At 72.3% G+C, this 56,167-nt stretch carries 57 protein-coding genes (2 of these 57 running past the window's edge); 25 read left to right on the top strand and 32 right to left on the bottom strand.

Going from position 1 to position 56,167, the window contains the following annotated elements; translation table 11 throughout:
- The 6 genes in view from ACA511_RS01060 to ACA511_RS01035 are tightly spaced (at most 17 nt apart) and all read left to right on the top strand, a layout consistent with a single transcriptional unit that may run on beyond the window.
- A protein-coding gene (locus ACA511_RS01060) for a tetratricopeptide repeat protein (protein WP_375022092.1) crosses the window boundary here: on the top strand, positions 1 to 1,973 show its 3' portion. The gene continues 178 nt to the left of window position 1, outside the view; the window shows 1,973 of its 2,151 coding nt (coding positions 179–2,151); the start codon falls outside the window, past its left edge; its stop codon occupies positions 1,971 to 1,973.
- Positions 1,974 to 1,975: 2 nt separating this feature from the next.
- Entirely contained in the window at positions 1,976 to 3,121 is a 1,146-nt protein-coding gene (locus tag ACA511_RS01055; protein ID WP_375022091.1) for a PP2C family protein-serine/threonine phosphatase, read from the top strand.
- Positions 3,118 to 4,431: a VWA domain-containing protein gene (locus tag ACA511_RS01050; protein ID WP_375022090.1), complete on the top strand. Its 1,314-nt coding sequence runs from the start codon at positions 3,118 to 3,120 to the stop codon at positions 4,429 to 4,431. The genes ACA511_RS01055 and ACA511_RS01050 overlap by 4 nt, the downstream gene beginning before the upstream one ends.
- A gap of 5 nt (positions 4,432 to 4,436) precedes the next feature.
- Positions 4,437 to 5,144 carry an FHA domain-containing protein gene (locus ACA511_RS01045; protein WP_375022089.1) on the top strand — a complete coding sequence of 236 codons (708 nt, stop codon included), beginning with the start codon at positions 4,437 to 4,439 and terminating at the stop codon, positions 5,142 to 5,144.
- Positions 5,141 to 6,679, top strand: coding sequence for a hypothetical protein (locus ACA511_RS01040; RefSeq protein ID WP_375022088.1), 1,539 nt, complete (start codon positions 5,141 to 5,143; stop codon positions 6,677 to 6,679). The genes ACA511_RS01045 and ACA511_RS01040 overlap by 4 nt, the downstream gene beginning before the upstream one ends.
- A 17-nt stretch (positions 6,680 to 6,696) precedes the next feature.
- Positions 6,697 to 7,521, top strand: coding sequence for a glutamate ABC transporter substrate-binding protein (locus ACA511_RS01035; protein WP_375022087.1), 825 nt, complete (start codon positions 6,697 to 6,699; stop codon positions 7,519 to 7,521).
- Between the two features lie 3 nt (positions 7,522 to 7,524).
- On the opposite strand, the gene ACA511_RS01030 is transcribed toward ACA511_RS01035, so the two are convergent.
- Positions 7,525 to 7,878, bottom strand: a complete 354-nt coding sequence (locus ACA511_RS01030; RefSeq protein WP_375022086.1) for an STAS domain-containing protein — start codon at positions 7,876 to 7,878, stop codon at positions 7,525 to 7,527.
- Positions 7,879 to 8,288: 410 nt separating this feature from the next.
- On the opposite strand from ACA511_RS01030, the gene ACA511_RS01025 reads away from it, so the two are divergent.
- The 8 genes from ACA511_RS01025 to hisC all read left to right on the top strand — a co-directional run bounded on the left by ACA511_RS01025 (position 8,289) and on the right by hisC (position 14,869).
- Positions 8,289 to 8,960, top strand: a complete 672-nt coding sequence (locus ACA511_RS01025) for a lysophospholipid acyltransferase family protein (RefSeq protein WP_375022085.1) — start codon at positions 8,289 to 8,291, stop codon at positions 8,958 to 8,960.
- Between the two features lie 80 nt (positions 8,961 to 9,040).
- Positions 9,041 to 9,736: a hypothetical protein gene (locus ACA511_RS01020; protein ID WP_375022084.1), complete on the top strand. Its 696-nt coding sequence runs from the start codon at positions 9,041 to 9,043 to the stop codon at positions 9,734 to 9,736.
- A gap of 114 nt (positions 9,737 to 9,850) precedes the next feature.
- Entirely contained in the window at positions 9,851 to 10,033 is a 183-nt protein-coding gene (locus ACA511_RS01015) for a hypothetical protein (RefSeq protein ID WP_375022083.1), read from the top strand.
- A 146-nt stretch (positions 10,034 to 10,179) separates the two neighbouring features.
- Positions 10,180 to 11,517: a flotillin family protein gene (locus tag ACA511_RS01010; RefSeq protein ID WP_375022082.1), complete on the top strand. Its 1,338-nt coding sequence runs from the start codon at positions 10,180 to 10,182 to the stop codon at positions 11,515 to 11,517.
- A gap of 137 nt (positions 11,518 to 11,654) precedes the next feature.
- Positions 11,655 to 12,329 carry an NUDIX domain-containing protein gene (locus ACA511_RS01005; protein WP_375022081.1) on the top strand — a complete coding sequence of 225 codons (675 nt, stop codon included), beginning with the start codon at positions 11,655 to 11,657 and terminating at the stop codon, positions 12,327 to 12,329.
- Positions 12,330 to 12,415: 86 nt separating this feature from the next.
- A complete protein-coding gene (locus tag ACA511_RS01000) occupies positions 12,416 to 12,688 on the top strand; it encodes a DUF6401 family natural product biosynthesis protein (RefSeq protein WP_375022080.1) in 273 nt (90 codons plus the stop codon).
- A gap of 85 nt (positions 12,689 to 12,773) precedes the next feature.
- Positions 12,774 to 13,661, top strand: coding sequence for an RNA polymerase sigma factor SigJ (sigJ, locus tag ACA511_RS00995; protein WP_375022079.1), 888 nt, complete (start codon positions 12,774 to 12,776; stop codon positions 13,659 to 13,661).
- Between the two features lie 128 nt (positions 13,662 to 13,789).
- Positions 13,790 to 14,869: a histidinol-phosphate transaminase gene (hisC, locus tag ACA511_RS00990; protein WP_375022078.1), complete on the top strand. Its 1,080-nt coding sequence runs from the start codon at positions 13,790 to 13,792 to the stop codon at positions 14,867 to 14,869.
- 19 nt (positions 14,870 to 14,888) lie between these two features.
- On the opposite strand, the gene ACA511_RS00985 is transcribed toward hisC, so the two are convergent.
- The gene (locus tag ACA511_RS00985; protein WP_375022077.1) at positions 14,889 to 16,292 is read right to left on the bottom strand and encodes an MFS transporter; all 1,404 of its coding nucleotides are present in this window, start codon (positions 16,290 to 16,292) and stop codon (positions 14,889 to 14,891) included.
- A 102-nt stretch (positions 16,293 to 16,394) separates the two neighbouring features.
- Here ACA511_RS00985 and ACA511_RS00980 point away from each other — a divergent pair, with 102 nt between their 5' ends.
- Entirely contained in the window at positions 16,395 to 17,342 is a 948-nt protein-coding gene (locus ACA511_RS00980) for a sigma-70 family RNA polymerase sigma factor (RefSeq protein WP_375022076.1), read from the top strand.
- A gap of 48 nt (positions 17,343 to 17,390) precedes the next feature.
- Here the strand turns inward: ACA511_RS00980 and ACA511_RS00975 are convergent, their stop codons facing one another.
- From ACA511_RS00975 to murA, 6 genes are all read right to left on the bottom strand, one after another.
- Complete coding sequence (locus ACA511_RS00975; protein ID WP_375022075.1) at positions 17,391 to 18,194, bottom strand: ABC transporter permease; 804 nt, start codon at positions 18,192 to 18,194, stop codon at positions 17,391 to 17,393.
- Positions 18,191 to 19,165, bottom strand: coding sequence for an ATP-binding cassette domain-containing protein (locus ACA511_RS00970; protein ID WP_375022074.1), 975 nt, complete (start codon positions 19,163 to 19,165; stop codon positions 18,191 to 18,193). The genes ACA511_RS00975 and ACA511_RS00970 overlap by 4 nt, the downstream gene beginning before the upstream one ends.
- 19 nt (positions 19,166 to 19,184) lie before the next feature.
- A complete protein-coding gene (locus tag ACA511_RS00965) occupies positions 19,185 to 20,030 on the bottom strand; it encodes a DUF4097 domain-containing protein (RefSeq protein WP_375022073.1) in 846 nt (281 codons plus the stop codon).
- Between the two features lie 88 nt (positions 20,031 to 20,118).
- Complete coding sequence (locus ACA511_RS00960) at positions 20,119 to 20,673, bottom strand: toxin-antitoxin system HicB family antitoxin (RefSeq protein ID WP_375022072.1); 555 nt, start codon at positions 20,671 to 20,673, stop codon at positions 20,119 to 20,121.
- 88 nt (positions 20,674 to 20,761) lie between these two features.
- On the bottom strand, positions 20,762 to 22,090 hold the full coding sequence (locus ACA511_RS00955; protein ID WP_375022071.1) for a transcriptional regulator: 1,329 nt from the start codon (positions 22,088 to 22,090) through the stop codon (positions 20,762 to 20,764).
- 717 nt (positions 22,091 to 22,807) lie between these two features.
- A complete protein-coding gene (gene murA / locus ACA511_RS00950) occupies positions 22,808 to 24,094 on the bottom strand; it encodes a UDP-N-acetylglucosamine 1-carboxyvinyltransferase (RefSeq protein ID WP_375024663.1) in 1,287 nt (428 codons plus the stop codon).
- Positions 24,095 to 24,368: 274 nt separating this feature from the next.
- Here murA and ACA511_RS00945 point away from each other — a divergent pair, with 274 nt between their 5' ends.
- On the top strand, positions 24,369 to 25,412 hold the full coding sequence (locus ACA511_RS00945) for a suppressor of fused domain protein (protein WP_375022070.1): 1,044 nt from the start codon (positions 24,369 to 24,371) through the stop codon (positions 25,410 to 25,412).
- A gap of 10 nt (positions 25,413 to 25,422) precedes the next feature.
- On the opposite strand, the gene ACA511_RS00940 is transcribed toward ACA511_RS00945, so the two are convergent.
- Genes ACA511_RS00940 through purD form a run of 3 tightly spaced genes read right to left on the bottom strand, consistent with a single transcriptional unit; the run spans position 25,423 to position 28,816 of the window.
- A complete protein-coding gene (locus tag ACA511_RS00940) occupies positions 25,423 to 26,205 on the bottom strand; it encodes an MOSC domain-containing protein (protein WP_375022069.1) in 783 nt (260 codons plus the stop codon).
- Between the two features lie 25 nt (positions 26,206 to 26,230).
- On the bottom strand, positions 26,231 to 27,541 hold the full coding sequence (gene purB / locus ACA511_RS00935) for an adenylosuccinate lyase (RefSeq protein WP_375022068.1): 1,311 nt from the start codon (positions 27,539 to 27,541) through the stop codon (positions 26,231 to 26,233).
- Positions 27,542 to 27,556: 15 nt separating this feature from the next.
- Complete coding sequence (purD, locus tag ACA511_RS00930) at positions 27,557 to 28,816, bottom strand: phosphoribosylamine--glycine ligase (protein WP_375022067.1); 1,260 nt, start codon at positions 28,814 to 28,816, stop codon at positions 27,557 to 27,559.
- Between the two features lie 368 nt (positions 28,817 to 29,184).
- Here purD and ACA511_RS00925 point away from each other — a divergent pair, with 368 nt between their 5' ends.
- Positions 29,185 to 30,270, top strand: coding sequence for a magnesium and cobalt transport protein CorA (locus ACA511_RS00925; protein ID WP_375022066.1), 1,086 nt, complete (start codon positions 29,185 to 29,187; stop codon positions 30,268 to 30,270).
- 84 nt (positions 30,271 to 30,354) lie between these two features.
- On the opposite strand, the gene ACA511_RS00920 is transcribed toward ACA511_RS00925, so the two are convergent.
- The 6 genes from ACA511_RS00920 to fbaA form a co-directional block, all read right to left on the bottom strand.
- The gene (locus ACA511_RS00920; protein ID WP_375022065.1) at positions 30,355 to 31,170 is read right to left on the bottom strand and encodes a glycerophosphodiester phosphodiesterase family protein; all 816 of its coding nucleotides are present in this window, start codon (positions 31,168 to 31,170) and stop codon (positions 30,355 to 30,357) included.
- A 62-nt stretch (positions 31,171 to 31,232) separates the two neighbouring features.
- Positions 31,233 to 32,516 carry an adenylosuccinate synthase gene (locus ACA511_RS00915; RefSeq protein ID WP_375022064.1) on the bottom strand — a complete coding sequence of 428 codons (1,284 nt, stop codon included), beginning with the start codon at positions 32,514 to 32,516 and terminating at the stop codon, positions 31,233 to 31,235.
- A 141-nt stretch (positions 32,517 to 32,657) separates the two neighbouring features.
- Positions 32,658 to 33,080: a DUF3151 domain-containing protein gene (locus ACA511_RS00910; RefSeq protein ID WP_375022063.1), complete on the bottom strand. Its 423-nt coding sequence runs from the start codon at positions 33,078 to 33,080 to the stop codon at positions 32,658 to 32,660.
- A gap of 53 nt (positions 33,081 to 33,133) precedes the next feature.
- Entirely contained in the window at positions 33,134 to 33,670 is a 537-nt protein-coding gene (locus ACA511_RS00905; protein WP_375022062.1) for a GNAT family N-acetyltransferase, read from the bottom strand.
- A gap of 48 nt (positions 33,671 to 33,718) precedes the next feature.
- The gene (locus ACA511_RS00900) at positions 33,719 to 34,168 is read right to left on the bottom strand and encodes a winged helix-turn-helix transcriptional regulator (RefSeq protein ID WP_375022061.1); all 450 of its coding nucleotides are present in this window, start codon (positions 34,166 to 34,168) and stop codon (positions 33,719 to 33,721) included.
- Positions 34,169 to 34,242: 74 nt separating this feature from the next.
- Positions 34,243 to 35,271, bottom strand: a complete 1,029-nt coding sequence (fbaA, locus tag ACA511_RS00895; protein WP_375024662.1) for a class II fructose-bisphosphate aldolase — start codon at positions 35,269 to 35,271, stop codon at positions 34,243 to 34,245.
- Positions 35,272 to 35,437: 166 nt separating this feature from the next.
- On the opposite strand from fbaA, the gene ACA511_RS00890 reads away from it, so the two are divergent.
- Together ACA511_RS00890 and ACA511_RS00885 are read left to right on the top strand one after the other, a co-directional pair.
- A complete protein-coding gene (locus ACA511_RS00890) occupies positions 35,438 to 36,163 on the top strand; it encodes a DedA family protein (protein WP_375022060.1) in 726 nt (241 codons plus the stop codon).
- 246 nt (positions 36,164 to 36,409) lie between these two features.
- Positions 36,410 to 36,643, top strand: coding sequence for a RodZ domain-containing protein (locus ACA511_RS00885; protein WP_375022059.1), 234 nt, complete (start codon positions 36,410 to 36,412; stop codon positions 36,641 to 36,643).
- Between the two features lie 9 nt (positions 36,644 to 36,652).
- Here ACA511_RS00885 and pyrE read toward each other — a convergent pair whose 3' ends face one another.
- Positions 36,653 to 37,189, bottom strand: coding sequence for an orotate phosphoribosyltransferase (pyrE, locus tag ACA511_RS00880; protein ID WP_375022058.1), 537 nt, complete (start codon positions 37,187 to 37,189; stop codon positions 36,653 to 36,655).
- Between the two features lie 71 nt (positions 37,190 to 37,260).
- Between pyrE and ACA511_RS00875 the strand changes: the two genes are divergently transcribed.
- A complete protein-coding gene (locus tag ACA511_RS00875; RefSeq protein ID WP_375022057.1) occupies positions 37,261 to 37,785 on the top strand; it encodes a hypothetical protein in 525 nt (174 codons plus the stop codon).
- A gap of 70 nt (positions 37,786 to 37,855) precedes the next feature.
- Here the strand turns inward: ACA511_RS00875 and ACA511_RS00870 are convergent, their stop codons facing one another.
- From ACA511_RS00870 to ACA511_RS00850, 5 genes are all read right to left on the bottom strand, one after another.
- Positions 37,856 to 38,503 (bottom strand): tol-pal system YbgF family protein, encoded by a 648-nt coding sequence (locus ACA511_RS00870; protein WP_375022056.1) that lies wholly within the window; start codon positions 38,501 to 38,503, stop codon positions 37,856 to 37,858.
- Between the two features lie 80 nt (positions 38,504 to 38,583).
- Positions 38,584 to 39,912 (bottom strand): NYN domain-containing protein, encoded by a 1,329-nt coding sequence (locus tag ACA511_RS00865; RefSeq protein ID WP_375022055.1) that lies wholly within the window; start codon positions 39,910 to 39,912, stop codon positions 38,584 to 38,586.
- A 383-nt stretch (positions 39,913 to 40,295) separates the two neighbouring features.
- Positions 40,296 to 41,855, bottom strand: a complete 1,560-nt coding sequence (locus ACA511_RS00860; RefSeq protein WP_375022054.1) for an alkaline phosphatase D family protein — start codon at positions 41,853 to 41,855, stop codon at positions 40,296 to 40,298.
- A gap of 134 nt (positions 41,856 to 41,989) precedes the next feature.
- Positions 41,990 to 42,973, bottom strand: coding sequence for an NAD-dependent epimerase/dehydratase family protein (locus ACA511_RS00855; RefSeq protein ID WP_375022053.1), 984 nt, complete (start codon positions 42,971 to 42,973; stop codon positions 41,990 to 41,992).
- 46 nt (positions 42,974 to 43,019) lie between these two features.
- The gene (locus ACA511_RS00850; RefSeq protein ID WP_375022052.1) at positions 43,020 to 43,601 is read right to left on the bottom strand and encodes a TetR/AcrR family transcriptional regulator; all 582 of its coding nucleotides are present in this window, start codon (positions 43,599 to 43,601) and stop codon (positions 43,020 to 43,022) included.
- 103 nt (positions 43,602 to 43,704) lie between these two features.
- On the opposite strand from ACA511_RS00850, the gene ACA511_RS00845 reads away from it, so the two are divergent.
- The 5 genes from ACA511_RS00845 to ACA511_RS00825 all read left to right on the top strand — a co-directional run bounded on the left by ACA511_RS00845 (position 43,705) and on the right by ACA511_RS00825 (position 46,593).
- On the top strand, positions 43,705 to 44,490 hold the full coding sequence (locus ACA511_RS00845) for an SDR family NAD(P)-dependent oxidoreductase (RefSeq protein WP_375022051.1): 786 nt from the start codon (positions 43,705 to 43,707) through the stop codon (positions 44,488 to 44,490).
- A gap of 215 nt (positions 44,491 to 44,705) precedes the next feature.
- Positions 44,706 to 45,083 (top strand): hypothetical protein, encoded by a 378-nt coding sequence (locus ACA511_RS00840; protein WP_375022050.1) that lies wholly within the window; start codon positions 44,706 to 44,708, stop codon positions 45,081 to 45,083.
- 1 nt (position 45,084) lies between these two features.
- Entirely contained in the window at positions 45,085 to 45,741 is a 657-nt protein-coding gene (locus ACA511_RS00835) for a hypothetical protein (protein ID WP_375022049.1), read from the top strand.
- A 40-nt stretch (positions 45,742 to 45,781) separates the two neighbouring features.
- The gene (locus ACA511_RS00830; protein ID WP_375022048.1) at positions 45,782 to 46,198 is read left to right on the top strand and encodes a roadblock/LC7 domain-containing protein; all 417 of its coding nucleotides are present in this window, start codon (positions 45,782 to 45,784) and stop codon (positions 46,196 to 46,198) included.
- A 23-nt stretch (positions 46,199 to 46,221) separates the two neighbouring features.
- Positions 46,222 to 46,593, top strand: a complete 372-nt coding sequence (locus tag ACA511_RS00825; RefSeq protein WP_375022047.1) for a hypothetical protein — start codon at positions 46,222 to 46,224, stop codon at positions 46,591 to 46,593.
- 55 nt (positions 46,594 to 46,648) lie between these two features.
- Here the strand turns inward: ACA511_RS00825 and ACA511_RS00820 are convergent, their stop codons facing one another.
- The 9 genes from ACA511_RS00820 to ACA511_RS00780 form a co-directional block, all read right to left on the bottom strand.
- Positions 46,649 to 46,930: a DUF305 domain-containing protein gene (locus ACA511_RS00820; protein WP_375022046.1), complete on the bottom strand. Its 282-nt coding sequence runs from the start codon at positions 46,928 to 46,930 to the stop codon at positions 46,649 to 46,651.
- 149 nt (positions 46,931 to 47,079) lie between these two features.
- Positions 47,080 to 49,677: an ATP-dependent chaperone ClpB gene (clpB, locus tag ACA511_RS00815; protein WP_375022045.1), complete on the bottom strand. Its 2,598-nt coding sequence runs from the start codon at positions 49,675 to 49,677 to the stop codon at positions 47,080 to 47,082.
- 26 nt (positions 49,678 to 49,703) lie between these two features.
- Positions 49,704 to 50,150 carry a heat shock protein transcriptional repressor HspR gene (locus tag ACA511_RS00810; protein ID WP_375022044.1) on the bottom strand — a complete coding sequence of 149 codons (447 nt, stop codon included), beginning with the start codon at positions 50,148 to 50,150 and terminating at the stop codon, positions 49,704 to 49,706.
- 4 nt (positions 50,151 to 50,154) lie between these two features.
- Positions 50,155 to 51,333 (bottom strand): molecular chaperone DnaJ, encoded by a 1,179-nt coding sequence (gene dnaJ / locus ACA511_RS00805; protein WP_375022043.1) that lies wholly within the window; start codon positions 51,331 to 51,333, stop codon positions 50,155 to 50,157.
- 89 nt (positions 51,334 to 51,422) lie between these two features.
- Positions 51,423 to 52,061, bottom strand: a complete 639-nt coding sequence (grpE, locus tag ACA511_RS00800) for a nucleotide exchange factor GrpE (protein WP_375024661.1) — start codon at positions 52,059 to 52,061, stop codon at positions 51,423 to 51,425.
- Entirely contained in the window at positions 52,055 to 53,914 is a 1,860-nt protein-coding gene (gene dnaK, locus ACA511_RS00795) for a molecular chaperone DnaK (RefSeq protein ID WP_375022042.1), read from the bottom strand. The genes grpE and dnaK overlap by 7 nt, the downstream gene beginning before the upstream one ends.
- Before the next feature lie 313 nt (positions 53,915 to 54,227).
- Entirely contained in the window at positions 54,228 to 54,959 is a 732-nt protein-coding gene (locus ACA511_RS00790) for a response regulator (protein WP_375022041.1), read from the bottom strand.
- Complete coding sequence (locus tag ACA511_RS00785; RefSeq protein WP_375022040.1) at positions 54,956 to 56,077, bottom strand: sensor histidine kinase; 1,122 nt, start codon at positions 56,075 to 56,077, stop codon at positions 54,956 to 54,958. Before ACA511_RS00785 ends, ACA511_RS00790 begins: the two co-directional genes overlap by 4 nt.
- Positions 56,074 to 56,167: the 3' portion of a hypothetical protein gene (locus ACA511_RS00780; protein ID WP_375022039.1), read on the bottom strand. The gene runs 626 nt beyond the window's last position; the window shows 94 of its 720 coding nt (coding positions 627–720); its start codon lies off the right edge, out of view — the gene reads right to left on this strand; its stop codon occupies positions 56,074 to 56,076. Before ACA511_RS00780 ends, ACA511_RS00785 begins: the two co-directional genes overlap by 4 nt.

Genomic DNA, 56,167 nt, shown 5'->3' with positions numbered 1-56,167 from the left:
CGGCGATCATGGAGAACCCGGAGGTGCCGGAGAAGCGGCGCTTCTGCAGCAAGTGCGACGAGAAGGTGGGGCGGAGCCGGGGCGGGCGCCCGGGCCGCACCGAGGGGTTCTGCCGGAGCTGCGGGCACCCGTTCTCGTTCACGCCGAAGCTGCGCGCGGGCGAGCTGGTCGGCGGCCAGTACGAGGTGCTCGGCTGCCTCGCGCACGGCGGCCTCGGCTGGGTGTACCTGGCCCGCGACCACAACGTGAGCGAGCGCTGGGTCGTCCTGAAGGGCCTGCTCGACACGGGGGACGCCGACTCCCTCGCCGCCGCGACCGCCGAGCGCGCGTTCCTCGCCGAGGTCGAGCACCCCAACATCGTCAAGATCTACAACTTCGTCCAGCACGGCGGCTCCGGCTACATCGTCATGGAGTACGTCGGCGGGCGCTCCCTCAAGGACATCCTGCTCAGCGTCCGCGCCCGGCACGGCGACGAGGCGTCGCTGCCCCTCGGCCAGGTGATCGCGTACGGGCTGGAGGTGCTGAGCGCCCTCGGCTACCTGCACGGCGTCGGGCTGCTGTACTGCGACTTCAAGCCGGACAACGCGATCCAGTCCGAGGAGCAGCTCAAGCTGATCGACCTCGGCGGGGTGCGCCGCGCCTTCGACGTGGAGAGCCCGATCTTCGGGACGCCCGGCTACCAGTCCCCCGAGATCGGCTCGCAGGGCCCGTCGGTCACGTCCGACCTCTACACGGTGGGACGGACGCTCGCCGTGCTCAGCTTCCCGTTCCGCGGCTACACCGGACGGCATCTGCGCAGCCTGCCGCCCCGCGACGAGGTCCCGGCGTTCCAGCGGCACGAGTCGTACCACCGGCTGCTGCGGCGCGCCACGCACCCCGACCCGGCCCGCCGGTTCCAGAGCGCCGCCGAGATGGCCGAGCAGCTGACCGGCGTGCTGCGCGAGGTCCTGTCCGCCGAGGACGGACGGCCCCGGCCCGCCCCGTCGCCGCTGTTCGGGCCCGAGCAGCACACGGCCGGCACCGACGTCGTCGCCACCCTGGAGACCGCGACCGTCCTGGCGCCGCTGGAGCCGCCGGCCGCCGCGGCGGCGCTGCCCGTCCCGCTGGTGTCCGCGTTCGACCCGGCGGCCGCGTTCCTCGCCGGGCTCACCGCCCGCGACCCGGCCGACCTGGCGGTGGCGCTCGGCTCCGCGCCGGTCGCGTCCCGCGAGGTGCGGCTCGCCCTGCTGCGCGTCCGCATCGAGCTGGGCGACCTGGACGGCGCGGCCCGGCTCCTCGACGAGATCGCGGCCGAGGCCCCGGACGACTGGCGCGTCGACTGGTACCGGGGCGTCCGCGCCCTCGCGGGCGGACGCGGCCAGGAGGCCGTCGCCGTCTTCAACGACCTGTACGACCTGGCGCCGGGGGAGCAGGCGCCCAAGCTGGCGCTCGCGTTCTGCTACGAGACCCTGGGCGACATGGGCAACGCCAGCCACTACTACGAGACGGTGTGGCGCACCGACCCCACCCACGTCAGCGCTGCGTTCGGACTGGCCCGCGCCTGCCTCGCCGCGGGCGACCGGGGCGGCGCCGAACGCGTCCTGGACTCGGTCCCCCGCGTCTCCAGCCACTACCTCGCCGCGCAGCTCGCCGCCGTCGCCGCGGCCGTCCGGGGCCGCGGACCGGACGAGCTGAACGCCGCCGCGCTCATCGGGGCGGGCCGCCGGCTCGCGTCCCTGCGGCTCGACACCGAACGCGCCGCCGCGTTCGCCGCCGAGGTCCTGGAGGCGGCGCTCGCCTGGCTCCGCGCCGGCCGCACCCCGATCCCGGCCGGGTTCCGGCAGCAGATCCTCGGCACCGAACTGGACGAACCGGCCCTCCGCGCGAAGCTGGAGAAGACCTACCGCGTCTTGGCCAAACTCGCCGACACCCCCGGACACCGCCACACCATGGTGAAACGCGCCAACGCCGTCCGCCCGAGGACGCTCTTCTGACCATGGACACCGACCAGCCCACGAACACCGGCCAGCGCTCCCACGCCCCGGCGTGCCGCACCTGCGGCGACCCGGCCCACGTGCACGACCGCTTCTGCGAGAACTGCGGCACCCCCGACCCGGCGCCCGCCCACCAGGCGATTCCCGCGCAGGCCGAGCGACCCGTCCGGAGTGCGCCGTCCGCGCAGGGCGCGCGGCAGGCGGCGCCGTCCGGGCCGGACGCGGCGTGGCGGACGGGGTGCGCCGACTGCGGAGGGCCGGCCGTCGGGGCGGACGGTTTCTGCGAGCGTTGCGGACTGCGACAGCCCGACGCGCGGGACCCCAGCGCGCGGCAACCCGCCGTCCCGGACTCCGGCGTCCCGGAGCCCGGCGGGCGGGAGCATGTCGAAACCGATCTCGGGGCGGCCGGGGCGGCGGTGAGCGATGTCGGGCTGCGGCGGCGGCGGAACGAGGACGCGTTCGCCATCGCGGCGCTGCCGCGCGGAGCCTGCGCGGTGGTGTGCGACGGGGTCGCGACGGCGCCGGGGTCGGCGGAGGCGTCGCTGCGGGCGGCGGACGCGGCCGTGGCGGTGCTGACGGGCCGCGTCTCCGTCGGCATGGACCCGCGCGCGGCGACGCGCGCGGCGGTGGAGCGGGCCGCCGAGGTCGTGGCCGGGCTCGCCGCCGAGCCGGACGCGTCGCCCGCGTGCACGTTCGTGTCGGCCATCGCGGATCCGGCGGGCCTCACGGTCGGGTGGGTCGGCGACAGCCGGGCCTACTGGCTGGGCGAGACGGGGTCGTGCCTGCTGACGCGCGACGACTCGTGGGCCGAGTCCATGATCGAGCAGGGCGCGATGACCGCCGCGGACGCGCGGGCCGACCGGCGGGCGCACGCGATCACGGCGTGGCTCGGCGCGGACGCGGGGCCGGTCGAGCCGCATGTGGCGGCGTTCCGTCCGACGGGCCCCGGGGTGGTCGTGCTCTGCAGCGACGGGCTGTGGAACGACCTGCCGGAGGCGGCGGACCTCGCGGCGGCGGCGACGGGACCGGACGGTCCGATGGGCGCGGCGCGGCGGCTGCTGCGGGCGGCGCTGGACGCGGGCGGCCGCGACAACGTGACGGTGGCGGTGCTTCCGTGCGCGCCGCCGGGTGGGGAGCGGGGCAGATGAGCGGGACGCCGGAGTTCACCGTCCGCGTCGACCAGAACGCCTGCCTTCCGGCGGGCGGCCGGGAGATGCACGCCATCGTGACCGTGGCGGCGCGCTCGTCGGGCGGCGGGGGCGCCCCCGCCGCGGAGATCATCCTCATCGACACGTCGGGCTCCATGTCGTACCGGGGGAAGATGGCCGCGGCGAAGCGGGCCGCGCGGGCGGCGGTGAACGTGCTGCGGGACGGCGTGCACTTCGCGGTGGTCGCGGGCGCCAACCGGCCCCGGATGATCTACCCGCAGGGGGAGCGGCTCGTCGCGGCGGACGCGGCGTCCCGGCGCGGCGCGGTGAGCGCGATCGGGCGGCTGGAGGCGGCCGGCGGGACGGCGATCGGGTCGTGGCTGCGGCTCGCCGGACGGCTGTTCGCCGAGCACGACGACGCGCTCAAGCACGCGATCCTGCTGACCGACGGCAAGAACCAGCACGAGTCGGCCGAGGAGCTGGACGCGGCGCTGCGGGCGTGCGCGGGCCGCTTCCTCTGCGACGCGCGCGGCGTCGGCACCGACTGGGACGTCGCCGAGCTGCGGAAGATCACGTCGGTGCTGCTGGGCGGGTTCCTGGACGTCCCCGACCCCGCCGACCTGGAGGCCGACTTCCTGGCGATGACGCGCGCCGCGATGAGCAAGGAGGTCGCGGACGTGACGATGCGCGTGTGGACGCCGCAGCAGGCGCGGCTCCGTTTCGTCAAGCAGATGGTCCCGGCCGTGGAGGACCTGACCGGCAGGCGGGTCGATTCGGGCACGCAGACGGGCGACTACCCGCTCGGCGCGTGGGGGGCCGAGTCCCGCGAGTACCACGTGTGCGTCGAGGTGCCCCCAGGCGACGTGGGACGGCAGATGCGGGCCGCGTGGGTGAAGCTCCTCGCGGGCGACCAGGTCCTCGCGTCCGGCAACGTCCTCGCCGAGTGGACGGACGACGAGGTCCGCTCGACCAGGATCAACGGGCGGGTGGCGCACCACACCGGGCAGTCGGAGCTGGCCGAGGCGATCCAGGAGGGCCTGGAGGCGCGGCGGGAGGGCGACGAGGACACCGCGACCGCCCGGCTCGGGCGCGCGGTCGTCCTCGCGCGGGAGGTCGGCAACGAGCAGATCTCCGGCCTGCTCGACCGGGTCGTGGACGTGGTGGACGAGGCCGCCGGCACGGTGCGGCTGAAACGGGACGTGTCGAAGGCGGATGAGATGTCGCTCGACACCCGTTCCGTCCGGACCGTCCGGACCCGGCAGGGCGACGACGCCGGCGCGCCGGGCGGCGCCGACAGGGCCGGAGGCTGAGGCCCATGCCCATCTGCCCGAGCGGACACACGTCCGAGGACGCCGACTACTGCGACGTGTGCGGCGACCGCATCGGCGGCCCGCCCCCGGCGCCCCCGGCGGCGCCCGAGAGCCCGGCCCCGGGCCCGGCCGTGTGCCCGCACTGCGGGACGCCGCGCTCGGGCCGTTTCTGCGAGGCCGACGGATACGACTTCGACACCGGCACCCTCTACACGGTCGAGCTGGCGATCGACCGCGCGGCGCGCGCGGACCCGGTGGTGCCGCAGCCGCGCACGGGCAGTTCGCCGTCCGCGCAGCCGGGTCCGTCGGCACTGGTCGCGGCCGACCGCGCCTACTTCGACACCGTCCTCGCCGAGATGGGACCGGACGCCGCCGGCCTCGCGTTCCCGCCGTACTGCCCGGAGCGCCGCGTCCCGCTGGTCGGCGGGCAGGTCCGGATCGGGCGGCGCAGCAGGTCCCGCGGGATCGAGCCGGAGATCGACCTCGGCGTGCCGCCCGTGGACCCCGGTGTGTCGCATCTGCACGCCGTCCTGCTGGCCCAGCCGGACGGCGCCTGGAACCTCGTCGACCCCGGTTCGGCGAACGGCACGACGGTGAACGGCGGCGCCGAGCCGATCCCGGTGAACGTGCCGCTGCCGGTGGGCGACGGCGACCGCATCCACGTGGGCGCCTGGACGACCATCACGCTGTCCCTGCAGGAGGGCACGCCATGACGATGAGTCCCGCGCAGCCGGCGGTGCCCGCTCCCCGGACACCCCCCGGCCCGCCGCCGAGCCCGCTGCCCGATCCGGAGCCGCCGGTGGTCCAGCGCGCAGGCGGAGGACGTCTCAGGACGTTCTTCCGCGGCCGGTGGCTGAAGACGATCCCGGGCCGGGTGCGCATGCACGTCGTGCTGTGCCTGGCGGCGATCGTCGCGCTGCTGGCCGTCCTCACGCTGGCGCTCGGGAACGCGCGCGATTCGGTAGAGACGATCGGGCACGACGCGGGCCCCCAGGTCGTCGCGACCGGCACGCTGTACTTCGCGCTCAGCGACATGGACGCCCAGGTGTCCAACATCCTGCTCATCGGACGTGAGCACGACCTCGGCGTCGGCTACGACGAGTCCCTCCGGGTGTACGAGAGGCGCCGCGCGGAGGCGGACGCGGCGGCGGTGCAGGCCGCGCAGCTCGCAGGACGCGATCCGGCCCTGAAACGGACCGTCCAGGAGGTGCTGGACGGCCTCGGCAAGTACGAGCGCCTCGTCGGCCAGGCGATGCAGATCGACGCCCAGTCGGCCCACGCGCCGGGCGAGCTGCCGGGCCAGGGCATCGACGCCTACCGGCAGGCGACCGACCTGATGAAGCTGCAACTGCTGCCCAAGGCGTACAACATCACGCTCGACAGCGGCGCGCACGTCCGGCAGTCGTACGAGACGAAACGGTCGGCGGTGCTGGCGGGACGCACCTGGGTCGCCGCCACCGGCCTGATCGTCCTGCTGCTCCTGATCGCGACGCAGCTGTACCTGGCGAGGACGTTCCGCCGCGCGCTGAACCCGGCGCTGGTGCTGGCGACGCTCGCCGCGATCGTCCTCACCACCGTTGGCGCGGGCCTGCTGACGGCGCACGCGGGTCACATCAAGAAGGCCAAAGTGGACGGATTCGACTCGATCCTCCAGTTGTCCCGCGCGCGCGCCATCAGCCACAGCGCGTTCGCCGACGAGAGCCGCTACCTCCTCGACCCCGGGCGTGCCGACACCTACGAGCAGACCTACCTCGACAAGTCGCTTGCGGTCATCTACCCCGACCTCGGCAACAAGCCGGTGAACCTGGAGAACTACTACGCGGGACTGGAGCAGAAGGTCGCCGCGTACAAGCCCGGCCAGGGCGCCGTCCCGTTCCTCGGCTTTCTCGGGGACGAGGCGCGCACCGCGGACCGGGGCCGCGAAGCGGACGCTCTCGCGCGCACCCTCCGGGCGTACCGGGCCGTCCAGCGCAACGACGCGCAGATGCGGCGGCTCGCGTCGGCCGGGAACCGCGCCGGGGCGATCGACCTGCGGATGGGGCGGACGTCCGGCGCCATCCGCGACTTCGGCGCGTTCGACGCCTCGCTGAGCGCGCTGACGGCCGTCCACCAGGACGCCTTCGACGAGGCGATCAAGGACGCCGACGGCGGGCTGCGCGGCTGGAACGCCGTCCCGCCCGCCGGCGCCGCCGTCATCGCCCTGCTGATCCTGGCGGGGGTCCGTCCCCGGCTGGCCGAGTTCCGCTGACCGGAGGAGAGCAAGCCATGCGCGCCACCGCCATCCGAGCGACCGCCGCCGTCCTGACCGCGGCGGTGACGCTGGCGGGCTGCGGCCTCGGCGGCGCCGAGGAGGAGTCGATGGCCGGCAAGGACTCCCTCGTCATCGGCGTCAAGGAGGACCAGCCGGCCCTCGGCGTCAAGCGCCCGGACGGGACGTACGAGGGCTTCGACGTCGACGTCGCCACCTACATCGCGGGCCGGATGGGCGTTCCGAAGAGCCGCATCACGTGGAAGACGACGAACTCGTCCGTGCGCGAGGAGGCGCTCGCCAAGGGCACCGTCGACCTGATCGTCGCGACGTACTCGATCACCGCGAAGCGCAAGACGGCGGTCACCTTCGGCGGGCCCTACTACGTGGCCCACCAGGACACCTTCGTCCGCGCCGGCGCCGGTTCGATCAAGGACGTGCGCGACCTGAAGGACAAGCGGATCTGCGAGGTGTCCGGCTCCAACTCCTGGCGCCGCGTCATCGAGGAGCGCAAGGTCGCGGCCAAGCCGGTCACCGTCAACACCTACGGGGCCTGCATGGAGGCGCTGGCCGACGGGAAGCTCGACGCCGTCTCGACCGACGACCTGATCCTCGCCGGGTTCGCCACCGGCCGCCCCGGCCGCATGATCAACGCGCCGTTCACCGACGAGAAGTACGGCGTCGGCCTCAAGAAGGGCGACCTGAAGGGCTGCGAGGAGGTCAACCGGGCCATCACCGCGATGTACCAGGACGGCACCGCGCAGCGCCTGCTCACCAAGTGGTTCGGCGAGTCCGGGCTGAAGCTGACGACGAGCGTCCCCCAGTTCGAGGGCTGTACCTGAGCGTCAGGGCGTGGTGGTGGACGGGAACGCGACGACCGCCTCGCGCAGCGTGTCGTAGATCGGGATGAACTTGTCGATGCCGGTGATGCGGAAGACCCGCTGGACGCGCGGCGGCAGCGCCACCAGCGCGATGTGGGAGCCGCGGCCGATGGCGCGGCGGTTGGCGGCGACGAGCGCGTTCAGGCCCGTCGAGTCGCAGAACGTCACCTCGCGCATGTCGACGACCATCGATTCGTCCGAGTCGACGACCTCGAACAGGGTCTCCTCGAAACGCGCCCGGGACACCACGTCGATGTCGCCGTGGACGCGGACGACGGTGCAGCGGTCGTCGCGCATCAGGCTGATGTCGAAGTCCATGGTCACCTCACGCCCCACTCCGGTGGTCCCCGGCCATCACAGGTGACTCCTCAGGATCGCGCACCCGTGCCCGCATTCCAAGCTCTCACCGGGAATAGGGACCGGGCCGCCGGCCCGCCTCCCGGACCGTAACGCCGTACCGGTCGCCCGGCCGGATCCCACGTGCCGACTCTACCCGACGCGCCGTCCAGGGCGTCCGGATGCGTCCGGGGTCATCCGGGAAACGGGGCAATAACTTACTCAAGAGAAACTTACTAGAGAGTAAGAAATGGCGTGCAATGCTGGTTGAGCTAGGCTTGACCTGGGCTTAGGCCATTTCTTACCCGCCGCCACGCGCGAAAGACGGACGCTGACTCGGGGGCGGATCGGCGCAGAGGTTACAGTGGCGGTGGCGAAATTCGGGAGGCTGGATGTTCTACACGTTCATGACGCGGGTGGTGCGTCCGATCCTCTGGCTGCTTTTTCGGCCGCGCGTCGTCGGCGGTGAGAACGTGCCGAGCTACGGGCCGCTGATCGTGGCGAGCAACCACCTGTCGTTCATCGACAGCTTCATCATCCCGCTCGCCGTCCCGCGCCCCGTCACCTACATCGCCAAGGCCGACTACTTCGAGGGCGGCGGGCTGAAGAACCGCTTCGTCCGCTGGTTCCTCACCAACCTCGGGCACGTCCCGGTCCGCCGCGGCGCCCGCCGCGCCGCGATGGGCGCCCTGGAGCAGGCCGCCGAGGTCCTCGACAACAGCGGCGCGTTCGCGATCTACCCGGAGGGCACCCGCTCCCCGGACGGACGCCTCTACCGCGGCCGGACGGGCGTGGGCTGGCTCGTCCTCGAATCCGGCGCCCGCGTCCTGCCGGTCGCCCTGGAGGGCACCGAGAAGATCCAGCCGATCGGCGCGGCCTTCCCCCGCGTCTTCGGCCCCCGCCCCACCGTGCGCATCGGCCCGCCCATGGACTTCTCCCACTACGACGACCTCCCCCCGGCCAAGGCCCGCCGCGCCATCACCGACGAGATCGTCGAGACCATCCAGAAGATGTCCGGCCAGGACTACGCCGCCGAGTACAACGATCGCGCCGAGAAGAGCTAGCGCCGCCCGCTGCTCCGGCGGCGCCGTGCCGGGCGTGTCGGCGGGGGCGGGCGGCGGGTTCGGGTCGTAATGTCGCGGCCATGGCGTACAGGTTCCTCCCGATCGTCCTGTTGGTGACCGCCGCCGCCGCGACCGCGTGCGGGGGCGGCGGCGAGCGTGCCCGGGAGGTGGGCGGCACCGCGCGGGCGGAGGTCGCGGGCATCGGGTTCACGTCCGACCAGCTCGCGCAGGCGCTGCTCACCGAGGCGACCGGCTACCGCCGCGCGGGGGAGCCCGACTCCGGGGAGTACGGCTCGCTGAAGGCCATCCAGAACGCCGCCAGGCTCCAGCGCGAGGCGACGCTGGACAAGCCGCGCTGCGGGACGGGCAGTCCCGGCGGCACCGTGGCGGGGGACGTCCCGGCGGCGCTCGTCTCGTTCACCGGCAACGCCGGGCAGACCGCGACCGAGACGCTGATGGGCATGTCCGCCGCCGACGGCGAGAAGCAGGTCAACGCGCGCGTCCCGTCCGGCTGCCTGGGCTTCCGCACCAAGATCGGGTCGAACCTGGCCGAGCACCGCGTCGCCGAGGTGCCGAAGGGCGACATCGGCGAGGGCTCCCGTACCGTCGGCGTCACCACGACCAGCGGAAACGCGAAGACCCGCACCTGGTACGTCGTGTTCCGGGGCCGCCACTACCTCGCGACCGTGTCCGTGTTCGGCCCGACCGTCACCCGCGCGGACGCCGAGCGCCTCGCCCGCGAGGCGCACGCCCAGGCGGAACGCGTCCTGCCGTGAGTCGCGCGGCTCGCGGACCGTCTCGTCCAGCGGATACGGTTCGGCTTACACGGGACGTGCGTCCCGGGCGTGTCGTACCCAGCGGGGGTGTCCTTGATCGGTAAGGAGGGCCGGGTGACCGGCCGGATCGGGCCGGGGCTCGTCGGCGAGGTCATGATCCCCATCCGCGGCGGTGTCGAGGCGTTCTACGCCCACCCCGTGAACCCGCAGGACGAGATCGGCGTCGGGACGATCATCGTGGTGGTCGAGCACCACCCGCCCCGCACCGTGTACGTCGCGCCCGCCCTGCCCCAGTAGCGCCTGCCCCCAGCGGCGTCGTCCCGGTGACAAGGTGGCACAAAGAGGCCACAGGCTGGGAGAACCGGACGCGTCCCCCGCGCGTCTGAGGGAAAACGCGGACGGGGATGTGAGCCGGCCGCGCCGACATCTGAAGAGGAGGCCGCATGCCCGTTCTCGCCGTGGCGATCGGTGTGGTCGTCGCCGTCATCGTATTGATCATCTTGTTCAAGATGGTCTGGCGCGTCGCCGAGCCGAACGAGGCTCTGATCATTTCCGGTCTGGGCGCCAAGTCCAAGGCGGTCGACGGCGTGGACAGCCTCGGATTCAAGATCGTGACGGGCAAGGGGACGTCCGTCCTGCCCGGCTTCCAGGTCTCCCGGCGGCTGCGGCTCGACAGCCGCGCCGCCAACCTCGAAGTGAACTGCGTGACCCAGCAGGGCATCCCGGTCAAGGTGCGCGGCGTGGTCATCTACAAGGTCGGCGACGACCTGGTGTCGATCGCCAACGCGGCGCGGCGCTTCCTTGAGCAGCAGGCGTCCATGGACGGCGCGATCCACGAGCTGTTCACCGGCCACCTGCGCTCGATCATCGGCAACCTCACCGTCGAGGACCTGATCCTCAACCGGGAGCGCCTCACGTCCGAGACGCGCAGCTCCGCCGCCGACGAGATGAGCAAGCTGGGCCTGGTCGTCGACTCCCTGCAGATCCAGGAGATCGACGACGAGACCGACTACATCGCCAACCTGGGCCGCCCGCACGCCGCCAAGGTCGCCGCCTCGGCCCGCATCGCCGAGGCCGAGCGCAACCAGGAGGCCACCGAGCGCGAGCAGGAGACCGAGCGGCAGAACGCGGCCGTCATCCGGGACACCGAGATGAAGAAGGCCGAGTACGAGGGCCAGGTTCAGCAGGCCGCGCAGCTGGCCCGGCAGGAGGTCATCCTCAAGGAGACCCGCAACGCCGAGCTGGAGGCCGAGCGCACCGAGAAGCGGCTGGAGAGCGAGATCCGCAGGCCCGCGGACGCCCGCGCGTACGAGCAGGTGAAGCTGGCCGAGGCCGAGCGCGACGAGCGCATCGCGCAGGCGCAGGCCGCGGCGACCGAGATCCAGCTGAAGGCGCAGCGGCAGGCCGAGGCCACCCGGATCCTCGGTGAGGCCGACGCGGACGCGATCCGGCAGAAGGGCCTCGCCGAGGCCGAGGCGATCAAGGCCCGCGCGGTCGCGCTGGCCGAGAACACCGACGCCGTCATCGCGCAGCAGCTCGCCGAGCAGTGGCCGCAGATCGTCGAGGCCGGCGCGGGCGTGTTCGGCAACGTCGACAACATGGTCGTGCTCAACGGCGCCGAGGGCATCGAGGACATGCTGGCCAAGGCGCTGACGCTCGGCGGCACCGGCCTCGGCGTCGCCCGCCAGCTCCTGTCGAACCTGAACGGCCCGCCCGCCGCCAACGGCCACAACGGCTCCGTCCCGGCCGTTCCCGCCGGAGAGATCCCCAAGGAAGACTGACCGTCCACCCGAGAAGGCCCGGCCGCCCGGCCGGGCCTTCTCGCATGAACCCGACCCCCGCAGCACGGGCAGGCGCGCGGAGCGAGCGGCTCGCAACGGGGGGATCGGGGGGTCGCCCCACCAATAGACTCCGGGGCATGTCCGTGCCGCGGCTCGCCGTTTCCGTCGACCTTGTCGTGCTCACCGTGCGGCAGCAGCGGCTCTGCGCGCTGATGTGGCGGCGGGACCGGGCGCCCTACGACGGGGCGTGGTCGCTGCCGGGCGGGTTCATCCAGCTGGACGAGGACCTGCCGGTCGCGGCGTCCCGGCTGATGGCGGAGCGGGCGGGCCTCGCGGACGTGCGGATCCACCTGGAGCAGCTCGCGACCTACGGCTACCCCGACCGCGACCCCCGGCAGCGGGTGGTCAGCGTCGCGTACCTGGGGCTGGCGCCCGACCTGCCCGCGTCCAGCCGCGCGCAGGTGCTTTGGACGGCCGTGGACGAGCTGGTCCACCGTGACCGGGCCGCGTTCGACCACCGGCGGATCCTGTGCGACGGGATGGAGCGGGCGCGGGCGAAGCTGGAGTACACCTCCCTCGCCGCCGCGTTCTGCCCGCCCGAGTTCACCGTCGCGGAGCTGCGCCGCGTGTACGAGATCGTGTGGGGCACCAGCCTCGACCCGCGGAACTTCCACCGGAAGGTCACCGGCGCCGACCGGTTCCTCATCCCGACCGACCGGACGACGACCCGCGACGGCGGCCGTCCGGCCCGGCTGTACCGCCGCGGCGACGCCGAGCAGCTGCGGCCCCCGATGCTGCGTCCACGGGCTTGACCTGGGGTGATGTCCAGGGCGATGGCCAGGACGGCGGACGGGGCGGCTGCGCGGGCAGTGCCGCGCGGTTGCTATTTTCGGTCCCTGTGAACGGTGACGAAGCGCTCGGCCCGCTCGTCCGCGACATCGGCGCCGCCGGCGTCGCGGAGATGGCCGGCTCCCCGGGGCTCGCGGCGGCCGTCGACCAGCACGTGGCCACGCTGCGGGACGAGCTGGGCTCGCCCGGCGCCGCGGAGCTGATGGACTACCTGCACGGTTTCGCCGAGGACGCCTTCAACCGCGGCTGGTGGCCGGACGACCCCCGCGACTGGGAGTTCGTCCGGATCGTCGCCGTCTGCTGGATGATCGGCTCGCAGTAGTCCCGGGGTAGGGCCCGTCACACCCGCGGCGTCCGGTTCGTCAGTGCGGTGAGCACGGACGACGGCGACGACAATGGGGACGACCATGAACGACCGCGACTTTCTGGCCGACCGGTTCGAGGAGCACCGCACGCACCTCAAGGCGGTGGCCTACCGGATGCTGGGCTCCCTGACGGAGGCCGACGACGCGGTGCAGGAGGCATGGCTGAGGCTCGCCCGCTCCGAGACCGGCGAGATCGGCAACCTCGGCGGCTGGCTGACCACGGTCGTCGGCCGGGTCTGCCTGGACATGCTGCGCTCGCGCACGCAGCGGCGCGAGACGTCGCTGGAGTCCCGCATGCCGGACCCGATCGTGAGCGGCGCGTCCGCCGATCCCGAGCAGGAGGCGCTGATCGCCGACTCGGTCGGGCTGGCCCTGCTGGTCGTGCTGGAGTCGCTGAACCCGCCGGAGCGGCTCGCCTTCGTCCTGCACGACATGTTCGGCCTGCCGTTCGAGGAGATCGCGCCCGTCATCGACCGGACCCCGGTCGCGGCCCGCAAGCTCGCCAGCCGCGCCCGGCGGCGCGTCCGGGGCGAGGCCCCCGTGCCCGATCCCGATCCCGTCGCGCAGCGCCGTGTCGTCGACGCGTTCCTCGCCGCCGCGCACGACGGCGACTTCGACGCCCTGGTGACCGTCCTCGATCCGGACGTCGTCCTGCGCGCCGACGGCGGGAAGGCGCTACCGGGCGGCATGCGGGTCCTGCGCGGCCGGGAGACGGTCGCGGGCCAGGCCGTCACCTTCCACCGTATGGCGACGCTCTCGACCAGCCGTCCCGCGCTGGTCAACGGCGCGGCCGGGCTGGTCAACACCGTGGACGGCAAGCTGTACTCGGTCATGAGCTTCACCGTCACCGGCGACCGGATCACCGCGATCGACATCCTGTCCGACCCCGAACGGCTGGCCGCCCTCGACCTCACCGGCCTGGACGACTGACGCCCGCCGCGGCGCCGACCGCGCCGGCCGCCGGGGCGGCCCGCGGGGGCCGCGCCCGGCCTTCGAACCGGCCGGAACACCCCGGCTAGGCTGGGGTTCGTCATTTCTGTGCAATCTGGAGGACAACGGTGTCCGAGGCAACCACTCCGCGCTTCCGCTCCGTCCTCGACCGGTTCGTGGCTTACAAGCCCGGCAAGGTCGTGGTGTCGCCCGAGGGCCGCTCGTTCAAGCTGTCGTCCAACGAGTCTCCGCACGGCCCGCTGCCGTCGGTCGTGGACGCGATCGGCGAGGCGGCCCGCAACATCAACCGCTACCCCGACAACAACGCGACGGCGCTGACCGAGGCGATCGCGTCGTTCTGCGGCGTCCCCGCCGACCATGTCGCGGTGGGCTGCGGCTCGGTCGGGCTGACGCAGATGCTGCTGGAGGCGGTCGCCGAGCCGGGCGCCGAGGTCGTCTACGCGTGGCGGTCGTTCGAGGCGTACCCGCTGCTCGTGTCGCTGTCCGGGGCGACGGGCGTGCAGGCCGCGCTGAAGGACGAGACCCACGACCTGGCGGCGATGGCCGACGCGATCACCGAGCGGACGCGGCTGGTCTTCCTCTGCAACCCGAACAACCCGACGGGCACGATCGTCCGGCGCGCCGAGATCGAGGCGTTCCTGGACCGCGTCCCCGCCGACTGCCTGGTGGTGCTGGACGAGGCGTACCGCGAGTACGTCCGCGACGACGAGGTCCCGGACGGCCTCGCCTACCACGGCGACCGCCCGAACCTGGCGATCCTCCGCACGTTCTCCAAGGCCTACGGCCTCGCGGGCCTCCGCATCGGGTTCCTCGTCGCGCATCCCGACGTGGCGGGCGCGATCCGCAAGACGTTCCTGCCGTTCAGCGTGAACTCGGTCGCGCAGGCCGCCGGGATCGCGTCGCTGGAGGCCGCCGACGAGCTCCTGGAGCGCGTCGAGGGCACGGTGAAGGAGCGCGACCGCGTCCGGGGCGCCCTCCTCGCGGACGGCTGGACCGTCCCGCCGACCGAGGCCAACTTCGTCTGGCTGCGCCTGGGCGACCGCACGATGGAGTTCTCCGCCGCCTGCGACGCGCAGGGCGTGAGCGTCCGCCCCTTCGACGGTGAGGGCGTCCGGGTGTCCGTCGGCTCCCCCGAGGAGAACGACGCCTTCCTCGAAGCGGCCAAGTCCTTCCCCCACCGCAACTAGGGGACGGCAGGGCTCGAAGTCAGCGGCTCGGCGCGGCGAGGACCGGTGCGGCGGCCGCCGAGGCGGGGGCGCCCTGGCGGCCCGGGATGGCCAGCGCCGCCACCGCCCCCGCCAGCGACAGCGCGGCGCTGACCGCGATCGCCGAGGCGAACCCGTCGGAGAAGGCGGCCGGTCCCGCGTAGCTCCCGGCCTCGCCGAACACGAGGGCCAGCACGGCGACGCCGAACACTCCGCCCAGTTGCCGCCCGGTGTTGAACACGCCGGACGCCTTGCCGATCTGCTCGGGCGCGACCGCGTTCAGCACGGCGCTCTGCGCGGCGGGCATCGCCATGCTCACGCCCGCCCCCGCGATGAGCATCGGTGCGATCATCGCCCCGTACGGCACCGAGGGCGTGGCGACGAGCGCGAGCCAGCCCATCCCGGCCGCCTGCAGCGCCAGGCCGAGCGCGGCCAGCGGCCGGGCGCCGACCCGGTTCACCAGCCGTCCCGCCACCGGCGCCACGAGGGTGACCGAGGCGGTCCAGGCGAGCAGGTGCAGCCCGGCGGCCAGCGGGTCGTCGCCGCGTCCCGTCTGGAAGTACTGCGCCGCGAAGAACAGCGAGCCGTAGAGCGAGGCGTACAGGAACACCCCGGCGGCGTTGCCCGCCGCGAAGCCGCGCAGGCGGAACAGGCCCAGCGGCACCATCGGCTGCGCGGCGGCCCGCTGCCAGACCACGAAGAGGACGCCGCAGGCCGCGCCCGCGACCAGCGCCCCGGCGACCTCGCCGCTGCCCCATCCGGCGGCGTCCGAGCGGACCAGTCCCCACACCAGGCCGAGCGCGGCGCCGGTGGCCAGCACCAGCCCGCCGGCGTCCACGCCGACTCTGGCGCCGCGGCTCTCCGGGACGCGGCGCAGCACCAGCGGGATGACGGCCAGGCCGATCGGCAGGTTGAGCCAGAAGATCCACTGCCAGGCGAGCCCCTCGGTGACCGCGCCGCCCACCACCGGCCCGGCGACCACCGCGAGCCCGGTCAGCCCGGCGAAGAGGCCGAGCGCCTTCGGCCGGTCCGGCGGCGGGTAGGCGGCGCTGAGCAGCGCCATCGCCAGCGGCATCACCAGGGCCGCGCCGGCGCCCTGCACCGCCCGCGCGGCGATCAGCCAGCCCACGTCCGGCGCGAGCGCGCAGGCCGCCGAGGCCGCGGTGAACAGCGCCAGGCCGGACGTGAAGACCCGCCGCCGCCCGAACCGGTCGCCCAGCACGGCGCCGGTCATCAGCAGGACGGCGAAGCTCAGGCTGTAGGCGTTCACCGTCCATTCGAGCTCTTCGATCGAGGTGCCCAGATCCAGCCGGATACGGCTCAGCGCGGTCGTCACCACGGTGGCGTCCAGCGCCACCATCACGGAGGCCGCGGAGGCGAGCCCCAGAACCCATTTTCTGTCCATGTGGGTACCGACCGGCGGCCCGGCGGAATCGGCCGGGCCGGACCCGATGAATCCGGCGGCGCGCCGGTGTCCGTACCGGTGAGGGAGGCATATCCAGTGACCATGACCGAACAGCCGCATGACGACTTCGCGCGCCTGACCGAGCCGTTCCGGCGGGAGCTGCTGACGCACTGCTACCGGATGCTGGGGTCGGTGCAGGACGCCGAGGACCTCGTCCAGGAGACCTATCTGCGGGCTTGGCGGTCGTACCGGGACTTCGAGGGCCGCGCCTCGATGCGCACCTGGCTCTACCGGATCGCCACCAACGCCTGCCTCAACGCGCTGCGGCACAGCAGCCGGCGGATGCTGCCGGCCGGCCTGGGCGGGCCCGCCACCGACCCGTCCGCGGTCGCCAGGCGGGATCCGGAGGTCCCGTGGCTGGAGCCGATCCCCGACGCGCGGGCCGACCCGGCGGCGATCGTGGCCGGACGGACCGGGCTGCGGCTGGCCCTCATCGCGGCCCTCCAGCACCTGCCCGCGCAGCAGCGGACGGTGCTGATCCTGCGGGACGTCCTGGCGTGGCCGGCCGACGAGGCCGCCGACCTCCTCGGCGTCACCCCGGCCGCGGTGCACAGCACGCTCCAGCGGGCGCGGGCCCGGCTGGACCGGCTGGAACCGGCCATCGACGAGATCGCCGAGCCTGCCGAGCCGGAGAAGCGCGACCTGCTCGACCGGTACGCCGAAGCCTTCGAACGAGCCGACATCGCCGCGCTGAGCAGGCTGCTGACCGAGGACGCGGTGTGGCAGATGCCGCCCAACCCGTCCTGGTTCGCCGGCCGTGCCAGCGTCGTCGAGCTGCTGGCGGGCAGGCTGCGCGCCGAGCGCATCCGGCTGGTCCCGGTCCGGGCGAACGGCCAGCCGGGCTTCGCGATGTACCTGGACGGCGACGCCTTCGCCGTCCAGGTCGTCACCCTGCGCGGCCCGGCCGTCGCCGCCGTCACCTCGTTCCACGACGCGTCCCTGTTCGACCGCTTCGACCTTCCCCGCCGACTGCCGGCGGCCGACCGGTGACAGGCCGGTCGGCCGTCGGCATGGAGTCCTCCGCCGCGCGGGCGGAGGTCAGCCGCTGACGGCCTTCCGGTAGAGGCGGGTCGCCAGCGGGACGAACACGATCAGGATGACGGCGATCCAGAGCAGCGACGCCGGGACGGCGTGCTCGACGGGCCAGGCGTCCGACGTCCTCGTCGCGGAGCCGGTGTTGCCGAAGAGTTCGCGTGCGGCCTGGGTGAAGGCCGAGACGGGGTTCCACTCGGCGAAGACGCGGAGCGGCGTCGGCAGCTCGGAGCTGTCCAGGAAGGCGTTGGAGATGAACACCAGCGGGAACGAGACCATGGTCGCGACGTTGTTGAAGCTCTCGGGCGTGCGCAGGGCCAGCGCGACGGCCGCGGTGACCCACGAGAACGCGTAGGCGAACAGCAGCAGCAGCCCGAACCCGAGGAGGGCCTCGTAGGGCGAGGTGTGCACCCGCCAGCCGACGAGCAGCCCCATCGCCCCCATCACGACGAGCCCGGCGAAGTTCATCAGGAGGTCGCTGATGGTCTGGCCGATCAGCACCGCGGACGGGGCCATGGGCAGCGAGCGGAACCGGTCGAAGATGCCCTTCTGCAGATCCAGGGTGAGCGTGTACCCGGTGATCTGCGCGCCCGTGATCACGGCCTGGACGAAGATGCCGGGCAGCAGGAACTCCCGGTACGACATCCCGGGGACGTCGATGACGCTGCCGAACACGTAGGCGAAGAGCAGCACGAGCACGATCGGGAGCATGACGACGGCGCCGAGCATGTCCGGCGATCGCCTGATCTTCAGGGTGTTGCGCCGGGCGATGGTCCAGCCGTCGGCGACGGGCATGGTGAGCGCGTTCATCGGGCGGCCTCCCCGGCCTGCGGGACGGTGCCGGACGCCTGGCGCCCGGTCAGGGTGAGGTAGACGTCGTCGAGGGTGGGGCGCCGCAGCCCGGCGTCCCGCACCCGCACTCCCGCCTCGGCCAGCCGGCCGAGGACCTCGCGGAGCGCCTCGGGCCCGTCGGTGACCGGCGCGGTGATCTGGAGCGACTCCGGCGCGGCCCGCATGGCGCCGACGGCGACCCAGGCGAGCGCCTGCTTGGCGGTCTCGAACTCGGCGGCGTCGGCCACGGTCAGCTCGATGCGGTTGCCGCCGACCTGGTCCTTGAGCGCGTCGGCGGTGCCGCGGGCGATGGCGCGGCCGTGGTCGATCACCATGACCTGGTCGGCGAGCCGGTCGGCGTCCTCCATGTACTGGGTGGTCAGCAGCAGCGTGCCGCCGTTCGCGACGAGTTCGGAGATCGTGTCCCACAGCGCGGCGCGGGCGCGGGGGTCGAGGCCGGTGGTGGGTTCGTCCAGGAACAGGACCTGCGGGTCGGCGACCAGCGCGCCGGCGAGGTCGATGCGGCGGCGCATCCCGCCGGAGTAGCCCTTCACCGGACGGTCGGCGGCGGCGGCGAGGTCGAAGCGCTCCAGCAGTTCGCGGGCGCGGGCTCTGCTGCGCTTGGCGCCGAGGTGGTACAGGCGTCCGACCATCTCCAGGTTCTCGGCGCCGGTGAGGTGCTCGTCGACGGCGGCGTACTGGCCGGACAGCCCGATGTGCGAGCGCAGCCGCCGGGCGTCGCGGACGACGTCGAACCCGGCGACGGTGGCGCGGCCGCCGTCGGGGCGCAGCAGCGTGGTCAGGACTCGTACGGCCGTCGTCTTCCCGGCGCCGTTCGGGCCGAGCAGGGCGAGCGCCGTCCCCTGCGGGACGGAGAAGCTCAGCCCGTCCAGGGCCGTCACCTCCCCGTATCTCTTGATCAGCCCTTCGGCTGTGATCGCGTCACTCATGGGGGCTCCTCGCAAGGGGTCAGGCGCGGTGGATGTCGATGCCGCCGTAGTTGGTGTGCGCGTGCACCTCGACGACCGTGTCGGTGTCCGCGGGGCCTTCCGCGCCGGTGAGGGTGTTGCGGACCACGCCGTTCTTGGAGTGGACGTCCAGCCAGGCGGCCGTGCCCTCGGGGATGCCGATGTCGACCTTGCCGTGGCCGCCCTCGATGCGGACGGTGCCGCTCACCGCCGAACCGATCCGGATCCGGCCGTGCGCCGTCTTGACGGTGATGTCGGCCGGCACACGGTCGATGGTGATGTCGCCGACGCCGGTCTTCACCTGCGTTTGGCCGGTGGCCTCGCCGATGGTGACGGCGCCGGTCGAGTTCTTCACCGTGCCGCGGCCGTCGATGACGCCGATCCGGATCGCCCCGGTGGAGGCGGTCACCTCGGCGTCCCCGGTCACCCGGTCCACGGAGACGTCGCCGATGGACACCTTGGTCTCCAGCGAACCGGTCTCCTCAAGGCGGACGTCGCCGCTGATGCTGCGCAGGACGGTCTCGCCGAGCGTGCCGGTGGCGACGAAGTCCGCGGCGACCTTGGCCTCGACGCGGGACCCGGCCGGCAGGCCGACGGTCACGTCGATGGAGCCGCGCCAGGAGCGCAGGTGCGCGAGCCCCTTGGGCCTGGGGCCCTTGACCAGCAGCCGGCCGCCCGAGAACTGCACGATCGTCTGTTCGGCGGCCTGCACGCTCACGTCGGCGGACGGGTCGCTCGGCCGCACCTCCACCACGGTGTCGGTGCGGTCGCTCGCGTCGAGCCTCACCTGGCCGACATAGACGTCGATGTCGGCGGTGATCGGGTCGGGGGTGTCGAAAGCAGGCATGGCGGAGCCCTCCTCATGGGTCCGGTGGAACATCCCGGCCTCGGGGCCGGGCGAAGGAATGGGGGAGAGTGACGGGCCGGCGGGGCCGCTACCGCACCCAGCCGGTGTAGCCGCGCCCGCTCTGGGACTGCTGCGGCCGGTCGGGGGCGCGGCTCCCGGCGCCGGACTCGAAGGCGGCGGAGACGGCGCGGACCAGCCACGCGTTGACCGAGACCCCCTGCCGGCCGGCCGCCTCCTCGACGCGCAGCTTGAGGTGCTCGGGGAGCCGCAGGGTCATCCGCGCGGTGCCGCTCTCCTCAGCGGACGGCGGCCCGGCGGACGGCGGCGGCCCGGCGGACGGCGGTGGCTCGGGGGCGGCGTCCGCGCGGCCGCCGCCGGGGCCCGCCGAGGGCGGCTCCGGCTGCGGCGGCGTCACCACGAACGCCGGGTCGCCGCCGCGCAGCCGCACGTCGACCGAGCCCGGCGCCAGCTCGCGGGTGATCTCGTCCGCCGCGGCCGACAGCGCCTCCAGCAGGGTGAGCCTGGCGGCCGATTCGAGCGCGCCGGTCAGCCGCTCGGCCAGCGCGCGGGCGTCCGGCCCGCCCGCCTCGGCGGCGACGGCGAGTTCACGGCGCAGGCTCTCCACATACGGCAGCAAATCCATGCCACCACTATGACGTCTAGGTGACGTCACGTCAAGGCCCTTGTGACGTCACTGACGTCGTCATGACGTCAGGTGCCTCGTCCGGGGGCTACCCGGTCTTGGCGGGGCCCAGCTTTTCCACGATCAGGCGGTAGAGCTGGCGGGGTCGCCCCGGCTGGGGCGTGCGGTTCGGGGGGAGCGGCCAGGCCAGGCCCTCTTCGACCAGGGTGCGCAGGAGGCGGCGGGCGGTGCGGGGCGTGACGCCCAGCATCTTGCCGGCGTTCTCCGCGTCCACGATGAGGGGCTGCTCGCGGTCGCCCAGCTTGTCGGCCAGGCGGGCGAGGATTTCGAGCCCCTTCGGCTTGGCCTGCGGCTGGGCGCGCGGGGGCGTGCGGGGAGCGGGGACGAGCGCGCGGCCGTCGCGGTCCAGGGCGAAGCCCTGGGCGCGCTGGGAACTCTGGGAGCGGGCCAGGGCGGCGCGTGCGTGGTTCTCCGCCTCGTGGGCGGTGCGGCCCATCCCGATGCCGACCTCTATGGCCAGACCCAGCTCCTCACGGACGCGTTCCACGAAGGGCGGGGTGCGGAAACCCTCGGTGGACGTCGTCACAGAGCCGCGCGTCGCGATGACCAGGTAGCTGTGGTCGTCCAGGGGCCAGACGGAGGCGTTCATGCGGTGCGCCTCCTGCAGCAGGACGCGGTGCAGCGCGAGCTTCAGCTCGTCCCGCCAGTAGCGGGGGGTGACGCGGCGCGGCGTCTCGCGGAGGGTCGGGACGTCCACCAGGACGACGACGAGCTGCGACTCCTCCAGCCGGTGGTGGGCGCCGAGGAGCGCGGCCGTCTGGAGGGAGCTGCGGATCGCGGCGCCGGTCGGCCGGACGCGGATCGTGGGGACGCCCGCCATCTCCATGCGCTCGGCGGTGGCGTGGACGCACGTCATCGCGACGGTGGTCGCGCCGCGCCGCCAGAGGCGCTCGTGGAACGCGGCGAGCGTGCCGGGCCCGGCGGCCTCCTCGCGCAGGTGCACCTGCTCGGTGCCGAGGCTGATCTCGGAGTAGGCCTCCTCGACCTCGGCGCGGCCGAGCACGTCGATGCTGACCCGGGACGGGTCGAAGCGCTCGTCGAGGGACGCCCGCAGCAGCGCGCCCTGCAGCGCGGCGCCGTTCAGCGGGACGTACGTCGCGGGCATGGTGAGCACGCCGGCCTTGCGCGCGAAGTCGTAGGGAACGGGGCTGGCGAACAGGCAGACGTCGACGCCCGACCCCAGCCGCACGACCTTGTCGGCCGCCTCCTGCTCGTCCCGGTACGCGGCGGCCACCAGCCGGCTCGGTACCGGGGTGGGGCCGTGGCCCATCAGCATGACCCGTTCCACCAGGTCGTGGGGGCCTACGACGCCGATCGTGAGATCGGGCGTGACCGAACCCGTCCGTGCCGCCGTCATCGATGCTCGCTCGCTTCCGGTCCGTCCTCTCGGCGGGGGCACGGCCCCGGCCACCTGTTCGCGCACGTCTCGCCCAACGGTTGACTCATGGCTTGTCGCCCCTGCCTTCTACCCGGCACCGCCGTCCGCGATCCGAGCCTTCTGCTTGGCAGATCGGGTCAGGGCGACGAGATGTGACGCCCAGACGCGAAATCGAATCAAGAGTGCGGCGAAAAAGTAACCTACGCGACCCCCTGGTCAGTAATTTGTCACCATTCGGGCAGTCTCGATCCAGCATCTTCGGACGTCCGAAGTTGAAAGGCAAGACCCTGAAACACGCTTGAAGGCCCCTCCTGACGTCTTCACGCACAGGAGGGACCCCCGCGGTACCGGATTGGTTTACCTGCGGGCCGAAATCCGGACGTGTCGATGCCCATCGCGCCGTAAAGACGAAGGATCCGTCCGGCGGCGCCGGATGATCGGCGGCGGTGATTTTTCACCGGGTTCCGGACGGGCCGATCCGGCCTCGTTCCATGGGATTCTTCCCAGGTCAGCGGGCCGGATCGGCGAGCGGAGCGAAAACCGGCCGACGCTATGCGTAGTCGCCCGGTAACTCTTGGCTCGGAAAATTCCGGCCTCGGCGTTACACACCTCGTCAGGCGAGAACCCGGAGTTGGTCAGGACGGGGCCACATTCGGCCGTTTCAGCCGGGCCCCGCCCCGCCGGGTTCCGCCGCGCCTAGCCCGCTTCGCGGACGATCTCGGCGCCCAGCTGCGACAGCCGCTCGGCCGTGTGCGCGTGCCCGCGGTCGAGGTAGTAGGCGGAGGTGATCGTCGTCTCGCCCTCGGCGGCCAGGCCCGCGAGGACGAGCGCGCTGCCGCAGCGCAGGTCGTGCGCCTCCACCTCGGCCCCGCGCAGCCCGCGCGGGCCGTTCACCTTCGCGCGGTTGCCGTCCACCTCGATGTCGGCGCCCATCTTGCGCAGCTCGTCGGCCAGCTTGAACCGGCCGTCGAAGATCCGCTCGTAGATGTAGGACGGGCCCTCGGCGAGGCAGGACAGCGCCATCAGCGGCGACTGGAGGTCGGTGGCGAAGCCCGGGTACTCGTCGGTGATGACGTTGATCGGGCGGAGCGTCCGGTTGCGGCGCACCTGGAGGACGGCGCCCTGCTGGTGGAACTCGACGCCCATCTGCTCCAGCTTGTCGGCGGCGACGCCGAGGTGCTCCAGCGACGCGCCGACGAGGTTCAGGTCGCCGCCGGTGATCGCGGCGGCCATCACGAACACGCCGGCGTCGATGCGGTCGGGCATCACGGTGTGCTCGACGGCGGTCAGCTCGTCCACGCCCTCGACCGTGATGAACCCGGTGCCGCCGCCGCTGATCTTGGCGCCCATCGCCTGCAGGATCGCGATGTTGTCCAGGACCTCCGGCTCCAGCGCCGCGTTCTTGATCAGCGTGGTGCCGTGCGCCAGCGCCGCCGCCATGATCAGGTTCTCGGTGCCGGTGTGCGACGGGGTGTCGCAGTACAGCGTCCCGCCGCGCAGGTCGCCCGCCTTGATGTGGATGATGCCGTCGCCGTTGTCGGCCACGTGCTCGGTGACCGTGGCGCCCATCCGCTTGAAGCCGTTGTAGTGGAAGTCGAGGTTGCGGCTGCCGAGGTTGCAGCCGCCGACGCCCTCGATGACCGCCTCGCCGAGCCGGTGCAGCAGCGCCGGGACGAACAGGAACGAGCCGCGGAACCGGGACGCGATGTCGGCGGGCAGCACGGGGCTGCTCAGCGAGGACGCGTCGATCACCAGGGTGCGCTCGGTCTCGTGCAGCTCGGCCTTGGCCCCGATGGCCCGCGCCAGCTCCACCGCCCGCCGCACGTCCTCGATGATCGGGACGTTGCGCAGTACCGTGCGTCCCTTGGCGGCCATCAGCGAGGCGCCGATCATCGGCAGGACGGCGTTCTTCGCCCCCTGGATGAAGACCGTGCCGTGCAGCTGCCTGCCGCCGCGCACGCGGTAGCGAACCTCGTGGCCCATGCTCATGCCGCCTTACTCCTTCTCGGGTGCGGGTAGGTGCCTGCCATCAAGTGGGAGCACGAGAGTCGAGCGCGCCGAACGGTGTCCCCCTCTGCGCCAACGCGACCCCAGTAAACCACCGGGCCGGACATGTGCCGTCCGCCCGTGTCACGCTGGCGTCAGTCTGCTTGGTGAGACCTTCGCTTGGCGCAAAAAGTTCGCACTCCCCCAGGAAATTTCCCAAGGTGAGCCTAGGGGCGGCGCCTCCCCGGAGTGGCGGCTATCGTGATCATTCATGGACGAATCGCCCGGCTGGGACGCCATCGACGCCGCCCTCCGCCCGCTCTACGGCGACACTGAGCCGCTCCACATGGCGACGCTTCACAAATGGGCCTTGGGGGGTCCCGATCCGCTCGACGGGATCAGCGCCTACGCCCGGACCGAACCCGTCCCGCACTGGCATTTCATCTCCTACGGGATGACCGAGCTGTACACGAAGGAGTCCGAGAACCCGGACGAATCGGGCTGGGGCTTCGAGTTCACCTTCCGCCTCGTCCGCGACCCGGCCGAGGAGACGCCGCCGGCGTGGGCGGTGAACCTGCTCCAGAACCTCGGCCGGTACGTGTTCCAGTCGGGCAACTGGTTCGAGGCCGGCCACCACATGAACGTCAACGGGCCGATCGCCGCCGACCGCGAGGACTCGGAGATCCGCGCGGTGACGTTCGTCCGGGACCAGGAGCTGGGGGAGATCTCCACGCCGCACGGCCAGGTCGTGTTCCTCCAGGTCGTCGGGCTCGCGACCGAGGAGTACGACGCGCTGCGCCGGTGGAACGCCGACGGGCTGATGGCGGCGCTCGCGCCGCACCTGCCGCTCTTCACGACCGACATCGACCGCCGGTCGCTGCTCGCCGCCCCCGGCGTCGCCCGCGCCGTCGAGGAGGGGGTCGCGCGGGACGGCTCCAGCGGCGGGACGCTGTTCGTGTCCACGGCGCACTGGGAGCGCGACGGCGACGCGACGACGCTGCGGCTCGGCGCGCTCCAGGCCCCGGCGATCGCCGACTCGCTGCGCGGACGCCTGCCGTTCGGGCGCGGGCTGATCCTGCGGACCGACGACACGGCCCTCGCGTTCCTGCCCGCCGACGCGTTCGCCGTCGAGGAGCCCGCCGAGGGCGTGCTGGAGGTGCACGTGCCCGCGGCCACGCTGGAGGACCTCACCGCCACCCTGCTGCCCACGGCGGGACGCAGGGCCGTCCCGTCCGTCCCGGGGCTCACCGTCGAGATCGTGCCGACCGCGATGAAGGACCGCTACGGCGAGGAGACCGGCGAGGTCGTCGGCTGAGCCGGGCGGCTCAGCGCGCCTCCAGCACCTCGACCTCGTCGCCGACCGTGAGCGTGCCCAGGAGGCGCGGTACGGCGTTGTAGCCGAACTGGATGCCCCTGTCGCGTGTCCGGTAGGCGGCGAGCGTCCGGAGCGGCTCACGGCCGCGCTCAGCCGTCTCCTGGTCGGTGGTCGTGATGAGGCAGCGGGCGCACGGCTTGACCATCTCGATGACCGCGCCGCCCACGCGCAGGAGGCGGACGTCGTCCTCGCCGTAGGGGCCGAGCCCCTCGATGACGAGGCTCGGACGGAAACGGTTCACCGGGAGGGGTTCGTCCAAGCGCGTGTTGAGGTCGTCCAAGGACTCGGCTGAGATGACCAGCAACGGGTACCCGTCGGCGTACATCACCTCGCCCTCGCCCCTGGACGTCGTCCGCCGACCGGTGAAGCGCACCAGCCGGCAGTCGGTGTCGAACAGCTCGGAGAACCAGGTCGCCGCCTCGTCGCCCTGGTCGACGCCCTGGCACTCCTTCCGGTGGACGGTCACGTCCCGGACCTCACCGTCGTCCACAGCCTTGTGGACGAGCGACGGGGCCCCGGGAGCGTCCACTGCGAGGACCTCGCCGTCGTAGGACGGACGCAAGAGCGCCATCTGCACGAGGTCCCGCTGCGACAGGAAACGGCCCTCGGGAGTGACCAGCATGAACTCACGGTCGAACGGCAGCCCCCTGGCCGTCAGTTCGGCGCTGCGCAGCGCGGTTCCGCCGCCGCTCTTGAGCGGGTAGGCGTTCAGCTCGGTCAGGGTCCCCGTCAAGGCCCCTCCTGTTGTTTCAGAGGTGTCAGCTCAGCGCGGCGAGCCGGTCGAAGACCGGGCCCAGCCGCTCGACGAAGCGCTCCGGACGGCAGACCTCGTCCAGGCGCTTCTCGTCCAGTTCCAGGCCCGCCTCGGCGGCGCGCCTGCGGAGCGTCTCGCGGAACGGCGTCCCGCTCTCCCAGGTCTCCATCGCGGCCTTCTGGACGAGCGGGTACGCCTCATCGTCGCGCGACATGCCCGCCTCCACCAGCTCCAGCAGCACGGTCGAGGTGTAGATGAGGCCGCCCGTCGACTCCAGGTTGGCCGTCATCCGCGCCTCGTCCACCACGAGGCCGGACATGAGGCGGTTCGTCAGGTTCAGCATGTAGTCGAGCGCGATGGACGCGTCCGGCAGCGCGATCCGCTCGGTGGACGAGTGCGAGATGTCGCGCTCGTGCCACAGCGGTATGCCCTCCAGCACCGGGACGATCTGCGCCCGCACGATCCGCGCCATCCCGGCGAGCCGCTCGGAGATGATCGGGTTCTTCTTGTGCGGCATCGCCGACGAGCCCTTCTGGCCCTTCCCGAACGGCTCCCACAGCTCGCGGACCTCGGTGCGCTGCCCGTGCCGGACCTCCAGCGCGATCGCCTCGCACACCGTCGCCGTGATCGCCAGGGCCGAGACCCACTCGCTGATGCCGTCGCGCATCACGACCTGCGTCGACACGTCGGCCGGCTTCAGCCCGAGCTTCCGCGCGACGTGGAGTTCGATCGCGGGATCGATGTTGGAGTAGGTGCCGACCGCGCCCGAGATCGCCATGACGCCGACGGCCTCGCGGGCGCGGCGGAGCCGGTCCCGCGAGCGGGCCAGGGCGAACGCGAAGTCGGCGACGCGGTGGCCCCACACGTCCGGCTCGCCGTGGATGCCGTGCGTCCGCCCGACCCGCAGCGTGCCCCGGTGCGCCAGGGCGTGGTCGCGCAGCGTCGCGACGAGCGCGTCGGCCTTGCCGAGCAGGATGTCGGTGGCCTCGACGAGCTGCAGCGCGAGCGCCGTGTCCAGCAGGTCGGACGACGTCATCCCGAAGTGGACGAACCGGGCCGCCTCGCGGGGCTCGGTGTTGTCCGCCCATGCCGAGAGGAAGGCGATCACGTCGTGCTGCGTGACCGCCTCGATCTCGTGCACCGCCTCCGGCGTCGGCGGCGGCGCCTTGCGCACCGGCTCCACCACCTCCGGCGGGATGGTGCCGGCCTCGGCGTGGGCCTCGACGACGAGGACCTCCACCTGGCACCACAGCTCGTACTTGTGCGCGTCACTCCAGACGCGGCCCATCTCCGGAAGTGTGTAGCGCTCGATCACCTGATGATTGTCCCATCATCCAGGGAGGACGCCGTCGGCGGCCTTGAGGGCGATGTCGGTGCGGTGGTGGGAGCCGCGCAGGGCGATGTGGGAGACGGCCTCGTAGGCCGTCGCGCGGGCGGTGGGGAGGTCGGGGCCGGTGCCGACCACGTTCAGGACGCGGCCGCCGCCGGCGACCAGCCGTCCCTCGCCGCCCGGCTTCGTGCCCGCGTGCAGGACGTAGGCGCCGTCGACCTTGGACGCCTCCTCCAGGCCGGTGATCTCGTCGCCCTTCACGGGGGCGTCCGGGTAGCCCTCGGCGGCGACGACGACCGCGACGGCCGCGCCCGGGTGCCACTCGGGACGGAACGCGGGGTCGAGGCCGCCGATCGCGCACGCCTGGAGGAGCTTGGCGATCGGGGTGGCCAGCCGGTCCAGGACGACCTGGGTCTCGGGGTCGCCGAAGCGCGCGTTGAACTCCACCACGCGGACGCCCTTGGACGTCAGCGCCAGGCCCGCGTACAGGACGCCCACGTAGGGGATCTCGCGGCGGCGCAGTTCGTCCACGGCGGGCTGGACGACCGCGGACATGACCTCGTCCACCAGCTCCGCGGAGATCCAGGGGAGCGGCGTGTAGGCGCCCATCCCGCCCGTGTTGGGGCCGTCGTCGCCGTCGTAGGCGCGCTTGAAGTCCTGCGCGGGGAGCAGCGGGACGGCGTGCTGCCCGTCGCACAGCGCGAACAGGGACACCTCGGGGCCGTCCAGGAACTCCTCGATCACGACGCGCTCGCAGGCGGAGGCGTGCCGGGACGCGGCGGCGCGGTCGCCGGTGACGACGACGCCCTTGCCGCCCGCCAGGCCGTCGTCCTTCACGACGTAGGGCGGGCCGAACGCGTCCAGGGCCTCCTCGACCTGCATGGTCGTGTCGCAGACGCGCGCCTCGGCGGTCGGCACCCCGGCCGCCGCCATGATCTCCTTCGCGAACGCCTTGGACGCCTCGATGCGGGCGGCGGCGCGGTCCGGGCCGAAGCAGGGGATCCCGGCCCTGCGCAGGGCGTCGCCGACGCCCGCCACGAGCACGGCTTCGGGGCCGACGACGACGAGGTCGGCGCGCAGCCGTTCGGCCAGCTCCGTCACCGCCGTCGGGTCGCACGGGTCGAGCTGGTGGTTGTCCGCGATCTCGGCCGTGCCCGGGTTGCCCGGGGCGCAGTGGAGGGCGGTGACGGATGGGTCGCGGTGCAGGGCGCGGGCGAGCGCATGCTCGCGGCCACCCGATCCAAGGACGAGTACTCGCACGTGACGCGAGCTTACTGGTCGCGGTGCCGGGGAGGGCGGGCATGACCCGGCGGCGACGGGCGTTGAGGGCGGTGAGGCGGCTGTCACAGCGGGGGCGAGTGAACCTCTCCGTTGTGGGCAGCGTCCTAAATGTCGGCTGGTAGGCTGCCACGGGCTTGACCGCCCGCTGTCGAGGTGCGTGAAAGGAGGTGGTCGGGATGAGTCCTGGTGATCCTTGCAGTTCGCCGGAAAACCCTCACAGTCCGAGCAGGACTGCCCCTCCGTCCGCCTCCATCTGGCGTCCGGCCACCGTGCTCGCGCGCTCCCTTCGCTGACCAGCCTGGGTTGAGCGCGCGCTACGTGCGCGGCCGGCGGGTTAGGAGCACCTCATGGCCATGACACGAGTCCGCCCCGGTCGCGCGCTGTTCAAGACGCGCGGCCGCCCCACCGGCGTGCAGGCTCCGAACCGGGATTCCGCCGTCATCGACTGGGCCGCCTACATCGACGGCCACCGGGTCTGCACCGGCACGGTCGCGGACGCCGTCCGCCTCGTCCGCGACGGACGCCTCACCCCGGACGGCGACAGCGCCGGATTCGTCTGGGTCGGCCTCCACGAGCCGTCCGCCACCGAACTCGCCGACATCGCCGAGGTCTTCGGCCTGCACCCGCTCGCCGTCGAGGACGCGATCCACGCCCACCAGCGGCCCAAGCTGGAGCGCTACGACGACGTGCACTTCGTCGTCATGAAGACCGTCGGCTACGTCCCGAGCGAGCCCGGCGGTTCCGAGGTGGTCGTCACCGGCGAGATCATGCTGTTCTGCGGGCCCGACTTCGTCGTCACCGTCCGGCACGGCGCGCACGGCGAACTCGGCGCCGTCCGCCGCGACCTGCAGCGCGACCCGGCCCGCCTCGCGCTCGGCCCCGCCGCCGTCCTGCACGCCGTCGCCGACCGCGTCGTGGACGGCTACGTCGGCGTCGCGAACGCCGTCATGGAGGACATCGACGAGGTGGAGGAGGCCGTCTTCTCCCCCGAGCGCACCGACGAGTCCCGCCGCATCTACCGCCTCAAGCGCGAGGTCATCCAGCTCAAGCGCGCCGTCGGCCCGCTCGCCGGCCCGCTGCGCCACCTCACCGGCCGCCGCTTCGTCCCCGCCGAGATCAAGGAGTACCTCCGCGACGTGGAGGACCACCTCACCCGCGTCCGCGAGCAGGTCGAGTCCTACGACGAGCTCCTCAACCCGATCCTCCAGGCGCACATGACGCAGGTCACCGTCGCCGACAACAAGGACATGCGCAAGATCTCCGCCTGGGGCGCCATCTTCATGGTCCCCACGGCGATAGCCGGGGTCTACGGCATGAACTTCAAGTACATGCCGGAAACCCAGTGGCAGTTCGGCTACCCGATGATCCTCTGCATCATCGCCGGCGCCTGCTTGTCCCTGTACCGGGGCTTCCGCCGCAACGGCTGGCTCTAACCCGGAGCCCCGCGGCCTGCCCGTGCGCACGGGCAGGCCAGGAAGCGCGATCATTCTGGGCGCACGGGGGCGGGCGGCGGTGGCTTAGAGCGCCGCGGTGGACAGGACGTCGGCGGCGATGTCCGGGTAGTCGGTGACTATCGCGTCGACTCCGTACTTGATGAAGCGGGTCATGTCCTCGTGGTCGTTGACCGTCCAGACGATGACGGGGAGAGCGAGGGTGTGGGCCACGTCCACCAACTCGGGGGTGGTGATGACGTGCTCGGGGGAGACGGCCGTCGCGCCGATCGCCGCCGCGGCGGCGATCGGGTCGTCCGGCGAGAGGCCCGCGAGCCAAGGGGAGTCTGGGACGAGGGTCTTGCGTTCGATCAGGGCCACGCGGCCTAGGCCGGGGTAGTGGCGCCGGGCTTCGGTCAGGATGCGCCAGTCGAAGGCCAGGAGGCGGGTTCTGCGGGTGACGCCGTAGGTCTTCAGGACGTCCACTACGGCGGCGGTGAAGAGTTCTACTTCCTCGTCCGTCCACGTGGGGTCGGTCTTGAGTTCTACGGAGAGGGTCGCGCCGGCGGGGGCCAGGAGGGCGCATGCCTCGGCCAGGGTGGGGATGCCCGCGCCGCCGCCCGCGTCCAGTGTGCGGAGTTGGGCGAGCGTCAGTTCGCGGATCGGCTTGCCCACGTAGGGGAACGCCGGGTCGTCGGGCTGGGCGGGGGCGGTGTCCGCGAGGTTCCTCGGTGAGAGGACCTGGTCGTGGTTCAGGACGACCGTGCCGTCCGCCGACAGGCCCACGTCCAGTTCGATGGCGTCCACGCCCAGGTCGAGGGCGTGGACGAAGCCGGGGAGGGTGTTCTCCGGGCGGAGGCCGCGCGCGCCCCGGTGCCCGTGCACCTCGACGGTAGGGATCACCGCACGCACGTTACCGTCCGTCACCGAACGCGCGGTGAACAATGCCGAACCGGGCGGCGACGTCAGACAAGCGAGCGGAGTTCGAGCGTCTGGTCGCGGCCGGGGCCGACGCCGATGGCGGAGATCTGGGCGCCGGACATCTCCTCCAGCGCCCGGACGTACGCCTGCGCGTTGGGCGGCAGGTCCTCGAACTTCTTGGCGCCGGTGATGTCCTCCTGCCAGCCGTCCAGGTACTCCAGGATCGGCTTGGCGTGGTGGAACTCGGTCTGGGTGGTGGGGATCTCGTCCACGCGCTCACCGTCGACGTCGTAGGCGACGCACACCGGGACCCGCTCCAGGCCGGACAGGACGTCCAGCTTGGTCAGGAAGTAGTCGGTGATGCCGTTGACGCGGGTCGCGTAGCGGGCGATGACGGCGTCGAACCAGCCGCAGCGGCGGTCGCGGCCGGTGGTGACGCCGTACTCGCCGCCGGTCGTGCGCAGGTACTCGCCCTGCTCGTCCAGCAGCTCGGTCGGGAACGGCCCGGAGCCCACGCGCGTCGTGTACGCCTTCAGGATGCCGATCACGCGGGTGATCTTCGTGGGGCCGACGCCGGAGCCCGCGCACGCGCCGCCCGCGGTGGGGCTGGACGACGTCACGAACGGGTACGTGCCATGGTCGATGTCGAGCAGCGTCCCCTGGGCGCCCTCCAGCAGGACGATCTTGCCGTCGTCGAGCGCCTTGTTGAGCACCAGCGTGGTGTCGGCGACGAACGGCTTCAGGCGCTCGCCGTAGGCCAGGTACTCCTGGACGATCGGGCCGGTCTCGATGCGGCGCCGGTTGTAGACCTTCGTCAGGACCTGGTTCTTCTCGCGCAGCGACAGGTCGAGCTTCTGCGTGAGGATGTTCGGGTCGAACAGGTCCTGGACGCGGATGCCCATCCGGTTGATCTTGTCGGCGTAGGTGGGGCCGATGCCGCGCCCGGTGGTGCCGATCCGGGCCTTGCCGAGGTACCGCTCGGTGACCTTGTCGAGGGCCCGGTGGTGCGGCATGATCAGGTGCGCGTTCGCCGAGATCAGCAGGCGCTCGCAGGAGATGCCGCGCTCCCGCAGCCCGTCGATCTCCTGGAGCAGGACGGCCGGGTCGATCACCACGCCGTTGCCGATGACGGGGACGACGTCGGGCGAGAGCACCCCGGACGGCAGCAGGTGCAGCGCGTAGCTCTTGTCGCCGATGACCACCGTGTGGCCGGCGTTGTTGCCGCCCTGGTAGCGGACGACGTAGTCGACGTCCCCGCCGAGCAAGTCTGTTGCCTTGCCCTTGCCCTCATCTCCCCACTGGGCACCGACAAGAACGATGGCGGGCATGCCACTTTCCTTCCCACGACGAAGGCCCCGGTCGCCGCAAGCGAAGGGGCCTCTTGCGATCAAAGCGTACCCGCACCGGGGCGGCAAGGAAACCGGAGCCGGATCCGCCCGCTGGTCAGCGGGCCCGCGCGCCGCCGGGCGCTATGCGCCGTTGAGCGTGTCGGCGGCGGTGGGGCTGCTGTCGCGCAGGAACGCCTTGCAGCGGTCGGCCTCGGCGTCCTCGCCGATCGCGGCGGCGGCGCGGCCCAGGGCGTGCAGGGCGCGCAGGAAGCCGCGGTTGGGCTCGTGCTCCCACGGGACGGGGCCCTGGCCCTTCCAGCCGGCCCGGCGCAGCTGGTCGAGGCCGCGGTGGTAGCCGGTGCGGGCGAAGGCGTAGGAGTCGATGACGGAGCCGTTGGCGAAGGCACGGTCGGCCAGCTCGGCCCACGCGCCCGGGTGGTCCGGGTGGCGCGCGGCGACTTCGAACGGGTCGACGCCGTTCTCCAGGGCCGTCCGGGCTTCGGTGTTGTCCGGCAGTTCGGTCGGAGGAGGGCCGCCGAGCAGGTTCTGGGTCATGCGCGCCATCGTAGGCAGGTCCGGACGGTGCTCCTCAACCTGGGTACCGGCGACCGCCCCGGTCAGGCCCGGTTCAGGGCGGGGATGGGGAGCGGCAGGCTGAAGTGGGCCGCGCCGCCGTCCCGGGTGGAGTCGGCGGACGGCCAGCCGTGCCGGACCAGGAGGAGCGCCTGCCGGTTGGTGAGGATGACGTCCGCGTCGAACTCGCTGATGCCGCGCCGTCCGGCCAGCTGCGACAGGTAGGCGACCAGTGTGGTGCCGAGTCCCCGGTGCTGCCACGGGTCGGTGACGAGGACGGCGACGTCCGCCCGCCAGGGCCGTTCGGCGTCCCGGACGTACTCGGCGACGCCGGCGATCTCGTCGCCGTCCAGGCCGATCAGGGCCTCGCGGTCCCAGTGGTCGAGGCGGTCGAGCAGGCCGACGTAGTGCTCGGGGACGCGCGGCGTCCCCGAGAAGAACCGCGTGTAGAGGCTGGCGGAGGAGAGGCGGTCAGACATCCGGCGCACGCGGGGCCCGTCGCCGATGCCGTACGGACGGATCCGCACGTCGGCCAGGGCCGCGTCAATGCGGGCGGCGCCGCGCACATCGAGTTTTGTCATGCAACTCATTGGACCGCAGAAAGTTGCGTGAAGCAACTCAAAAGGCGGTCAGGCGCCGGAGCCGGGCCGCGGCGCCACGTCGGACGGCCCGAGGTGCGCGCCGCAGGAGTCGCAGGTGAAATCCGGGGTCAGCGTCCCGTCGCAGCCCCGGTGACCGATGATCAGGGGCGGGCCGTCGGGCGCGTAATGGCGGTCGCCCCACATCAGCAGGGTCATGACCGCGGGCCACAGCTCGACGCCCTTGCGGGTGAGGCGGTACTCGTGGCGCTCCGGACGCTGCTGGTACGGGACGCGCCGCATGATGCCCTCGTCGCACAGCCGGTTGAGCCGGTCGGTGAGGACGTTGCGCGCCACGCCGAGGACGTCCTGGAAGTCGTCGAACCGCCGAACGCCCTGGAAGGCGCTGCGGACGACCAGCATCGTCCAGCGGTCGCCGACGACCTCCAGCGACCGGGCGACCGAACAGTTCTGTGACTCGTACGTGCGGGGTAGTGCCACACTCGAACCCTACCCGAGTTTCATGAAACAACGGGCCCCAGGGGACATCCCCTGGGGCCGTCGTCGCGGTGTGCCTACTTCAGCTTCTTGCCGGCGGACTGGAGGTTCTCGGCGGCCTCGACGATGCGGGCGGCCATCGCGGTCTCGGCGGCCTTGCCCCACGAGCGCGGGTCGTACTGCTTCTTGTTGCCGACCTCGCCGTCGACCTTCAGCACGCCGTCGTAGTTGCGGAACATGTGCTCGGCGACCGGGCGGGTGAACGCGTACTGGGTGTCGGTGTCGATGTTCATCTTGACGACGCCGTAGGAGACGGCCTCGCGGATCTCCTCCAGCGACGAGCCGGAGCCGCCGTGGAAGACCAGGTCGAACGGCTTGTCCTTGCCGTACTTGGCGCCGACCGCGTCCTGGATGTCCTTGAGGACCTCGGGACGGAGCTTGACCGAGCCCGGCTTGTAGACGCCGTGCACGTTGCCGAACGTCGCGGCGAGGATGTAGCGGCCCTTCTCGCCCACGCCGACGGCCTCGGCGGTCGCGATCGCGTCGCCCGGCGTCGTGTACAGCTTCTCGTTGATCTCGTTGGCGACGCCGTCCTCCTCGCCGCCGACGACGCCGATCTCCATCTCCATGATGATGCGGGCCTTGGCGCACTCCTCCAGCAGCCCGGCGGCGATCTGGAGGTTCTCGTGCAGCTCGACGGCGGACCCGTCCCACATGTGCGACTGGAACAGCGGCTCCTCGCCGCGCGCCACCCGCTCCTGGGAGATCTTGATCAGCGGACGCATGAAGCCGTCCAGCTTGTCCTTCGGGCAGTGGTCGGTGTGCAGGGCGATGTTCACCGGGTACTTGGCGGCCACGACCCGGGCGTACTCGGCGAGCGCGGTCGAGCCGACGACCATGTCCTTCACCGTGGAGCCGGACAGGTAGTCGGCGCCGCCGGTGGACACCTGCACGATCCCGTCGCTCTCGGCCTCGGCGAACCCGCGCAGCGCGGCGTTCAGCGTCTGGCTGGACGTCACGTTGATCGCGGGGAAGGCGAAACCGTCCTGCTTGGCACGGTCGAGCATCTCCGCGTAGACCTCGGGCGTTGCGATGGGCATTGTCAGCGTCCTTTCAATACGCAGCGGTGCCGCCGGGCCGTCGCGCCGGGCGGTAGCACCCGGACGTCCGCGTACCCAGGTGGGGCCCCAGGTCACACGTTTCCGGGTCGGGCATGCCGTCCACCCTCAGTATCCCGCCTATCAGGAGCAGGTTGAAAGGTACGCTCGCGGTGTGGATCTCACGACCCTTCCCCTAAACATCACCGAGTGGCTGCACCCGACCGCATGGTTGCAGCTCTTCGGCACGTTCGCGACGATCGGCGTGCTCGCCATCATCTTCGCCGAGACCGGACTGCTGTTCGGCTGCATCCTTCCTGGCGACTCGCTGCTGTTCACGGCGGGGATCCTCACGGCGGTCTCGACCGTCAACGGGCAGGACTTCCAGCCCCTGTCGCTGCCCTGGCTGCTCATCGGCGGCCCGATCGCGGCGATCGCCGGCGCCCAGCTCGGGCACTGGCTCGGCGCCAGATACGGCCGGAAGCTCTTCGACCGGCCCGACTCCCGCATCTTCAAGAAGGAGTGGGTGGACAAGGCCGAGTACTACTTCAACCGGTTCGGTCCCGCGAAGGCGGTGGTGCTCGCCCGGTTCATCCCGATCGTCCGGACGTTCCTCAACCCGCTCGCCGGGATGCTGGGCATGGACGCCAAGAAATTCTTCGTCTGGAACGCCATCGGCGGCATCCTCTGGACGGACGCCCTGTTCCTGCTGGGCCACTTCCTCGGTTCCGAGGTGCCCGACGTCGAGAAGTACATCCTGCCGGGGGTCGCGATCATCCTCGTCCTGTCGGTCATCCCGATCATCCGGGAGGTCCTGAAGGGGCGTAAATCGGACCGCGGTCCGAATAAGAATGGTCCCGAAGAGTCACGACCGTCGCTCAGCGGTGACAGTTATCGCTAACCTCCCCATGTGGGACGTCATCGGTCGGACCCTAGGGGTCTCGCGCGCATACTGATCGCGGCATTGGCCGTGCTGGCCGCACTGGCCCTTCTCGTGGTGGGTGGCACGGCTCTGGTCAACGCGGTAACGGGCGAACCCGAACAGAAGGGACCATCATCGACGGCCGCCTCGCCCAGCGACGGCGACGGCGGCAGGACGTCCCCGAGCGGCAACGGCAAGACGACGCCGGCGAGTGAGGTCCCGCTCGTGATCAGCGTGACCGGCCAGCCCACGACCGTGGTCGTCCGGGTCGCCGACTCCGGCGGCAAGGTGCTCACGAACGGCCAGCTCAACACCGGGGACTCCCTCAAGTACGACCAGGCGCCCCTCTCGGTCGTCGCCGCCAACGGCGGCTCCCTCAAGGTCGTCATCTACGGCGAACTGCAACCGCAGAAGCCCGCGGGCCGGCGCGGCGAGTGGCTCGTGAAGGCCAAGGGCTGACCGCGGCCGCTAAGCCAGCCCCAGGTCCGCCACGTCGTAGGGGTGGCGGTACGTGAGCCCCTCCTCCGCGATCCGCCCGGCCGCGCCCCGCTCCAGGATCGTCGCGACCGCCACGACCTCCGCCCCGGCCTCCCGCAGCGCCTCCACCGCCGTCAGGACGGACCCGCCCGTCGTCGAGGTGTCCTCCACGGCGAGGACGCGGCGGCCCTTGACGTCCGGCCCCTCGATGCGGCGCTGCAGCCCGTGCGCCTTGCCCGCCTTGCGGACGACGAACGCGTCCAGCGTCCGCCCCCGCGCCGCCGCCGCGTGCAGCATCGCCGCCGCGACCGGGTCGGCGCCGAGCGTCAGCCCGCCGACGGCGTCGTAACCGAGGTCGGCGGTCTCGTCCAGCATCACCCGCCCCACCAGCGGCGCCGCGGCGCCGTCCAGCGTCACCCGGCGCAGGTCCACGTACCAGGACGCGCGCTTCCCCGACGACAACACGAAGTCGCCGTGCACGACGGCCTTGTCCTTGATCAGCTGCAGCAGCTCGTCACGATCGCTCACCCCTGTATCCTCCCAGGTCCGTGATCAGGCTCGGGTGTGAGCCGGCCGGGGACCGCGTGTAGGTTCGGCGGGTGACACCCGGAACGGTGGTTCTGCTGCACGCCCCGCACGCCACAGCGGCCTCCTGGGGCGATCTGCCCGAGATGCTCCGCTCGTACGGCCTGGACGTGGTGGCGCCGGACGTCCCGGACGAGACCGGCCCCCGCTACATCGCCCGCGTCTCGCTCATCATCACCGCGACCGACCCGGCCGTGCCGCTCGTCCTCGTCGCGCACGGCGCCGCGGGCCCCCTCCTGCCGGGCATCGCCCTCGCGCAGCGCGCGGCCCACCGTCCCGTCGGCGGCTTCGTGTTCGTGGACGCCGATCTGCCCCGCCGCGGACAGCACGACCACGGCGCCCCCGAGAACGACCTCCCCGTGGCCCCAGATTGGCCCGAGGCGCCCTGCGGGTACCTTCGCACCCATGCGGACCACTCCGCCTCGTCCGGCCACGAGCAGGCCCTCAGAGAGGCGCGCCTGCGCGGCTGGACCGCAACCGAGCACGAGCCCCCCACGACCGTCGCCCAATCCCTGAGCGAACTGATCGCCCTGCTGTGACCACACGCCCGCGGACGAGCCCGAGCCCCCACTCAAGCGGTACGACGGAGACGGGACCGAGCCCGATGAGTCACCCGTTCTTCAGCAGGTCGTCCAGGAGCGCGTCGTAGTCGTCTTCGTTGCGGCCCAGGTCTACGCGGGCGCGGTAGCGGAGGCGGAGGAGGGCCTCCAGGCTGTCCTCGGCGATGGCGACGTCGTCGGGGCCCGGGGTGAGGGAGTCGGCGTCGGGGGCGGGGGCCTCGTCGGGGCCGCCGCCCATGCCGGTGCCGACGGCGCGGTCGCGGAGGGCGAGGACGACGTCGGCGCCGCTGGTGGCCCATTCGTGGGCGCCGGTCGCGTCGCCCTGGGCGTACAGGACCTCGGCGACGGCGCGGTACACCTCGGGGTCGCGCGGGCTGTCGGCGCGGATCTGGTCGAGGAGTTTGCGGGCCTCGTCGGCCCGGTCCAGTTCGAAGAGCGCGTCGGCGAGGTAGGCGCGCGGGTCGCCGTAGGTCTCGCCGCCGTCCTCCATGGCACTGCGGTACAGCTCGGCGGCTCGGCCGTGGTCGCCGGCGTGCTGCCATTGCTCGCCCGCGCGCAGCAGGACGTTGGCGCGTGACACCCCACCGGAGACCGAGTCGGCCAGCTCGGACAGCCGGCGGGCCGCCGAGATGTGATCGCCGGTGCGCAGGGTGTCGAACTCCAGGTCGTCGAGATCGTCTTCCGTCACATGCGTCACGCTTCAACGCTACCCGGCGGCGCCCGGCCGAAGCGGGCGAATCGACGATGATCGTCGAATACCGCCGCGTATCTGTCAGCTCACCTGCGGGAACGTTCTAGCGCGTCCCAGAATCCGCGGCGCAGCGCGTGCCGCACCTCGTCGTGCAGCAGGAAGTCGATCGGCAGCGAGGAGCCCTGGAGGAGGCGCGCCTCGAGGTCGGACGGCATGCGCGGCTTGCGGGCGAGGACGGCCTCCAGCCACAGCGCGGGCGCGTCCCGGGCGACGGACTCGCCGAAGTCCTGGCCCTCCTGGTGGGCGGCCTTGACCGCGTCCGAGAGGGTCGGGGTGGTCTGCGCCGGGACGGGGGAAAGCTGCTGCGGCCCGGTGTAGGGGCCGGAGTGGCCGACCTGCTGCTGCGGGGCCATCGTCTGCGGGGGCATCGTCTGCGGCGGAAGTGTCTGCGGGGGCGGCGGCGGGGACGGCGCGGGGATCGGCGACGAGCTGTACTGCGGCCCGGGGTTCGGCGGCATGGGCGGCGCCGAGGGCGCGTGGGTGGACGACGGCCCGGACGTGGAGGCGGGCTGGAGCGGGGCCTGCTGGCCGCCGCCGTAGGACGATCCGCCGAGGCCGCCGCCGGTTCCGTTGGGCAGCGGCATCGGGCCGGTGCCCACGCCGGTGGAGCCGCTGCTCAGCCCGCCGGTCATCGCCGGGCCGAGGTCGCGGACGGACGGTGCGGACGGCGCCGGCGGCCCGCTCACGGGGGACGCGGGCGGCGGCCCGTTGTGCGAGGTCGTCTGCAGGGGGCCGAGTGAGCCGCTGTGCCCGTTGGCGCCGCCGTGCCCGTTGGACAGGGGGCCCGTGCCGAGGGAGGAGCCGGACATGGCGTCCATTCCGGCGAGCAGGTTGACGTAGGGGCGCAGGTGGCCGGAGCCGATCTCGATGAGGTCGTCGCATTCCTGCCGCAGCACGCGGGAGATCGTCCAGTTGCCGTCGACGGCGACGTGCACGACGGTGACGCGGACGCCGAGGTCCTGGGCGTCGCTGACGATCTGCGCGAGGTCCTCGTCGCCGCTGACCAGGACGGCCTCGGCGAGCGCGCCGTTGCGGGCCAGGGTCATCAGGTCGCGGTGGATCTCGGTGTCGACGCCCTCGCGGCGGCCGGGGCGGACCCGGCCGAGCCGCAGTTTGAGGCCGGGCAGGTCGGCGAGCGCGTCGTGCTCGGGCGAGCGGCGGCCCTCGATCGTCGCCTCGTACCAGTAGCAGCGCATCAGCGGCAGCCCGGTGCGTTCCCTCGCGAGGTTGCCGAGGAGCTGCAGAACACCGCCGAAGTCCCACGAGACGGTCTCACGGTGGCGCGTGCCGTGCACAGCCATGGCGCCGTCCGCCAGCAGATAGCCGGCGTCAACGAACAGCGCGCAGCGATCCATGCGGCACCGTCCTTCCTCAACACGGGAGCTCACAGCGTGCCCGACCAGACGTAGCGACCCGGGGCGCTTATAGCGTAGTGAAGCGCTGCAGCCCAGTAGGCCGATACGGCGATTCGCCACTCTTTCATGACGACCCGCCCGTTGGCGACTCCCCGGTAACAATGAAATTGGAGCCGCGGCGGACGCTACCAGCCGTTTCGGCCCCGCCCCGCGCTTCCGCATGATCTTTACGGGGAGACGGCAGGTCACGCGTTCGGTTTCGGGATTTGCGGGGAACTCGAAACCTTTCGCGGTCTTGCTCATTGTGGCGGCTTGACCACTGACCGTCATACATTTCGGGCGCGTTTTCCTTTTCGTGGGGCGCGGCCGGGTGAAGCGGTCCGTCAGATGATTCGGGCGCGGCCCATCTCGGTGAGGTCCGCGCCGCCGTCCGGAGTCTCCCAGCGCACGTTGCAGTCCCGCCCGGACAGTTCGACGGTGGCGATGGCGTTGTGGAACCAGGGGCCCTCGGTCATCCGCCACCGGATGGGCGGGACGGGCACCTTCGCGAGCTTCGCCAGCAGCCGGAACGGGGCGCCCGCCGCCCGCGAGTACGCGACGCGGTTCGCCCACTTGAACTTGCCCTGCAGCGGGTTCCGCAGCGGCGAGCAGACGATCTGCGACACCTTCGACTGCGTGCCGGGGTCGGTGACCCGCGCCAGATACGAGAAGTGGATGTCGCCCGACAGGAACGAGATGCTCGCCGGCGCGGGCCCGCGCTCACCGCGCCCGACGGCGACGACGTCGGCGGCCACGGCGCGGAACGACCGTTCGAACGCGGCCCAGTGCTCCAGGTCGGCGGCCTGCCGGATCCTCTCCCCGACGCGCGCGCCCTGCCTGCCCCAGGCGCCGCCGGCGACGGCCTCGTTCCAGGACTCGGCGTGGTGGATCGCCATGGGGAGCAGGTAGGGCAGCGAGCTGGCGATGAGCAGGTGGTCCATGCCGCCCTGGCACCGGCCGTCCAGCCACTCGAACTCCGCGTCGTCGAGCATTCCGCGGCGGTCGGCGGTGAGGAGCCTGGAGCATCGGCTGTCGACGACGATCAGGCGGGTGCCGCCCCAGTCGTGCGCATAGCTCCAGCGCGTACTGGCAGGTTCCTTGTCGGCCCTCTCGGCGAACTCGTCCAGGACGGCGCCCGCGTCGCCCGTGCTGTCGGACGCCTCGCGCAGCGCCGCGAAGACGGGATCGGACGCGCGGTCCTGCGGCGACATGTTCCCGAGGTGCTGGTAGATCCAGTACGAGCCGATCCCGCCGGTGATGCGGTCCCGCCACCAGGGCTGGGCCCACATCTCCTCGCGCCACGCGTGGGAGGTGTTCCAGTCGTCCCGGATGTCGTGGTCGTCGAAGATCGTGAAGGTGGGGACGGTCGACAGCAGCCACCGGACCGCCGGATCGCCGTGCCAGGCCAGCTGGTAGAGGTGCGTGTAGTCCTCGAAGTCGGCGGCCTCGTCGGCGGGCGGCTCGTCCGGCCCGCGACGTGCGCCGATGAACGCGCGCATCTCGTCGCTCAGCTCGTCGGCGTACACCTGGTCGCCGACCATGAGCAGGATGTCCGGCCAGGTCACCGCGTCGCCGCCGGTCCGCAGCCGCTCGGCGAACGCGGCGAGCGCGTCGTGGCCGAACTCCTCGACGGTGCCGGGCGAGCGGCGGCAGGACCCGAACGAGATCCGCAGCCCGCCGCTCTCGTCCAGCGTCCTGATCTGGGACGGGGGGGACCCGTCGTCCTCGGGCCAGACGGCCTCGCCGTCGGTCCGCACCTCGTACGGGATGCGCGACCCCGCCGCGAGCCCGTCGATCTCCACGAGCGCGTAGTGGTGGCCGTGCGCGGTGAACGTCCGGGCCGACGCGTCGACCCCGTGCTCCTCGCTGACGACCCGCACCTCGCAGGGCCGTTCGGTCTCCACCCATATCGTCGCGGTGTGGTGACTCACATGCCGGAGATGGGGTCCGAGAACCAAAGCGCTCATAGACCGTCTCTCTAGCGGATCGGACCCCGCGTCGTCCACTCGCCATCAGGCCCCCGGAGGCGCTCGCCGGGTCAGCCGCGCAGGACCTCCGCCTCCTTGCCTGGTGCCAGCCCCACGGCGGGACGGTCGGGACGTTGCGGCGCCCGCCCGCCGATGCTCTGAAGCCATTCCCACGTGTCGGCGACCGTCTCCTGGACGGGCCGGCAGCGCAGTCCCGCGGAGAGGGCCTTGGTGACGTCGGCGCGGTGCATGGTGTCGTGCGCCTCGCCCGGCGGGAGCCAGACGGGAAGGTCCGTCCACGGCTGGATTCCGGCGCCGAGGATGGTTTCCGGGGCCGTCCAGACGAGGTCGGCATCCGACCCCGTCACCCGGACGCAGGCTTGGAGCAGCTCGTCCATCGTCGCGTGGCCGGGCGGGCTGACCACGTCGTAGGGCCCGTGCAGACCTCGCACGGCCGCGTCCAGCGTCCAGGCGGCGAGGTCTCGCGCGTCGACGTACTGGATGCCGATGCCGCGCGGGCCGGGCGCGAGAACGCCGCCGCCTCGGGCGACGCGCGTCAACCACCAGGGCAGCCGCCCGATGTTCTCGTACGGGCCCAGGATGAGACCGGCCCGCACGAGCAGCGCCCTGTCTCCGAACACGTCGAGCGCCGCCAGTTCCCCGCCGCGCTTGGCCGCCGCGTAGTCGACGTCGCCGTCGTCCGGAGAGCCGTCCACTACGGCGGCGTCTTCGCCGAGCCCGAGCGGTGTGGGGAACCGGTAGACGGAGCGGCTGGAGATGTAGACGTACTGCCCGGCGCGTCCGTCCAGCAGCCGCGCGGTGTCGCGCACCGCGGACGGCGCGCCCGACCACGTGTCGACGACCGCGTCCCATTCGCCGTCTTCGAGGGCCTTGAGGCCGTCCTCGGCGGTCCGGTCGCCGTGCAGCGACTGGACGCCTTCGGGCGGCGCGTGGCGGCCCCGGTGGAAAACCGTCACGTCCCAGCCGCGTGCGAGCGCGTCGTCGGTGACGGCGCGTCCGACGAACTCCGTCCCGCCCAGCATCAGAAGCCTCATGGGAGAACCCTGCCTTCTGTACGTTCTGTACGGAAGGCCGGCACGCTCACAGCGGAATCGCGCCTTCGGGGGCGATGCCCCGCAGCAGGGTGTCGACGATCAGGCCGGCCAGGGCGCCGGCGTCCTCGCCGTCCGTCCCGTTCCCGGTGCTGACCTCGTGGATGAGGGCGTAGTAGACGCGGCGCGCCCAGGCCAGGTCCACGTCGGGACGGATGACGCCGGCGTCCCGGGCGCGGCGGAAGAGGTCGTCGCACTTCTCCAGGACGTCCGCGTGCACCCGCGCGACCTCGGGGTCGGACGACGCGGCGGCCCGCCCCATCGCGAAACCCCACCCGATCTTCACTTCGAGGACGTTCGCGGTCACCTGGTAGAGCCCGACGAGCGGCGGCGCGGTGTCGGCCCGCGCGGCGTCCACCGCCGCGGCGAACCGCTCGGCGGCCCACGCGGTGAGCGCGTCGAGCAGCGCGTCCCGGGTGGCGAAGCGCCGGTGCACGGTCGTCCGCGCGACCCCGGCCGCCTCCGCGATCTGCTCCATCGTCGCGGACGGATCCTTCGACAGGACCCGCTCGGCGGCCTCCAGGATCGTCCGGACCGTTCGTTCGGCGTCGGCACGCAGCGCTCTGGTCACCGGTTAACAGTACAACCGAGTCACCACTGCGGCCGTACTTGCATCATTCGTGTTGCAGGTTCTAGAGTGAGCGCATCAGCCCTGATGCATGAAGGAGAGTTCGATGGACCTGCGCTTGACGAACAAGACCGCCGTGGTGACCGGTGCGGGCAAGGGGATCGGCCTCGCCGCCGTCGAGGCCCTCAGCGCCGAGGGGATGCGGGTCGTCGCCGCGTCCCGCACGATGACGCCCGCGCTGGAGGCGACCGGCGCGATCCACGTTCCGGTCGACCTGTCGGACGCGGAAGGGCCCCGCCGCCTGATCGAGACCGCGCTGCGGGAGCTCGGCGGCGTGGACGTCCTGGTCAACAACGTCGGCGGCGGTGACGGCGGCGGAGGCGCGGGCGGGTTCCTCTCCTACGCGGACGATCTCTGGCAGGGGGTCTTCGAGCTGAACCTGTTCGCGGCCGTCCGGGCCACCCGGGCCGCGCTGCCCAGCCTGCTCGAACGGTCGGGGGCCATCGTGAACGTGTCGTCCAACGCGGCGCGCGTCCCGCACTCCGGGCCCGTCCCGTACACGACGGCCAAGGCGGCGCTCACGGCGTTCGGCAAGGCGCTCGCCGAGGAGTTCGGGCCCCGCGGCGTCCGCGTCAACACGGTGTCGCCCGGCCCCGTCCGCACCGCGATGTGGGAGGACCCCGACGGCTACGGCGCGGGACTCGCGGCGTCGATGGGCCTGCGGCACGAGGAACTGCTCGCGGGCCTCCCGGGCGCCGCCGGCATGCTCACCGGACGGCTCGTGGAGCCCGCGGAGGTCGGGGCGCTCATCGCCTACCTCGCGTCCCCGGTGGCGGGCAGCACGCTGGGCGCCGACCACATCATCGACGGAGGCGCCATCAAGACCGCCTGACGGCACCCGCCTTTTGCGGGCGCACCGGAATGGGCGGGACGGGGCGGGCCGATTTCGCGGGCGGGAACGGTGCAGCGGCGCTGACCGGTTTGCATACGGAGCAGTATTTATATCCCGCACGGAGGATGTCGTGGGGATTCAACTGGTCGGTGTCGCGCGCCGCAAAGTTCTGGCTATGGTCGAGTTCCTGCAACTCTCATTCGGTGGGGGAATGAGTGCGGATTGACGACTGCCTTGCGCGGATGATGACGATACCGGGAGCCCGGCGGGCGACATTGGTCGACTGCGCCAGCGGCCTCGCTGTGGCCGCGGCGGGCCGGGAGGACCTCGTCGACCAGCACGAGGACGCGGCCGGCGCGACCGACGTGGTGCGGGCGGTGCTGTCCACGCCGGCGCTCAGCGCCACCCCGGCGGGCGACGACGTCGAGGAGATCATCGTCTGCGGCACCGCCGGATACCACCTGCTGGCCCTCTCGGGAGCCGATCTCGACGGGCATCTCTTCGTCCATTTACTGCTCGACCGGGAAAACGGCAATCTCGCGCTCGCGCGGCTGCACATGCGGAACCTCATCCGCGAAATGACGGACGCCTGACATGGCCGGCGACATTTCCGGCGTCCTCGGCGCGCTGGAACGGGAAAGGCGCACCGGCGTGCTGCGCGCCGGCGGCGACGGCGCGTTCCACATCGAGCGCGGCGCCGTCGTCCACGCGGAGAGCCCGCACGCGCCCGGCCCCGGCGACCTGCCCGCCGGGCCCGACCCCGAACTGCCGGCGCTGCTCGCGATGTTCGACGCCGCCTACTTCCTCCTCGGCTCGGCGGCCGAGCCGGTGTTCACCGAGGGCCCGCCGAGCGGCGGCCCCCGGCGGATCACCGCGGCGACGCTCGTGCACGAGCAGCGCCGGCGCCGCGCCCGCCTCGACGCGGCCTGGCCGGACGGCGGTGTGGACGTCGCGCCCGTCGAGCCCGTCCGGCGGGTCCGGCGGCAGCGCGTCATCCTGACCGGCGTCCAGGCGGAGATCCTGCTCAACGCCGACGGCCGGCGCACTCCGGCGCGGCTGGCCCGCGACCTCGGGCGGACGGCGTTCGGCTGCCTGCTCGCGGTCCGCGGGCTCGCCGCGGCGTCGCTGGTGCGGACCGATCCGCTCGGGCCCGGCGCCCCGCCGTCCAGGACGGAGATCCCGGCCGAGTGGGCGCCGCCCGACCACGACCTGCTCGACCGGCTGCGGACCGCCCTGGTGGGGCTCGGCTGACCGCGGCGACCAAGGCTCGCTTGATCGAAAGGCTGACGAGGTGGCGAAACGAGCGGTGGCGGGGACGGCGGCACGCGTCCCCGGGACCGAGGTGGCGGCGGAGCTGCGGGCGCTGCGGGCGCGCGTCCCGCAGCTCACGGGCAGCCTGGTCGCGTCGGTGGACGGGCTGCTCGTCGCGCAGGACCTGCCCGCGTCCGTCGAACCGTCCGGGATGGCGGCGGTGACGGCGACGGGGCTGTCCCTCGCGCACCGGATCGCGCAGACCGCGCACGGCGGCGCCTTCCACGAGGTGGTGATCCGCGGGGTCGACGGCTACGTGGTCATCTACGCGGCGGGGCCGACCGCGTCCCTCACCGTCCTCGCGGAACCGACCGTCAACGTGGGCCGGCTCCACCTGGAGTCGCGCCCGGCCGCCCGCGCCATCGCGGCGCACCTCACCGGCCCGCGCCGTACGTAACGACAAACCGAAGGGGAGCACGCATGTCCAACCTCGACCTCTCGCTGAAGGACATGATGTCGATCGACGGGGCCGTCGGCGCCGCCGTCGTCGACTTCAACAGCGGCATGGCCCTCGGGCAGCTCGGCAGCTCCAAGGCCCTCGACCTCCAGGTCGCCGCCGCCGGGAACACCGAGGTGGTGCGGGCCAAGCTCCGCACCATGGAGCAGCTCGGCCTCAAGGAGGAGATCGAGGACATCCTCATCAGCATCTCCAGCCAGTACCACGTCATCCGCCCGGTCACCGGCCGCAAGGGCAAGGGCCTCTTCCTCTACATGGCGCTCGACCGGTCCCGCGCCAACCTGGCCCTGGCCCGCCACCGCCTCCGCGACATCGAGGAGAACCTGGAGGTGTGAGGCCGTGACGGACGGCCCGTCCACCGCGGCGCACGCGGTGGACGGGCCGCGGCCGTCAGCCGTTGAGCAGGAGCAACATCTGCTTGATCTCGGCGGTCCGGGACTCCACGACGCGCCGGGCGAACGCCTTCGCGTCGGGGCTGGCGCCCTTGCTCTGCTCCGTCCGCGCCATCTCCACCGCGCTGCCCTGGTGGCCGATGAACAGGTTGAGGAAGGCGGGCTCGAAGCCGGCGCCCTTCGACTTCCGCAGGGCGCCGATCTCCTTGGCGCCGGTGGCCGGCGCCGCGCCGTGGTGCAGGTGCGCGTTCGCCGCCGCGCCGGATTCGGCGAGCCGCAATGCCGTGGGACGCTACTGGGAGTATCCCTAAAGAAACTTTAATAATCCTCGAAGGGACCGTGAAGGCGTCCCGCGGCGGCCGTGCCGGGCCGGCACGCCGGGACGACGCGACGGGCCGGCGCGCGGTGCGCCGGCCCGTCCCGCCCCGGTCACTTGGTGAGGTCGAGTCCGCTCTTCGGCCCGACCGTCAGCCGGTCGGCGGCCTCGTCCAGGTCGACCACGACCTCGTCGCCGTCGCGGACCTCCCCGGACAGCAGCTCGCGGGCGAGCTGGTCGCCGATCGCCGTCTGCACGAGCCGCCGCAGCGGGCGCGCCCCGTACAGCGGGTCGTAGCCGGTCAGCGCCAGCCACTCGCGGGCCGCGGGCGTGACGTCCAGCGTCAGCTGCCGGTCGGCGAGCCGGTCGGCGAGCGTGTCGACCTGGAGGTCGACGATGCGGGTCAGCTCCCTCGTGGAGAGCGCGTCGAACAGGATCACGTCGTCGAGGCGGTTCAGGAACTCCGGCTTGAACGAGTTCCGGACGGCGTTCCACACCGCCTCCCGCTTAGCCCCGTTCTCCAGCGTCGGGTCGACGAGGAACTGCGACCCGATGTTGGACGTGAGGATCAGGATCGTGTTGCGGAAGTCGACCGTGCGGCCCTGGCCGTCCGTGAGGCGGCCGTCGTCCAGGACCTGGAGCAGGATGTCGAAGACCTCGGGGTGCGCCTTCTCCACCTCGTCCAGCAGGATCGCCGAGTACGGGCGGCGCCGGACGGCCTCGGTGAGCTGCCCGCCCTCCTCGTAGCCGACGTATCCGGGCGGCGCGCCGACCAGCCGGGCGACGCTGTGCTTCTCGGAGTACTCGCTCATGTCGATGCGGGTCATCGCCCGCTCGTCGTCGAACAGGAACTCCGCGAGCGCCTTCGCCAGCTCCGTCTTGCCGACGCCGGTCGGGCCGAGGAACAGGAACGAGCCGGTCGGACGGTCCGGGTCGGAGATGCCCGCGCGGGCGCGGCGCACCGCGTCCGACACGGTGCGGACGGCCGTCTCCTGCCCGATCAGGCGCCTGCCCAGCTCGTCCTCCATGCGGAGCAGCTTCGCCGTCTCGCCTTCGAGCAGCCGGCCCGCGGGGATGCCCGTCCAGGACGCGACCACGTCGGCGACGTCGTCCGGGCCGACCTCCTCCTTCACCATCGCGTCGCGGTTGTCGGCCGCCTCCGACGCCTCCTCCAGCTGCTTCTCCAGCGCCGGGATCTCGCCGTAGGTGAGCCGCGCCGACGTCTCCAGGTCGCCGTCGCGCTGGGCGCGCTCCGCCTCGCCGCGCAGCTGGTCGATCGTCTCCTTGACCTCGCCGACCCGGTTCAGGCTCGCCTTCTCCTTGTTCCAGCGGGCGACGAGGCCGGTGAGGTGCTCCTGCTTGTCGGCGAGGTCCGCGCGCAGCCGGTCGAGCCGCTGCCGGGACGCCTCGTCGGTCTCCTTGGCGAGGTTCAGCTCCTCCATCTTCAGCCGGTCCACCGAGCGCTGCAGCTCGTCGATCTCCACCGGACGGGAGTCGATCTCCATGCGCAGCCGCGACGCGGCCTCGTCCACCAGGTCGATCGCCTTGTCCGGCAGGTACCGGGAGGTGATGTAGCGGTCCGACAGGGTCGCCGCCGCGACCAGCGCCGAGTCGTTGATCTGCACCTTGTGGTGCGCCTCGTAGCGGCCCTTCAGCCCGCGCAGGATCGCGATCGAGTCCTCCACCGTGGGCTCGCCGACGAAGATCTGCTGGAACCGGCGCTCCAGGGCCGCGTCCTTCTCGATGCGCTCGCGGTACTCGTCCAGCGTCGTCGCGCCGATCATGCGCAGCTCGCCGCGCGCCAGCATCGGCTTCAGCATGTTGCCGGCGTCCATCGCGCCCTCGGCCGCGCCCGCCCCGACCACGGTGTGCAGCTCGTCGATGAACGTGACGATCTGCCCTTCGCTCTCCTTGATCTCGTTCAGGACGGACTTCAGCCGCTCCTCGAACTCGCCGCGGTACTTCGCGCCCGCGACCATCGCGCCGAGATCCAGCGAGACGAGCTTCTTGCCGCGCAGCGACTCGGGCACGTCGCCCGCGATGATGCGCTGCGCCAGGCCCTCCACCACGGCGGTCTTCCCGACGCCGGGCTCGCCGATCAGCACCGGGTTGTTCTTCGTGCGGCGCGACAGCACCTGGACGACCCGGCGGATCTCCGCGTCGCGGCCGATGACCGGGTCGAGCCGGCCGTCGCGGGCCGCCGCCGTCAGGTCGACGCCGTACTTCTCCAGCGACTGGTAGGTGCCCTCGGGGTTCTCGCTGGTGACGCGGGCGTGGCCGCGCACCTTCTCGAACGCGTCCAGCAGCGCCTGCGGCGTCGCCCCGAACTCCTTCAGCAGGCCCGCCGCCGGGCCGCCGTCCGCGGCGAGGCCGACCAGCAGGTGCTCGGTCGAGACGTACTCGTCCTCCAGCCGCTGCGCCCGGTTCGCCGCCGTGTTGATCGACCGCTGGAGCTGGGCGGCCAGCCGCGGGGACGACACCGTCGACCCCTGCGCCCTCGGCTTCGCGGCGAGCTGCTCCTCGGCCCGCCGCCGGATCGCCTGCCAGTCGGCGCCGACCGCCTCCAGCAGCGGCACCGCCGTCCCGTCCGGCAGCGCGATCAGCGCCACCAGCAGGTGCTCCGGCTCGACTTCGGGGTGCCCCTCGGCCGCCGCCCTGCGGACCGCGACCGACAGCGCCTCCTGGCTCTTCTGCGTCAGCTTGTAGTCCATGTCCCGTCCCCGTGAAGTGCCGTGCCCTATTCCGTGCCCCGCTCGCGCCAGACGACGACGCTCGTGTGCCTGATCGGCACGAGGTCGGCGCCGGGCGTGCCGGCCGGTTCGCCGTGCCGGGCCTGCTGCGCCAGCCGCGCCGCGACGGACCGGGTCGACTCCAGTTCGTTGGCGAGCTCCTCCAGCGCCCCGTGCGCCTTCGCGAGCTCCTCGCGGAGCCGCACGTTGTCGCGCTGCAGCTCCAGGATGTGCTTGATGCCGGAGAGGTTGATGCCCTCCTCCTGGGAGAGCCGCTGGATCTCGCGCAGCATCACGATGTCGCGCATCGAGTAGCGGCGGCCCCGTCCGGCGGTCCGGCCGGGGCACACCAGCCCCAGCCGGTCGTACGTCCGCAGCGTCTGCGGATGCAGTCCGGACAGCTGCGCCGCCACCGAGATCACATAGACCGGAGTGTCATCGCCGAAGGGGTCCATGCCTTCACTCCTGCCTGGCCTGCTGGAGGATGTCGGCGCGCAGCTCCTCGCCGCCACCCGCCTCGCGGAGCTTGGCGAGCGCCTCGCGGGACGGCTCGTCGAGCTTCTGCGGGACGCGCACGTCGACGGTGACGAGCAGGTCGCCCTTCGTCCCGTCCCGCCGGGGCGCGCCGCGGCCCTTCACCCGGAACTTGCGGCCGTTGGGCGTGCCCTCCGGCAGCTTCAGCGTGACGGGCTGCCCCTGGAACGTGGGCACCCTGATCTCGCCGCCGAGCGCCGCCTCCGGGAACGTCACCGGGATCGTCAGCGTGAGGTTGTCGCCGGTGCGCCCGAACACCGGGTGCGGCCGAACCTTGATGTGCACGTACAGGTCACCGGCCGGGCCGCCGTTCTCGCCGGGCGCGCCCTTGGCCTTCAGCCGGATCTTCTGCCCGTCCGCGACGCCCGCCGGGATGCGGGCCTGGATCGTGCGGGTGCCGGTCGCGCGGCCGCTGCCGTGGCAGATCGGGCACGGGTCGTCGACGACGAGGCCCCGGCCGCGGCACTCCTTGCACGGCTCCTGGAAGCCGAAGTTGCCGAGGTTGCGGGTCTCGTGCCCGGTGCCCTCGCAGTTCGGGCACACCCGCGGCACGGTGCCGGCCTTCGCGCCCGTCCCGTGGCAGCTGTCGCAGGCCGCCTCGCTGGTCAGCTTGATCGGGACGGTCACGCCGTTCATCGCGCGCCCGAACGACAGCGTCACCTCGGTCTCGACGTCCGCGCCGCGCCGTGCGCGCCGCGCGCCCGTCGGACGGGTGCCCGCACCGCCGCCGCCGCGACCGAACAGGCCGCCGAACAGGTCGCCGATGCGCTCCCCGGCGCCGCCCTGCTGCGTCCCGGTGCCGCCCTGGCCGAACAGGTCGCCCAGGTCGAACCCGAAGCCCCCGCCGCCCTGCTGGCCGCGGAACCCGCCCGGCATCGACCGGACGGAGTCGTACTCCTTGCGGCGCTTCTCGTCGGACAGCACGTCGTAGGCCTCGGAGACCTCCTTGAAGCGGTCCTCGGCGTCCGTGTCCCCCTTGTTGGCGTCCGGGTGGTACTTGCGCGCCAGCTTCCGGTAGGACTTCTTGATCTCCTCCTGCGAGGCCGTCTTCGCGACACCGAGGACCTTGTAGTAGTCCTTCTCGAGGTAGTCCTTGGTGCTCACGGCGCCCCGCCTTCTGCTATCGCCACTTGCCACATGTCTTCAACGCCCCCGGTCGGGGCCCGACCCCGGAGGGACGGGCCCCGCGGGGCTCATTCGCCGTCGTCGCCCGGCTCGCCGGCCGCCTCGTCGGCGCCGGCCTCCGGGTCGGGGTCGGCCACCGCGACGCGCGTGGGCCGCAGGACCCGCTCGCCGATCCGGTAGCCGGGCTGGAGGACGTCCACGACACTCGTCTCGGTCACGTCCGGCGAGAGGGAGTGCATGAGCGCCTCGTGCACGGTCGGGTCGAAGGGCTCGCCCTTCTCGCCGTACCGCTCCAGGCCGAGCTTGCCGGTGACCGCCTCCAGGCTCTCCGCGACGGACTTGAACCCGCCGCTGAGCTCGTCGTGGTCACGGGCGCGGCCGATGTCGTCCAGCACCGGGAGCAGCTCGGACAGCACCTGCCCGAGGGCCTGCTCGCGGACGGCGACCCGGTCGCGCTCGACGCGCTTGCGGTAGTTGTCGTACTCCGCCTTGAGCCGCTGGAGGTCGGCGAGACGTTCCGTCAGCTGGGTCTTGAGCGAGGAGAACTCCTCGTCGGAGACCGTGGCGCCCCCGTCGGCCGGGGCCTCCGGGGCCGGCGACTCCGCCGCGGGCACCCGGACTTCCCCCGTTTCGGGATCGATGCGCCGCTTGTCGCGGATCACCGGGCCCTCCTTCTCCTCACCCTCGTTGGGAGAGGACGTCACGATGCATCACCCTTCGGCTTGTCCTCGTCCACGATCTCCGCGTCGACGACCTCGTCGTCCTGCGGGCCCTGCGCGTCGGCGGTCGGGCCGTGGTCCTCGGCGCCCGCCTGGGCGCCCTCGGGGTTCTGCGCGTACATGGCCGCGCCCATCTTCTGGCTGATCTGCGCCAGCTTCTCGGCGCTGCCCTTGATGGCGTCGACGTCCGTGCCCTCCAGGGCCTTCTTCACCTCGGCGACCGCGTCGCCCACCTCGGTCTTCAGCTCCGCGGGGACCTTCTCGTCGTTCTCCCGCAGGAACTTCTCGGTCGAGTAGGCGAGGGTGTCGGCCTGGTTGCGGACGTCGGCCTCCTCCTTGCGCTTGCGGTCCTCCTCGGCGTAGTCCTCGGCGTCGCGCATCATCTTCTCGATGTCGTCCTTCGGCAGCGCGCTGCCGCCGGTGATGACCATCGACTGCTCGCGGCCGGTGCCCTGGTCCTTCGCGCTGACGTTCACGATGCCGTTCGCGTCGATGTCGAAGGTGACCTCGATCTGCGGGACGCCGCGCGGCGCCGGCGGCAGACCGGTGAGCTGGAAGGTGCCGAGCTTCTTGTTGTACGCGGCGATCTCGCGCTCGCCCTGGTAGACCTGGATCTCCACGGACGGCTGGTTGTCGTCGGCGGTGGTGAACGTCTCCGACCGCTTGGTCGGGATCGTCGTGTTCCGCTCGATGATCTTGGTGAAGATGCCGCCCTTGGTCTCGATGCCGAGGCTCAGCGGGGTCACGTCCAGCAGCAGGACGTCCTTGACCTCGCCCTTGAGCACGCCGGCCTGGAGGCTGGCGCCGATCGCGACGACCTCGTCCGGGTTGACGCCCTTGTTCGGCTCCTTGCCGCCGGTCAGCTCCTTCACCAGGTCCGACACGGCGGGCATCCGGGTCGATCCGCCGACCAGCACGACCTGGTCGATCTTGTCGACGCCGATGCCGGCGTCCTTCAGGACCGAGTGGAACGGCGCCTTGGTCCGGTCGAGCAGGTCGGACGTCATCCGCTGGAACTCGCCCCGGGTGAGCTTCTCGTCCAGGTGCAGCGGGCCCTCGCTGGACGCGGTGATGTACGGCAGGTTGATCTGCGTCTCGGACGAGCCGGACAGCTCGATCTTCGCCTTCTCCGCGGCCTCGCGGAGGCGCTGCAGCGCCATCTTGTCCTTGGCCAGGTCGACGCCGTTGGCGTTCTTGAACTTCTCGACCAGCCAGTCGACGACCTTCTGGTCCCAGTCGTCGCCGCCCAGGTGGTTGTCGCCGCTGGTGGCCTTGACCTCCACCACGCCTTCGCCGACTTCCAGCAGGGAGACGTCGAACGTGCCGCCGCCGAGGTCGAAGACCAGGATGGTGGCCTCGTTCTCCTTCTCCAGGTGGTAGGCCAGCGCCGCCGAGGTCGGCTCGTTGATGATGCGCAGGACGTTCAGGCCCGCGATCTGGCCGGCCTCCTTGGTGGCCTGCCGCTGGTGGTCGGAGAAGTAGGCGGGAACCGTGATGACCGCGTCGGTCACGGTCTCGCCCAGGTAGGACTCGGCGTCCCTCTTCAGCTTCTGGAGCACGAACGCGCTCATCTGCTGAGGGTTGAACTCCTTGTCGTCGATCTTGACTTTCCAGTCGGTGCCCATCTCGCGCTTGACCGACCGGATGGTGCGGTCCACGTTGGTGACCGCCTGGCGCTTGGCGACCTCGCCGACGAGAACCTCGCCGTTCTTGGCGAAGGCGACGACGGACGGCGTGGTCCGCGACCCCTCCGCGTTCGCGATGACGGTGGGCTCGCCGCCCTCCAGAATCGCGACGACCGAGTTGGTCGTCCCGAGGTCGATGCCGACCGCACGTGCCATGTTCTCGTCCTCCGTCTTTTCCGGTTAACCCCGTTGCCGGTGTATGTCGCGGTTCCGGTGTTATCGCAGCCCCGGTCGCCCCCAGGGCGCGGCCGGTTCGTCTTCTCTGTCCGCAAGGTTGCCCGCACCGGCCGCCTCTTGTCAAATGACTTGAGTCGACCTCGCTCAACTTTGCTGACGACCTCTACAACAGGACGATTGAGCCACCTATTCCGGTTCCCGGAAGGGGCCCGGTCGGGCCGGAGATCGCCTGAACGGAGGAGGGCGCCGCCGCGTCCGTCACCCGCCAGGAGGAGAGCCGGCTCGGCCTAGGTCAGAGCGAGTCGGGGCGGTGGCCCGGGACGACGATGCCGTGCTCGTAGGCCAGCACGACGGCCTGGACGCGGTCGCGGAGGTGGAGCTTGGCGAACACGCTGCCGATGTGGCTCTTCACGGTGGCCTCGGTGACGACGAGCCGCGCCGCGATCTCCTGGTTCGACAGGCCCTGGGCCACGAGCAGGAGCATCTCGCGCTCGCGCGGGGTCAGCGCGGTCAGCAGGTCCGGCGCAGGCCGGACCGGGTCGGCGCGGCCGGCGTAGTCCTCGATCAGGCGGCGGGTGATCGACGGCGACAGCAGCGCCTCACCCTGGTGGACGACGCGGATCGCCTCCAGGAGCCGCTCGCGGGGCGCGTCCTTCAGCAGGAACCCCGACGCCCCCGCGCGCAGCGCACCGAACACGTACTCATCGAGGTCGTAGGTGGTCAGGATCAACACGCGAGGCCGACGGGGCGTCGAGCCGAGCTCGTCCGTTGGGGCTGGAGGACGGTGAGTCGAGCGGAGCTCGTTGGTACCGGTGATGTGGGCGGTGGCCTCGACGCCGTCCATCCGGGGCATCCGGACGTCCATCAGGATGACGTCGGGCCGCAGCTCCGCCGCCCGCGCGATGGCCTCGTGCCCGTCCGCGGCCTCGCCGACGACCTCCAGGTCCTCCCGGGTTTGCAGGAACAGCCGGAAACCGATCCGGATCAGTTCCTGGTCGTCGACGATCAGCACCCGGATCGTCACGTCCGCTCCCCGATCGGCAGCCGTGCCGCGACCCGGAATCCGCCGCCGGGGGACCGGCCCGCCTCCAGCTCACCGCCGAGCACCGCGACCCGCTCCCGCATCCCGACCAGGCCGTGCCCGCCGGGACCCGGCTCGCCGGTTCCCGTCCCGTCGTCGTGCACCCGCACCTCCAGGTCCGCCTCGCCGTAGCCCAGCCGTACCGTGACCAGTGTCGCCCCGGCGTGCTTCAGCGCGTTGGTCAACGCCTCCTCGACGATCCGGTAGGCGGACAGCTCCACCCCGCTCGGCAGGTCCAGCGGTTCCCCGGCGGTCTCCAGCCGGACCGGCAGCCCCGCCGCGCGGTACCCGGCGACCAGGTCGTCCAGGTCCGCCAGCGTCGGCTGCGGGCGCGTCTCCGCCGTGTGCCGCCCGCGCAGCAGGACGAGGATCCGGCGCAGCTCGGCCAGGCTCTGCTCGGCGCTGGCCTCCACCCGCTCCAGCGTCCGCGCGGCCACCTGAGGCTCGGTCTCCAGGACGTCGCGGGCGCCGCGGACCCCGATCAGCATCACCGTCACCGAGTGGGCGACGATGTCGTGCAGTTCACGGGCGATCGAGCCGCGTTCACGCTGCGCCGCGATCAGGTCGAGCTGCTCCCGTTCGCGTTCGAGGGTGGCGGCCCGTTCCTCCACCGCCCGGACGTAGCGGCGGCGCGTCTGGAGGTAGGCCCCAAGCATCCACGCCCCGATCGACACCGGCGGGCTGCAGATGCCGTCGGCCTCCAGGAACACGACCATCGGCGCCAGCACCGCGAGCGAGACGCGCCGGTCGCGTGTCTCGGCGAGCGACCACAGCGCGACGACGGCCGGCGCGCCTCCGGGCGAGTACCCGGCCGCGGCCAGCACGGCCGCCGACGCGGCCGTCACCGCGGTCACCGTCACCCCGAACCGGCGGCGGGCCAGCAGCACCGCGCCGGTGAGGACGGTCACCGCGATCGGCAGGGGCACGGCCTCGGTGCCGTCGTTGAACAGCAGCCCCACTTCCACGAAGACGGTCGCCGCGGCGAGCGCGATGTCGAACAGCACCGGGCGGTGCGCGGCCCGCAGGCCCCGCACCGCCCCGATCCTCTCCGCGACGTTCACGCCAGGTCGCGCCGTCGTTCGCAGCCGACCGCGACCAGCACCGCGAGCACCGTCCAGACCACGAACACCGCGCCGGCCTGCGCGACCGTG

Source organism: Actinomadura sp. GTD37 (assembly GCF_041951365.1).
Taxonomy (GTDB): domain Bacteria; phylum Actinomycetota; class Actinomycetes; order Streptosporangiales; family Streptosporangiaceae; genus Spirillospora.
This window is presented reverse-complemented; position numbering and strand designations above follow the sequence as displayed.

Bases quoted from the DNA above. Each gene is read 5' to 3' on its own strand.
- ACA511_RS01055 (WP_375022091.1), top strand. From the start codon at position 1,976: ATGGACACCGACCAGCCCACGAACACCGGCCAGCGCTCCCACGCCCCG.
- ACA511_RS01050 (WP_375022090.1), top strand. From the start codon at position 3,118: ATGAGCGGGACGCCGGAGTTCACCGTCCGCGTCGACCAGAACGCCTGC.
- ACA511_RS01045 (WP_375022089.1), top strand. From the start codon at position 4,437: ATGCCCATCTGCCCGAGCGGACACACGTCCGAGGACGCCGACTACTGC.
- ACA511_RS01040 (WP_375022088.1), top strand. From the start codon at position 5,141: ATGACGATGAGTCCCGCGCAGCCGGCGGTGCCCGCTCCCCGGACACCC.
- ACA511_RS01035 (WP_375022087.1), top strand. From the start codon at position 6,697: ATGCGCGCCACCGCCATCCGAGCGACCGCCGCCGTCCTGACCGCGGCG.
- ACA511_RS01030 (WP_375022086.1), bottom strand. From the start codon at position 7,878: ATGGACTTCGACATCAGCCTGATGCGCGACGACCGCTGCACCGTCGTC.
- ACA511_RS01025 (WP_375022085.1), top strand. From the start codon at position 8,289: ATGTTCTACACGTTCATGACGCGGGTGGTGCGTCCGATCCTCTGGCTG.
- ACA511_RS01020 (WP_375022084.1), top strand. From the start codon at position 9,041: ATGGCGTACAGGTTCCTCCCGATCGTCCTGTTGGTGACCGCCGCCGCC.
- ACA511_RS01010 (WP_375022082.1), top strand. From the start codon at position 10,180: ATGCCCGTTCTCGCCGTGGCGATCGGTGTGGTCGTCGCCGTCATCGTA.
- ACA511_RS01005 (WP_375022081.1), top strand. From the start codon at position 11,655: ATGTCCGTGCCGCGGCTCGCCGTTTCCGTCGACCTTGTCGTGCTCACC.
- sigJ (WP_375022079.1), top strand. From the start codon at position 12,774: ATGAACGACCGCGACTTTCTGGCCGACCGGTTCGAGGAGCACCGCACG.
- ACA511_RS00985 (WP_375022077.1), bottom strand. From the start codon at position 16,292: ATGGACAGAAAATGGGTTCTGGGGCTCGCCTCCGCGGCCTCCGTGATG.
- ACA511_RS00980 (WP_375022076.1), top strand. From the start codon at position 16,395: ATGACCGAACAGCCGCATGACGACTTCGCGCGCCTGACCGAGCCGTTC.
- ACA511_RS00975 (WP_375022075.1), bottom strand. From the start codon at position 18,194: ATGAACGCGCTCACCATGCCCGTCGCCGACGGCTGGACCATCGCCCGG.
- ACA511_RS00970 (WP_375022074.1), bottom strand. From the start codon at position 19,165: ATGAGTGACGCGATCACAGCCGAAGGGCTGATCAAGAGATACGGGGAG.
- ACA511_RS00965 (WP_375022073.1), bottom strand. From the start codon at position 20,030: ATGCCTGCTTTCGACACCCCCGACCCGATCACCGCCGACATCGACGTC.
- ACA511_RS00960 (WP_375022072.1), bottom strand. From the start codon at position 20,673: ATGGATTTGCTGCCGTATGTGGAGAGCCTGCGCCGTGAACTCGCCGTC.
- ACA511_RS00955 (WP_375022071.1), bottom strand. From the start codon at position 22,090: ATGACGGCGGCACGGACGGGTTCGGTCACGCCCGATCTCACGATCGGC.
- murA (WP_375024663.1), bottom strand. From the start codon at position 24,094: ATGGGCCACGAGGTTCGCTACCGCGTGCGCGGCGGCAGGCAGCTGCAC.
- ACA511_RS00945 (WP_375022070.1), top strand. From the start codon at position 24,369: ATGGACGAATCGCCCGGCTGGGACGCCATCGACGCCGCCCTCCGCCCG.
- ACA511_RS00925 (WP_375022066.1), top strand. From the start codon at position 29,185: ATGGCCATGACACGAGTCCGCCCCGGTCGCGCGCTGTTCAAGACGCGC.
- ACA511_RS00915 (WP_375022064.1), bottom strand. From the start codon at position 32,516: ATGCCCGCCATCGTTCTTGTCGGTGCCCAGTGGGGAGATGAGGGCAAG.
- ACA511_RS00910 (WP_375022063.1), bottom strand. From the start codon at position 33,080: ATGGCGCGCATGACCCAGAACCTGCTCGGCGGCCCTCCTCCGACCGAA.
- ACA511_RS00905 (WP_375022062.1), bottom strand. From the start codon at position 33,670: ATGACAAAACTCGATGTGCGCGGCGCCGCCCGCATTGACGCGGCCCTG.
- ACA511_RS00865 (WP_375022055.1), bottom strand. From the start codon at position 39,912: ATGGATCGCTGCGCGCTGTTCGTTGACGCCGGCTATCTGCTGGCGGAC.
- ACA511_RS00855 (WP_375022053.1), bottom strand. From the start codon at position 42,973: ATGAGGCTTCTGATGCTGGGCGGGACGGAGTTCGTCGGACGCGCCGTC.
- ACA511_RS00845 (WP_375022051.1), top strand. From the start codon at position 43,705: ATGGACCTGCGCTTGACGAACAAGACCGCCGTGGTGACCGGTGCGGGC.
- ACA511_RS00835 (WP_375022049.1), top strand. From the start codon at position 45,085: ATGGCCGGCGACATTTCCGGCGTCCTCGGCGCGCTGGAACGGGAAAGG.
- ACA511_RS00825 (WP_375022047.1), top strand. From the start codon at position 46,222: ATGTCCAACCTCGACCTCTCGCTGAAGGACATGATGTCGATCGACGGG.
- clpB (WP_375022045.1), bottom strand. From the start codon at position 49,677: ATGGACTACAAGCTGACGCAGAAGAGCCAGGAGGCGCTGTCGGTCGCG.
- ACA511_RS00810 (WP_375022044.1), bottom strand. From the start codon at position 50,150: ATGGACCCCTTCGGCGATGACACTCCGGTCTATGTGATCTCGGTGGCG.
- dnaK (WP_375022042.1), bottom strand. From the start codon at position 53,914: ATGGCACGTGCGGTCGGCATCGACCTCGGGACGACCAACTCGGTCGTC.